This window comes from Rhizobium sp. Root708, from assembly GCF_001429725.1.
Classification (GTDB): domain Bacteria; phylum Pseudomonadota; class Alphaproteobacteria; order Rhizobiales; family Rhizobiaceae; genus Rhizobium.
The window spans coordinates 1-45,573 of record NZ_LMHV01000014.1 but is presented as its reverse complement, the minus strand read 5'-3'; the positions used below and the strand labels follow the sequence as shown (position 1 = coordinate 45,573).

Below are 45,573 nucleotides of genomic sequence, written 5' to 3'. Positions count from 1 at the left end.
CGCCGGCCTTCGGGCCTTCGAGCTGTACGGTCATGACCTCGAGCGGTTTTCCTGCCTGAACGGCAACGGCGGCGCGAACGTCCATCTTCGAATTCTCCTCAATCGCTTGTCTTGATTTTATCTTCGGGAGCAATTCGTTTCCAAAGTGCTCGTACCTCGTCTTTCAGGCGGAGTGCCTCCTGCCAGCGATCGGTGGTATCCTCTCCATCCGGTCCCGTGATCGCGTAGGGCTTTGGCCCCAGCTCGCAGACGAAGGAGACGGCGTCGTCCGGTCCGGCGCGGCGCTGCCAACTTCTCAGCCCGTACTCCCACCAGCCCATGAATAGGTCCAGCCAAGGCTTGTGGTGCGCAAAAGCGATTTCGATCTGCACCTGCTCTCGAGAGGCCACGCGGCCATGGAAGGCCCAGGCGCTATCGAGGATGCGATGCATCAACGCATGGTTCTCGCCCGAAACGGGGACCGCGAATTCCCGTCCGACGAGGAAATGCGAGAGGTCGGCCAGCAGCTTGAGTTCCGGCATCCGGTCCATCAGGTCGAGCGTAAAGAAGAGATCGGTGGTCATGCGGTCGCGGTGCGTCTCGATATAGACAGGCACCTTCGCCTCCTCGCCAAGCCGCTGCCATCCCTCAAGCAACGGAAGGCAATCCTCGACACGGCGGAACCGCACATCCGGCTGAAGGCAGAGATGGGCAACGCCGAACTCAACGGCGTTTTCGAGTGCTGGCTTCAGATCATCGACGGTTTTCGGGAAGCACTGCCCCTCGGCCTTCAACCCATGCTCGGCAAGTAGGACAGTCAACCGCCTGACATAGGCCCGGTCGTACCAATGGGCACTGACGCCGTCAAAGCCAGCCTTCGCGATGCGTTCAACATTCTCTTCGAGCCTTGGTTCGGGCCGAACCGCGCTGCGCAGCTCCATTGCCCACAGCGACTGGAAAACGTTCAAGCTTTGCATTCGAGCCTCGAGAAAATGGTTGGAGTGCAGGACGTCTTATACATTGCGGGACGCTCGTTGATCCAGAAATTGGGGAGGGAGGAGCCATGAAGCCACCTCCCTCCCGGACCGGCAACTTGAGGATGAGTCGCCGTCCATGTGCCAATGTGCAGCTGTCAGGCCGCTGCTTCCGCGCGAGCGCTCTTGAGAACAGCCTTGAGGTTTACGGTTGGATCAGCAAGCGCCTCCGGCTCCGGAACCACTCCAGCGGCGACCAGCATCTCAGCCAGCTTGATATCCTTGGCGAGACTGTTGCCGGGCCCGAGCCCCGCTGCCGCAACAAGACGCCCGCCATCCAGATAAAACTCCAGCTCGCCGTCAGGCGAGGTACGGACGATTGCCTGATGCTCGGGCCGGGGCAAGCCGACCACCTGCAGGCTGAGGTCATACTGATCGGACCAGAACCACGGGATGGCATCGAAAGGCTTTGTATGCCCGATCATGTTTCTTGCCGCCGTCTCCCCTTGTGCTCGTGCGTTCCGCCAGCTTTCGAACCGAACGTGGCCACCGCCCGGCTGCACCACGGCGGCGCAGTCGCCGGCTGCAAAAATATCGCGGTCGCTGGTGCGCAAGCACACATCAGTGTGGATGCCGTTACCCGTCACAAGCGCTGCTGCTTCCGCAAGCGCGCAATCCGCCGTCACGCCGATGGCCGCGATGACGAGATCGGCAGGCACCTCTGTTCCGTCAGCCAGCAGAACGCCGGTGCGGGTGATCTCCGCCACGCCGACGCCAAGGCGGAACTCCACGCCTTGAGCGACGTGCGTTGCATGTAGGCTTCCCGCAAAACGCACCGGCACTGCTCTTCCGAGCGGCTTTGGTGCGGCCTCGATGATGGTGACGGTTATGCCTTTCGCCCGCAGCACGGCAGCAAGCTCCATGCCGATCAAGCCGCCACCAATGATCGCGACGCTTTTCGCAGAGGCCGCGCGAAGGAAGATTTCGGTCGCATCGCCATAGGTCCTGAAGTCGAGCGCATATTCGGCGCCCGTGCATGTCAGCCGCCTGGGACGCGCGCCGGTCGCGAGCAGAAGCTTTTGATAGGGAAGCGTACGACCGTCATTCAGCGAGACGGTTCGCAGGGATGGGTCGAGCCCGGCCGCCACCGCGCCCTGCAGATAATCTATCCCGGCGCTCGCAATCGCGTCGGATCCACAAATTGCCTTCATCCGCACGGTGCCGTCCATCGGCTTGGACAAAGGCGGCCGCTCGTAAGGCAGATGAGACTCGGCCCCGACCAAGGTGATAGCGCCCGTGTAACCGGTCTCGCGCAATGCGAAAGCCGCCCGCGTACCGCACTCTCCTGCCCCGACAATAACGATATCGTCCATCTTCGTTCCACCCGAGAGTTGGGCTGGCGCATCGCCCGGCAATACGCCAGCGAGCCATCAGTTTCGGCTTGCGTACTGGTTCATGTTTTTCGGCGTGACGAGCTCGAAGGGCACCATGACCTGCTTCTCGACCTTCTGCCCGCGGGCCAGCGCCACGGCGGCATCAAGCGCGCTTGCGGACTGAGCCTTGGCGTTCTGGAACACGGTCGCGTCGAGATCACCGGCCGCCATGGCAGCCAAGGCGTCCTGCGTCGCGTCGATGCCGACGACGATGACGTCGTCCATCGATGTGCCGGCGGCCTTCATCGCTTGAATTGCGCCGAGTGCCATCTCGTCATTGTTCGCGAAGACGACATCGATCGGCCGGCCGCTCGTGATCCAGTTCGTCGTCAGGTCCATGGCGTTGGTTCGCTGCCATACCGCGGATTGCTCGTCGGCAATCGCCGCGCCCTTGCAGGCACCACTAGCCAGCGTTTCCTTGAACGACGAAGTCCGATCGCGCGATGCCTGATGAGCAAGGTCCCCCATCAGGATATAGACCTGGGCGTTCCCTTCCTTCTTCTTCGCCGTCAAGAGATCGCAGGTCGCCTCGGCCGCGAGCTTGCCGGAATCGGTTTCCTTCGATCCGACATAGGCTTGCTTCTCGGGGAGCTGCGCGACATTGCCGGGTTCGAGATTGAGGTAGACTAGCGGAATGTTCGCCTTCTGCGCCGCGGCACTGATACCCGGTGCAGCGGAAGCGTCGGCCAAGGTCACGACGATCGCATCGACGCCAGCAGCAATGAAGTTGTTCACCTGGTTGATCTGCTTGGAGATGTCGGTTTGCGCGTCCTCGACCTGTATCTTGACGCCATCCACTTCGGTGGCTCTGGACTGCAGCCCTTCGCGCAACAATGTCTGGAAGTTGTTGTCGAAGCTCTGCATCGAGACACCGATCGTCTCGGCCGATGCAGTGCCGGCCATCAGGAGCGCCGCCAAGGCGCCAACGTAAACTGATTTCATGTCATCCTCCCAATTGAGCGCCGGGCCGCCCAAGTTGCATCCGGAGGCCCCGCGGGGGGCCCGGTTCATGTCAATCGCTGTGTCTGTGGTGGGGGTTTAGGCGAGGGCCACGCGGACTTCTCCGTCGATGACTTCGACCGGATAAGTCTTCAGGTTTTCGCAGGCAGGAAGTCTGAGCGCCTCGCCCGTTCGGTAGTCGAACGCGCCGGAATGCTTGGGACATTCGACCTCGAAATCCATCACGAGGCCATCCGCAAGATGGATCGCTTCGTGGGTGCAGAGACCCGCTGTGCAATAGACGCTGTCATCGGGTGCGCGGTAGATCGCGTAGGTGCGTCCCTCATGGTCGAAGCGCATGGCGCCTTCCTGTTCGATGTCGTCGAGGCTGCAGGCTGGGATCCAGTTCATCGTGCGACCTCCTGTGCTTCCGAGCGAGCCTTCTTGGCGGCAAGCTTTTCCTTCCGCTTCTTGTAACGTTCCTGCATGTGAGTGTCGCCTTCGGGGGAGCCGTCGTGCCATGTGCCGAACCAGCGATCGAGGGGGATCAGGGCATCGCCGTAGTTCACCTCGAAATACTTGTGGTGCAGGTAATGAGCATAGGCGTGGCTATCCACCAGCTTCTCGTCGCCCACCTCGACCTTGTCGAAACCGACGTGGCCGGGGATGGCACCAAATCCCGCATAATGAAGCTGGTAGAGCATGATGATCGGATTGGACGGCAGGATCAGATGGTAGAAGACCGTGCCGAAGTACAGAAGGTGCTCGACGGGATGCATCGACAGCGACGACCACGGCGAAGGGTTGACCGAGTTGTGGTGAACCGAGTGGACCCACTTGTAGAGAAACGGCGTGTGGATGAGCCGGTGCACGCAGAAGAAATGGAACTCGTGAATGACAGGCACCACGAGCGCGACAACGGCGAGCGTCCATGGGTTTTCGGCAAAGCTCAGCCAGGGCGCATAGCCATTGGCGTAGGCCCACAGCATCCCAACCTCGAGCGCCGTCCAGATCGTCACGCCTGAGAGAAAAGTCCTCAGGATATTGTCGAGGTTCTGGCTTTCGAACCAGAACGCCTTGCTTTTCTGTTCGGCCGGAAACTTGCCGTTATATTTGAAGCGGTTTTCCTGGCGCTTCAAAACATAGAGATGGAGTTCGAACGCCCCGTAAAACAGGAAGACACATACCGCATTCACGCCATACAGCCACGCCACCCAGCCGGCGCCGATCGTTTGCATCGTCTCGACCGACGGAATGACCCATACCCAATAGGCAACGGCCGAAATCGCGAAGATCACGTTCCATGGGAAGAAGTAGTGCGGCAGCCACTTCAGGATCGCCATGAACCGGGTCGGAAACTGAAAAAGCGGCGCATATTCGACCGGCTTGTTCGGCGTCCAATCTCCGCGCTTGTTGCGCACTCCATACTTCAGATCGTCCATTGCGCTCTCCTCCGGGCGCTTCGTCAGCCTGCGCCCACACAAGGTTTTCGACGTGAAGGAGAGAGCGCATGGCGCACTCGGTTCCGGCCAGTCCCATAGGGACCTGCCGGCATCTCCTCCCTGCATTCAAAGTAGCAGGAGGATGGCCGAAACGCCGAAGCCTTAGTTGATCAAATTAGATCAAAGCCCCTCGGCGGTGATCGTGATGAACCGGATGTGGTTGGGATCGGGTTTTATCTTCGTCAGGCCGATGCGATGCAGGACCAGATCGAGGGCGCGCTGCGCCTGCGCTTCCGGCGCCTGGTCGAGCACGACATCCATGATGCCATCCCGCAAGGCGGAACGCGTGTAGTCGGTTAATTCGTGGCCGATATACAAGAGATCGCGAAATCCGGGGTGGCGGCGAAGCACATTGATCAGCGCCGAATTTGCGCCGCCGGCGTTATAGAGGCCAACGAGATTCGGATATTTGGCGAGCGCCTCCGACAGCGACTCCGCACTGTAATGCTCCTCGTCGCGCGTGAAGGCCAGCCATTCGAACCCCACGTCGCCCGAATGCTCCAGGAAATAATCGGAGAAGCCGCGAATGCGATCGCGATGGACCTGATAGATCGGATGGCAGAGAGCAACGACGGGTCCGCTTCGGCGGGCCATTCGTGCAATGAAGTGAGCGGCTGTACGGCCGGCGGCGTAATTGTCGATACCGACGAAATCGCCTGTCGTCTCCGATGCACGAGTCACCACATGAACCACCGGAAGGCCCTGCTTGGAGACGGCCTCCACGGCCGCATTGATCGCGGGGCTATTGGGGACCGCGAGTATCAGGGCAGAGCGAGACGATCTCGACTTGAGGATGCGAGCGGCGATCTCCGCCGCATTCCGCTCATCGGCAAAGCTGCGATGAACGATCACCAACGGGTCGAGCGTCGCCGAGATCGCCTCGAAGGCGTTAGCAAGCCGCCGGTAGAACGTCGTCTCCGGCCGCACCATCAGCACTTCGATCCGGATAAGACCTCGATGCGTTTCGGGCAGGACGCGAGGATAGTTCAGCACACGCGCGGCAACGGCGACTTTCTCGATCAGCTCGGCCCGAACGCCGCCACGCCCGTTCAATACGCGCTCGACCGTCGCAGTGCCAACACCCGCGAGCCGGGCGATATCCTGATAGCTTGGTTTCGTCATCGTTCGAACCATCGTGGGACTCGCGACTATCTTTGCCACGACTTCGGCGGCGATTTCTACTCGCTGTTCGTCGCCACGCTACACGACGCGATCCCCAGATCACATCAGCCCTTTGGCGTCGTCATGCTTTCACGCACGATGAGCCGGCTACGGATGACGTTTCGAAGCTGCCGGGGTTGGTCCGTCCGATCGATCGCGGCCAGCAGCAGAGCAACGGCAGTTTGCCCCATCTCTTCCATTGGTTGTTCGATCGTGGAGAGCGGCGGCGAGCAGAAGGCGCAAACCGGCGAACCGTCGAAGGACACGATCGAGAGATCGTCAGGAATTTTCAGTCCCATGGCCTGCGTGCGGCTCATGAAGGAGATGGCCATGTCGTCGCTGGTTGCGATGACGGCCGTGGGTTTATCGCCAAGCGCGGCGAAATCGTCCGCCGCCTCCAGGCCGATATTGAAACCCTGCTGATAGTCCAGCCGGCCACCGGATCGAACCACCACACTGTCAGGCAGACCGGCGCCCCGAAGCGCTTCGATAACGCCAGCGAAACGCTCGACGTCGTGATAGTTCTCCTGTGGTCCGGCGAGGTAGAGAAACCGGCGATGGCCGAGAGCGATCAAATCGTTCGTCGCCTCGCGGATCGCCTCGCGATCGTTCGTCACGACGCTCGGCAGGCCAGCCTCGCTCATGTCGAGAAGCATGGAAACGATCGGTAGACCGGCTGAGGCAAGCGACCTTCCATCGACCTCCGGCAGCTTCGACGACAGGATGATCGCGCCGCGCACCGTCCCGCCGAACGCAAGATCGAGAATGTGCCTCTCCGACGCCTCGTCGCGGTCGAGGTTGGCGATCATCAGGTTGTAGCCGCCCTGTATCAGCGACTTGTTGATGCTCTGCAGGACCTGCGGGATCACCTGCGAGGCGCCATAATAGAGCGAGCCCGGCAAAACGATCATGATGATGTTCGATTTGCCGACCCTCAACCCCCGAGCCATGGCGTTCGGTGTGTAGCCCAGTTGCTTGGCGGCCGCATCGATCTTCTGACGCGTCTTTTCATTCACACGACCGGGATTTGCCAACGCCCGGCTGACCGCCGAAATCGCAACACCAGCAAGTTTTGCCACATCGGCCATGAGGGGCCCCGACTGCTCCTCCCCGAGCACATCCTTGTTTTTGCTCACGTCTCTTCATTCCCTCCCCGGCGGTATTTGCCTGCAACTCTAGGGCAAGCCGCGATTCATAGCAAACGTTTGCCAAAAAACGCTTGCGTAAAAAAACAGCTTGGCTATTATCTAGTCATGGCAAACGTTTGCCATAACGTAATGCATTGAAAAGTATGACTTATTTATTGCGGAACATTCCTTTCGCAAGGCGATGGGTCACGCCTGGAGGATTGGATTGGCTATGACGAATGAAAGGCTCCGCTTCGGCGTCGACCTCGTGACTTTCTTTCACCCCGGTTTCTGGGGTGTCGACAGCCATGACGCCATCATAGAGCACGCCAAGACCCAGCCTCGCGCCTTTTGGGACAAGATTCTCGACAGCGTTCAGGCATCAGGTGTCACCGGCGTCGAGCTGACCTTCTCCCCCTTCAACTGGCAGGACGCGATCAAGACCTACGGTTCCGTGGAGGCCTTTGCCGGCGAATTGTCGAAGCGCGGCCTTACGCTCTGCAGCGGCTTTTTCGCTGAGCTCGAAGCTGCCGGCGATTTTACCCAGCGGGAAGCGCAGGACGCGCTGATCGCCAAGGCAGAGAAATACGCCGACTTCCTGAAGGCCTGCGGCAGCGACATCATGGTGATCGGCGCGCCGCTTCGCCAGACGCTCGGCGCTCAGCCCGTACAGTTCTTCGACTTCGACCGGGCAAAGGTAATCGCCGATTTCCTGAACCGGCTCGGCGCCGTTCTTTATGCGCGCGGCGTGCGGCTTGCGCTGCACACGGAAGCGCATTCGATCTTTGCTGCCGCGCGCGACGTCGATCTGATGATGATGCTCACGGATCCCGCATATGTGCACATGTGCCCGGATACCGCCCATATCATCGTTGCGGGGTCGGATCCGGTACAGCTGGTCGACCGCCATCATGAGCGTGTCATCATCGCGCATTGGAAGGATGCGCTCGGCCCGATGCCCGCCGACACGCCGATCGACGAGCATATCCACGACAGCCACCGGCCATACTTCTGCGGCTTCGGCCTGGGGCGGGTCGATTGGCCGGCCTGGGCCAGATTGCTTCGCGACCGTGGCTATCAAGGCTGGGCAATTCTCGAACTAGACGCCGCAGCCGATCCGGTTGGCGACATCGCCAATGGCCTGACGCTCGTGCGGCAGTCACTGCTGCCGATCTATCGCTGACAACTACTCCCAAGACGACCAGCGCCCCACCAAGAGGGCATATTCAAGAGGTGGAACCATGAAGACAATGCTGAAACTCCTTCTGGCCGGCGTGGCATTCGCCGGTTTCTCAATGCAGGCGCAAGCCGAAGACAAGCCGACGATCGAAATTCTTTCGTCCTGGACCTCGGGCGGCGAGGCGGCAGCGCTCAACGTCATCAAGACCGAGTTTGAAAAGCGTGGCGGCGTCTGGAAGGACTCCTCGATCGCAGGCTTCGGCGCCGCCGATGCAGCGTTCCAGAACCGTGTGGTGGCCGGGGATCCTCCGGGCGCCAAGCAGGGCGTCATCGGTCTTGCGGCGGCCGATTTCGTCAGCCAGGGATTGTTCAACCCGATTGACGACGTGGCTGCCAGCGGCAAATGGGCCGACGTCCTGCCGAAATCGATCCAGGATCTCATTTCCTACGACGGCAAGCCCTACCTCGTCCCGACCGGCGCGCATGGCGAAAGCTGGGTGTTCTACTCCAAGGATGCCTTCGCAAAGGCCGGCATCACCGAAGAGCCGAAGACCTGGGACGCCTTCTTCGCGGATCTCGACAAGTTGAAGGCGGCAGGCATCGTGCCGGTCGCCTGGGGCGGCCAGCCGTGGCAGCAATCCAAGGTCTTCAATATGGTCCTTCTTTCCCAGGTCGGGATCGACGGTTTCCAGAAGATCTACGTGGATAAGGACAAGAGCGAAGCGTCCGTCGCCGGCGTCAAGAAGACCCTCGAGATCCTTGCCAAGCTGCACACTTATATCGACGACGGTGCGGCCGGCCGCAACTGGAACGACGCGACCGCCATGCTGATCACGGCCAAGGCCGGCGTGCAGTTCATGGGTGACTGGGCCAAAGGCGAGTTTACCGTCGCCGGCAAGCAACCCGGCAAGGACTACGGCTGCATGATCGTCCCGGAATCGCCTGGCATGGTCTACATTGCTGACTCCTTTTACTTCCCCAAGACCGGCAAGGCTGAAACCGACAAGGCGCAGAAACTCCTTGCCGAAGTGGTGATGGATCCCGCTGTCCAGGTCGAGTTTTCGCTGAAGAAGGGTTCGGTCCCTGCTCGTTCGGACGTCGACAAAACGAAGCTCGATGTTTGCGCGCAGAAGGGCCTCGAACTGATGAGCGCCGGTTCTATCGTGCCGGATCAGGCCATTGTGCTGACGCCTCAGCAGGTCGGACAGCTCGACGACTTCGTCGATGAATACTGGAGCGGCGGCACCTACGACGCGGCAGCTGCTGCCGAAAGCTTCTTCGCCATCTTCGAGTAAGATCCCAGCAGACGGCGCCGGATTAAGTCCGGCGCCATTGCCGTGGTTGCGCCTTGCCGGCGACGCGACGCTCGTTTTCTTTCCATCAAGAACGCACGATGCCTATGAAACGTAAGTCCAATCTCTCTGCGACCCTTGCGCTGCTGCCGACATGGCTGGTCGCGGTGGTGGTCTTTATTGGCACCATGGCTTGGTCGATACGCCTGTCGTTCACCAACTCGACGATCTTTCCGTCATCGACCTACGTCGGTTTTGCGCAATATACGAAGCTCTTTGCCTCCGCCAAATGGCTCGCTTCGCTGCACAATGTTTTGATCTTCGGTGTTCTCTACGTCGGCGGCTGTCTTTTGCTGGGTTTCCTCCTCGCGGCAGCACTCGACCGAAAGATCCGCTTCGAGAGCGCTCTCCGCACCATCTTCCTTTATCCCTACGCCATGTCCTTTGTCGTAACCGGCCTGATCTGGCAGTGGATGCTCAATCCGACACTCGGCATTCAGGCAAGCGTGCGTGCGCTCGGATGGGAGAGCTTCGTGCTCGACTGGGTAGTGAACCGGGACATGGCGATCTACGCGCTGGTGCTCGCCGGCGTCTGGCAGGGGGCGGGTCTCGTCATGGTCATCGCTCTTGCCGGCATGCGCGGCATCGAGGCCGAGCAATGGAAGGCTGCGCGGATCGACGGCATTCCCGTCTGGCGCATCTACGTTTCGATCATCCTGCCGCAGCTCGGGCCTGCGCTCGCCGCCGCCGGCATGCTTCTCGCGATGGGCGTAATCAAGACCTACGACATCGTCGTCGCCATGACGAATGGCGGGCCGGGCAGCGCAACGGAAGTTCCGGCCAAGTTCATCATGGACAATCTTTTCGGTCGTCAGAACCTCGGTCTCGCCACGGCGGGTGCGACGGTTCTGGTCCTCGGCGTGATCATGGCGGTCGCTCCGTTCCGCTACGCAATGTATGTGCGTAGCAAGGCAAAGGGAGCATCCTGATGGCGAGCGCTCATCCAAACGGCCCGAAGCCCAACCAGATCACCGCCGGTCGTATCGGGCTCTACTTCTTCCTTTTCGTGGCGGCGCTATTCTTCACGCTGCCACTCTACACCATGATCGTCACCTCGCTGAAGACCATGGACGAAATCCGGCTCGGGCAGATATTCGCCTTGCCCGCCAAGCTCGATTTCTCCGCCTGGGTGACCGCCTGGTCCGGCGCCTGCATGGGAACGGTCTGCGTCGGCATCCGTAGCGGCTTCTGGAACTCGGTCGCGATAACAGTTCCTTCAGTCGCTCTTTCGGTCCTGATCGGCGCCATTAACGGCTATGCGCTGTCGCTCTGGCGCCCGCGCGGATCAAACGTCCTGTTTGCCCTGCTCATGGCCGGCGGGCTCATTCCCTATCAGATTTTTCTCTATCCGATGGTTCGCACGATGGCGACCGTGGGGCTCTACAACTCGCTGGCCGGCATCATCATCGTTCACGTCATCTTCGGCCTGCCCCTGGTGACCCTGCTGTTCCGCAATTACTTCGTCAGCGTTCCCGAAGAGCTCTGCAAGGCGGCGCGGGTCGATGGAGCCGGCTTCTGGCGGATCTTCTTTGAGATCATGTTGCCGATCGCAGTGCCGATGGTGGTGGTCGTTTCCATGCTCCAATTCACCGGCATCTGGAACGACTTCCTTCTCGGTTTGGTCTTTGCCGGGCGCGACAACCTGCCGATGACTGTTCAGCTCAACAACATCGTCAACACGACGATGGGCGAGCGCAATTACAACGTAAACATGGCAGCGACCATTCTCACCGCAGTGGTTCCGCTCGCGATCTATTTCCTGTCCGGCCGCTGGTTTGTCCGCGGCATCGCCGCCGGCGCAGTCAAGGGATGACCTCTCCTATGCAATCAACCGTTTCCATCAAGGACCTGCAGATCGCTTACGGCGACCATACCGTGATCGAGAAGATGTCGATCGACATCGCACCGCAGGAATTTCTGGTCCTGCTCGGCCCTTCGGGCTGCGGCAAGTCCACTCTCCTCAACGCGATCGCCGGCCTCCAGGACATCACATCGGGCGAGATTTGGATTTCCGGCAAGAACGTGACTTGGGACGAACCGAAGGACCGCGGCATCGGAATGGTGTTCCAGTCCTACGCCCTTTATCCGCGCATGTCTGTGCGCAAGAACCTTTCCTTCGGCCTGCGCGTCGCCGGTTTGCCCAAGCCTGAAGTCGAGGCTCGTGTTGCCCGCACGGCGGCGCTCCTCCATCTCGACAAACTGCTGGACCGTCGTCCGGCCGAGCTTTCCGGTGGTCAGCGTCAGCGCGTCGCGATCGGTCGCGCACTCGTGCGTGAAGTCGATGTCTTCCTCTTCGACGAGCCGCTTTCGAACCTCGACGCCAAGCTCCGAAACGAACTGCGCGTCGAGATCAAGAAGCTGCATCAAAGCCTGGGTAACACGATGATCTACGTGACCCACGATCAGGTCGAGGCGCTGACCCTTGCCGACCGGATTGCCATCATGCGCGACGGCGTGATCCAGCAGCTGGCTTCGCCCGCAGAGATCTACCATCGACCCGCGAATCTATTCGTCGCTGGCTTCATCGGCGCTCCCGCAATGAACTTCATGGAAGGGCGGATCGAGACGATCAACGGTACGGCCCAGTTCGTCTGCAACGGACTGTCCATCGGCCTCGCCGGCTATGCCTTCCAGTCGGCCGCTCCGACGGAAGGCCCGGCGACGCTCGGCTTCCGGCCCGAACATCTGGTGCTGGACGGTGCGGCAAGCGGGCTGCCGACCGTTCCCGGCAAGGTCTCGGTCGTCGAACCCATGGGTTCCGACGCCGTCATCTGGTTCGACTGGAACAATCAGAGCCTTTCACTTCGGTTGATGGGCGACGTTTCGCTGCAACCCGGTGACGCGATGGCCCCCGGCCTCGATATCACCAAGGCGTCGCTCTTCGGCGCCGACGGCTCGCGTCTCTAGCCAGCCGTTGTGTTCACGATCCTCAGGCGCCTCCCGGTGCCGGGGAATTGCTTCAAGCAGGATTTGAAAGACATGTCTCAGACAGTTTATGATGCGCTGGTGATTGGCTCCGGCGCGGCAGGCTCCTTCGCGGTCAAGGAACTGACCGCCCAAGGTCTCTCCGTGCTGCTCCTCGAGGCCGGACCGGCGGTTGGACCCAAGGATTTCGATCCTTCGCGCAAGAAGCCGCCGGCGAGCGCGATCAACATCTGGGAGCGCGCACGCGCCACCATCAAGGGCCAACCTATCCAGGCACGCGCCGCATTCTTCACCGAGCGCTTCAGCCGCTTCTTCGTCAATGACCGCAAGAACCCCTACACGACGCCGAGAAACGAACCTTTCCTCTGGATCCGTGGCCGCCAGGGCGGCGGCCGCCTCCACAGCTTCGGGCGCGTGCTGCTGCGCTGGACGGACGAGGACTTCAAGATCCGCTCGCGCACCGGCAAGGGCGTCGACTGGCCGATCTCGTATGAGGAAATGACCCCCTTTTACGATGAAGTCGAAACCTATCTCGGCCTCTACGGCAACAAGGACAATGCCCCGACGCTTCCGGACGGCGTCTATGCCAAGCCCGCGAGCCTGACACCTGCCGAAGAGACCTTCAAGGGTGCGGTAGAGAGCCGCTGGCCGGAACGGCGCGTCGTCTCGTGGCGCTACATCGCGCCGGATGCCGATCGCGTACCGCGGCCACTGAGAGAAGCCCTTGCGAGCGGGCACCTGACCGTTCAATACGACGCCATCGTCCGTCGTATCGTTACTGACGAGAAAACCGGTCATGCCACCGGCGCCGAGTACATCGACCGCAACACCGGCGCGGTATCGACAGCGCGGGCTGCAACCGTCGTGGTCGCTGCCTCTCCCATCGAAAGCGTGCGGCTTCTGCTCAACTCGGCCTCTGCCAAGCACCCGAACGGACTTGGAAACAGCGCTGATATGCTCGGGCGGTATTTCATGGACCAGCTTCCATGCCTTGCCTTCGGTTCCTTCGCAGGTGCGAAGGGTTGGGCGCTGGATGAATCCGCACCGACCGACCCATTCTACAATCCATCAGGCGGGATCTTCATTCCGCGCTTCGGTGAAGGTGATCGCGGCCGCGGTGATTTCGACTATCAGGGCAGTGTCGGACGTTCCCCCACCCCGAATAACGCGGACGCCCGCCTCGCCTTCTTCGGCTTCGGTCGGATGCTGCCTTACGCCGACAACAGGATCACCCTCGACCAGCGCCGAAAGGACGCCTGGAACATTCCGGCTCCGCATATCCGCTGCGTGATGCAGGCGGACGAACATGCACTCTTGCAGCAGCAAGAGGAAACCCTGATCACGATGATCAAGGATGTCGGTGGCGAGCTCGAGTTTATCGGCTCCCCCACCGGCTTGAAGGAGATGGGCAGCGGCGCATTTCCGGACGCGTCGCCATTCAGCCGCTTCATGTTCCGCAAGTGGTTCCGCAAGACGATGTGCATGGGCGCCGCAATCCACGAAACGGGCGGGGCTCGTATGGGCACAACGCGCGGCGACTCGGTTCTCAATCCCTACAACCAGGTATGGGACGCACCGAACGTCATCGTGACCGATGCCAGCTCCTTCCCGGGAAGCGGTGTCGCCGGCACGACACTGACGGTCATGGGCCTGACGTTGCGCGCATGCAGGAATCTGGTCGCGCAGTACAAGGCCGGCCAGTTCGAGGCGTAAGCTTCTCAGATCACTGTCAGCCCTCGCGCTGACAAGAGCCATCGCAGGCAAGGTCCAGCCTTGCGATGGCACCCTTCAAGGCGAGCCGAACAATCCGGCTCGCCGACACAGCTCAGCTTATTCGGCGGCGACGGCAGCGCACTTGCCGTTCAGTGCGATGAGATGCCTTGCACGCTCAAGCGACGCGCTCTGCTCATTGCGATAGCGGGCGCCGATTTCCATCATCAGCACGGTTCCCGGGAGGAATTCGAGTTCGCTGAAGATGTCCTCCCAATCCATATCGCCCCAGCCGAGTGGCATGTGCAGATCGCCGATGCCGAGCGCCGTCGATTCCTGCAGGTGGTACGGCTTGTAGAAAGCCTGCGGACGGCCGAAGGAGTCGTGCACATGCAGGTGTCCGGCGACCGGAGCCATGGCGCGGATCTGCTCACGGAAGTTCAGACCGCGATAGGTCGACTCGATGTAGGCGTGGCTGAAGTCGATAAGCGCCACAAGGTTCGGGTGACCGACCGTCTTGACGGTCTGCGCAACCTCTGCCGGTGTCTGGCGATACTGCCCGGGCTCCGTCGTGAAGATGTTCTCGAACGCGATGCGCACGTCATAGCGCTTGGCGAACTCGGCCAGCTCGAAGAGTGCTTCCCGCTCACGCTGGTCGGCGCCGGCACGTTCGAAGAGCTGGTCCGCACGCAGGTTTCCCCCGTGCTGAACGATCACACGGGCACCGATCTTGTCACAGACCTCCACCAGCGCCTTTGCGGCGTCGATCTGATAGCGCGCGGTCGCCGGATCCATGAAGTTCGACGAGACGAGCCCGTGGACCGTGTAGCGGAACGGAAATTGAGCCGTGATCGCCGCCAGGCGCTCGGCACGCTCCTTGACCACACGACCGCCCGCGATCAGGTCTACGCTGGTCAGGCCAAGCTCCACGGTTTCAACGCCAAGCCCGGCCAGACGGCGCAGATCGGCCTCGAGGCTGTCGAGTTCACCATCGGTGGAACCGGAGTTGAAGCCGGTCGATATGATATTGCTCATGGTATGTTCCTTTTATGAGAAGGGGCCGGACGAGCGCCCGGATTTGGGAAAGCGAAGTTCTTCAGCCGACGGTGGGGTCCAGCTTGTCCCTCAGCCAGTCGCCGACGAGCGAGATGGAGAGCGTGGTCAGCATGATCACCGTCGCCGGTGCCAGCATGATCCACGGAGCCCGGGTAAGGTATTCACGCCCGAAGCCGACCATGTTGCCGAGGCTCGTCTCGGGCGGCTGAACGCCGAGACCGAGAAACGACAGGCCACTTTCCATCAGGATGATCTCCGGAAACGTCAGCGTCATCGACACAATCAGCGTTGATGCGACGTTTGGAAGGATGTGGCGAAGATAGACGCGCATTGGTGTGGCGCCGAGCTGCACGACAGCAGCCGCATAGCCCTGCGCGCCTGCGGCAATCGCCAGTCCACGGGCGATGCGCGCATAGCGCTCCCAGCCGTAAAAGCCCATGAGACAGACCAGCAGAACCATCGATGAGCCGAAGAAGGCGAGCACCGCCAGCGACATGATCAGGAATGGCAGAGCCGCCTGAAAGTCCGCCAGCACCAGCACGAGATGTTCGACGGAACCGCGAAAGCGGGCGGCGGCAAAGCCGAGCACAGTGCCGAACACCGCTGATAGGATGGTGGCACCAAACGCGATGACCAGTGAGATGCGGATCGACTGGATGAGGCGCGAAAGAACGTCGCGACCAAGCTCGTCGGTGCCAAGCCAATGCTTTGCGGAGCCTGGGACGGACAGGCGGCTGGTCAAATCCATCGCGGTGATGTTGTAGGGGCGCAGGTGATCGGCAAAGGCGGCAGTGACAACCATTGCCGCCAGCCACAGGATCCCCAGGCCGACCAGCAACGGCACCGTTCGCCGCAGCCGCGAGATCCATCCGCTTCGCTTGCGCGCAGTCAGCGTTTCGCCAAGTTCGACAGTAGCCATCGTTCTTTCCTCAATGCCCGGCAGGCGCGCGCAGGCGCGGATCGAGCCAGCCGTAGAGCAGGTCGACGATAAGATTGGAGATGACCATCGTGGCAGCGATGATCAGAAGGATGCACTGGACGACCGCCAGATCGCGGTTGCTGACCGACACGATGAGCAATCGCCCGATCCCCGGCCAGGAGAAGATCGACTCGACCACGACCGCCCCTGCGATCAGCGAGCCCACCATGAACCCAACGATCGTGACAATCGGAACCGCGGCGTTCGGTAGGGCGTGGCTCCAGACCACGTCGCGCCATTTGAGGCCTTTGGCGGATGCCGTACGGATATACGGCTGCCCCATGACCTCGATCATGGCACTGCGAGAAAAGCGGGCGAGAATGCCGATCCCTCCGATGCTCATGGTGATCGTCGGCAGTATGCCGTGCATCCAGGTATCCTGGCCGCCGGACGGAAGAAGGCCGAGCGTGACGGAGAATATCAACACCAGAACCAGTCCCATGACAAAGGAGGGAATGGTGAAGCCGAAGATCGCAAGCAGGATGACCCCGCGATCCGCGAAGCTCTGACGATGCAGAGCGGCATAGACGCCCGCCGGAATGCCGATCACAAGTTTCAGGATCAGCGCCGGCACGGTCAGCTGCAGCGTGGCAGGAACGCGCTCCATCACGAGATGAAGAGCCGAGGCCTTGTCGCGCATCGACACGCCGAAATCGCCAGTGAAGATCGACTTCAGATAGGCGACGTATTGGACCCAAAGCGGCTGATCGAGACCCCAGGCCTTTCGAAAGGCATCGACGGAATCCTGTGGGACGTCAGGTCCAAGCATGACTTGAGCGGGATCCCCCGACATGCGCAACACGACGAAGGCAAAGGTTACGACGGCGAGGATCGTGATCAGCGCCCGAAACAGCCGCACGAGAACGAAACGGATCATTGAAGCCTTCCCTATGCTGCAATCCGGGCGTCTTCGCCCGCTGTCACGTGGCAGGCGGCGGTCCGCCCGTCGCCGATGCTCTTCAACTCAGGCGCTTCGACGCGGCAGCGATCGCGCGCCAGAGGGCAGCGCGGATGGAACGCGCAGCCCGAGGGTCGATTGGCCGGGTTGGGCGGTTCTCCCTGAAGGATTGTGCGGCCCTGAAGCGGAGTTCCCGGACGCGGCACGCTGGATACCAGCGCACGCGTATAGGGATGAACGGGAGAGCGGAAAATGACGTCCGAAGAGGCCTCTTCGACAATCCGGCCGAGATACATGACGGCAACCCGATCAGCTATGTTGCGCACGACCTTGAGGTCATGGCTGATGAATACCATCGCAATGCTGTGCTGCTGCTGGAGATCGCGCAGCATGTTGACGATCTGCGCCTGGATCGACACATCGAGCGCCGAAACAGGTTCATCGCAGACGAGCAGCTTTGGCCGCGAGGCGATGGCACGCGCGATAACCGCGCGCTGGCGCTGACCGCCGGACAATTCATGCGGAAAGCGCGACGCCTGGTCCGGGCGAAGACCGACCGCGGTCATCAGTTCGGCGACACGCGCGGCGCGATGCTCTTTCGGGATGAGACGATGGATCTCCAACGGCTCGGCAAGCTGCGTTGCAATCGTCAGGCGCCTGTCGAGCGCTGCAAGGGGATCCTGATAGACGAGCTGCATTTTCGCGCGCAGTTTGCGCCATTCCGGCGTTCCGCTTGGCGGCATTGCCTTGCCATCGAAGGTGACGGCGCCTTCCTGGGCGGCGTCGATCCCCAGGAGCATACGGCCGAGCGTCGACTTTCCGGAGCCTGATTCACCGACAATCCCGAGTGTTTCGCCCGGCATCACTGCAAGCGAAATGCCGTCGACCGCGCGCACCGGCGTCGGGTGACCGAACAATCCGCGGCGGACATGGTAGATGCGAACGAGATCGCGAGCTTCGATCAAAGGCGTCAATGCATCATCCCCTCTGCGATCCGAGCCTTCGTCTCAACACCGACTGCCGCGGGCGGAACCGGCCGAGTACAGGCGAGCTGGCGTCCTCGGCCGATCGATACGAGCGGCGGTAATTCTTGCCCGCATGCCTCGACAGCGCGCGAACAGCGCGGCGAAAAGGAGCATCCTTTCGGCAGCCGCCGTGGATCGGGAACGGTGCCGGCGATGGGAACAAGGCGTTGGCGTGGACCATCGATGCTCGGAATGGCTTCGAAGAGACCCCGGGTATAAGGATGTCGCGGATCAGCGAAGAGCTCTCCGACCATGCCCTCCTCGACGATACGCCCGGCATACATCACGCAGACGCGCTCGCAGACCTGCGAGACAGCACCGAGATCGTGACTGATGAAAACAGTCGCCATGCCCGTTTCGGCTCTGAGCGAGATCAGGAGGTCCAGGATCTGCGCCTGGATTGTCGCGTCGAGAGCCGTCGTCGGCTCGTCAGCGATCAGAAGGTCCGGCTCGCCGGCAAGCGCCATTGCGATCATCAAGCGCTGACATTGGCCTCCGGAAAATTCATGCGGATAGAGGTCGAAACGGCGTCGCACATCGGGAATGCCGACCATATCCATAAGCCGCCATGCTTCTGCCTTCGCGGCCTCGCCGCGAAGCCCCCGATGGATCGAAAGCGCCTCGGTGATCTGGCGCCCGATCTTCAGAACGGGATTGAGCGAGCTCGACGGGTCCTGGAAAATCATCGCGACGCGACCGCCTCGGATCTGCTCCAGCGCGGATCGAGGAGCCGCGAGCAATTCCCGTCCCTCTATCTTCACCGATCCCGTGACGCTCGCCTTGCCAGGCAGGAGCCCGAGCGCTGCAAGCCAGGTGACCGACTTGCCACAACCGGATTCGCCGACAAGGCCAACGGCCTCGCCCTTTGCGATGTCGAGATCGATCTCATGCAGGACCTGCACGCCGTCGAATGCGACTTTCAACCCACGCATTTCGACAAGCTTGGTGGCGGTGATGCTCATCCGTTCACCCTTCCGTTCGGCAATCTAAGTTCATTTCGAGCGAGTGGACCCGGCGGCTTGCGGCCGCCAGGTCCCTTTGGAACCGGATCAGCTCGGCCAGTTGTTGGAACGGAAGTCCATCGCGAAGGCCGGAGCGGCCTTCCACTTCAGCGACGACTTCATGCCGGTAAAGACGGCGTTCTGGTGCAGGACCTGATAGACGGGGTCTTCGCGCTCGCAGATCTCCATCATGCGGGCAAAGGCCTTCTTGCGCTGCGCGCGGTCGGTGCTGGTTTCCAGAATCTGGGACATCTGGTTGACCTCGGCGTTCGCCCAGTCCTTTTTCTGCTGGACTTCGCCGTTCGGGCCGAACTGGGCAACGATCGAGGAGACCGGGTCGTTGAAGTTGGCCGACGCCGACCAGTCGCGAACGCCCTTGACGCCTGCCGGATCGTGGATCTGGCCCCAGTTTTCCTTCATTTCGATCTCGACGTTTAGACCGACCTGCTTCCACATCTCCACCATGATCTGACCGTTGGCGGTCTGATTGGTGTAATAGTTGTTAAGCAGGCGGAACGGGATCGCATCGCCCTTGTAGTTGGCCTGCTTCAGGAGATCCTGCGCCAGTGCCGGGTTGTATTCCGGAACGCTCCAGCCTTCGACGAACATGTCGCCGTAGAATGGGAACTGCAGGCCTGCGGGGATTTTCGTCTGACCAGCCCACAGAGCATCGACGATCGCCTGGCGATCGATCGAATGGGTCATGGCGCGGCGAACCAGCGGGTTCTGCAGGATGGGGTTCTGCGTGTTGAAGACGGAGATGCGGTGATTGTTGATCGTCGCGCCCTGTACTTCGAAACCAGCTGCGTTCTGCACGGTTGCGATCTGGTCCGGCGGCAGGTCGCAGGCGAAATCATACTCGCCTGACAGCAGACCGTTGACACGCGAGGCAACCTCGGGAACTTCGACAAAACGGATCTGCTCCAGCGGCGGGCGGCCGCCCCAATACTCGTCGAATGCCACCAGCGTCAGCGACACGTCGGGCTTGAACTCGGAGACCATGTAAGGACCCGTCGTAACCGGCTTGCGCGCCCAGTCGACATAGGTTGCCGCCTCGTCCCAGGCGCGACGGTTGGCGATCTGGCTGCCAAAGGCGTAAAGGCGACCTTCGAGCGTCACGTCAGGTGTCACGTTGTGGAAACGCACCGTGTACTTGTCGACGGCTTCGACACCAGCGAGCGCCGGCCACAGGCGGCGACCGACGCCAGGAATCGTTGCCGGCAGTTCCTTGACCGATGTCGGCTTGTTTTCGTCTTCGAAGATGGTCTTGCCGCCAGTTGGCTGCGTGCCGCCGAAGACACGCTGAGCGGAGAAGCTGAAGACGACGTCTTCGGCGGTCAGCTCATCGCCATTGTGGAACTTGACGCCCTGGCGCAGCTTGAGTTCCAGCGTCTTGTCGTCGATGCGCTTCCAGTCAGTGGCGAGACCGGCGACAGGACCCTGATTGCCCATCCAGTCACGCAGGATCAGGCCTTCCCAGAGGTTCGGGAAGAATACGCGCTCACCGACGTTCGACTGCTCGTTCCAGATGTCGAGCGTGTTGTTGTTGGTGATCTTCTGAACCGCGATCGTCACGGACGGGCGTTTGCCCTGGCTGAAGGCAAAGCGCGGCAAGATCGCGACGCCTGCCGTTGCACCAAGCAGCCCCAGAGCGCTGCGTCGATTGATTGAAAGCATGAAAGTCTCTCCTTTGGCGAGGTTTTCTCGGATACGGCCCGGTACAAATGTCGCGGTGTTTTAGGGCCGGGTGCATGTCGTTTTCCTAATGGTGCGATGGAGTTTTAATGACATTTAAGCTATTGTATTTGTTGATTAATATTGAATATTTAGGACGCAGGGACGCATCCCGAATCCTTCCGGATTCCGAGTCTTGGGGCTCTTCGTCGAGCCGGATCAGCACTGCAAATTTAAAGACCGCGCCCCGTTTCCCGGGGCTCGGTCGTCACGTTCCCAAAAGGCTCTGCGCTGTGAGCTCGTCTGTCATCAGACCGTTGATGAGACGCCCCGTTAGCGCTCCTCGGATGGCCGGTTCTTTCCGCTCGCCCTTTGCCACCCCGATCACCAAGGTTCTGCTGCAGGACGGAATGGGCGCGCTCGCGACCCGGTCGTTGGTGATCCCCTCGACCAGCTTGCGTGCTTGTCGAAGGTCCAACCGACGATCTCACCCACTACCCCGGCTTGCTGAAGGCGCTTCAGTTCGTCTTTCAGGATGAAGCCATCGAGAAACAGCGGCGCTTCAGGCCCCACATCCCCGATGCCGACAAAGGCAACGTCCGCGCGGGCCGCAAGCGACAGTGTCTGATGGATCACGGGCTGGCTATGCAGGATCGTCCGTTCCTGCTGCGACGACGCGATGACGGGAACCGGCATCGGATAGCATTTCGCGGTGATCATATCGGCAAGCTTGAAGACCACATTGTAGAACCACACCGATCCTTCGCGGGTGATGTTGCCGGTCAGCGAAACGATCTTGTGTTGCCGCGCCTCCATCGGCACCATTTCCTCGACCGCCGCCTTGAGGGTGTGCCCCGTCCCGATGGCGATGACAGCAGGCTTGTCGCAGGCCAGCCGTCGCTCGAGTTCAGCTGCCACCGCCTGGGCAAGGCCACCACTCAAACCGAGCGCCTGATCTCCCGAGGGAATGACCTCCACGAACTGGAGCGCAAACTTGCTCTTGAGTCTGGCGGCAAGACTCATGCAATCGCCAACCGGGTGATCGAGCCGGATCTTGATCAACCCCTGCTGGACGGCACGCGACACGAGCCGCTGTGCGGTCTGCCGGGACACGCCCAGCTTCTGCGCGATCTCATCCTGGCTGTGCCCACCGATGTAGTAGAGCCAACCGGCCTTGGCGGTGAAATCCAGCCGGCTGCTATAATCATCACGCTTCAAGGTCATATGGCAGCTCTCCCCCGCCGCAACATTCGAGAGGCCCGTCGGTCGGCCGACGTCCAGGAAGAGAGGCCTACCGTTCTCAAGCCTCGACCTCCATTGGTCGCTCTGCCCGCGCCCGGTAAGCCCCGAGGCGTTGAAGCACCAGTCTCAGTTCGCCGGCGCCGAACGCGACGTCTTCAGCGCCCGCCGCTAGCAGGACTTCCCGACGCCCCGAACGCGGATCGTTCGGATCCACGAAACCGATTGCCCTCACACCGGCTGCAACGGCCGCCTGTATCCCCGCCGGGCTGTCATCGATCATGACGCTACGCTCGCGGCTCGCATTCATTTTCGAGAGGCAGAACTCGACAAGATCCGGCGACGGCTTAGGAGCTGTCACCATCTCGGCACTGAATACGTTCGGCGCGAAATCCGCCCAGAGCGGGAGAAGGCCGAGGCTGTTGCCGAGGCGCTCGACGGTGCTGTTGGAAGCCACGCATTTTGCAACCTCGAGCTCGGCAACGATGTCCCCGATTCCTTCCATCGGTAGAAGCTCGCGACGGAAGGCGGCATATATGTCCGCATGCCATGCAGCTAGGACCGCATCGACATCGGCCAGACCGCGCTCGACGAGCGCTTGTTGCAATTCACTTTCCGACTTCCCGGTAAATTCGATCAGTATCTGGCGTGGCGTCATGTCGACGCCTGCCTGTGTTACGGCATGCGCGAGTGTGCGGGCGGAAATCGACTCGCTATCGATCAGCACGCCATCGCAATCAAAAATCAGCAGATCTAAGTCAGTCATCAATTCACTATTCAGCTGGGCATCCTCAATATTGGAATGCGTCGAAGATCGAGGCGCTATCAGGCGGCCGTATCGCGGGATCCGGCGTGGATCGAAAGAGCCAGAACCGGATCGTCGCTGGTGATCCAGCCGACACCCTGGCCGAGCCAATACTCCAGCGCCTCCTCATCATTCAGGACCCAGCAGCAGAGCCGATCGCGAGAAGTAATTGCGGTCGCCTCCTGCCAGTTCGTTGCGAGCAACGATTTTTCGATGGCAACGATGTCTGCAATGGCTGCCGCTTTGCTGATGGTCGTGGTCACGCCAAGCTTTTCCGAGGATTTGGCATTGATCGAGCAGAGACGACCGATCTCGGGCGCAACGCGCCGGCACTCTTCGAGGACGTCGAGATTGAAACTTGTCAGCAAGCTGCGCTCGGCAAGCCCGTGGTGCCGCAGGGCGGCGGCGGCCAGAGCTTCGAGCCCTTCGTAGGGTACTCCGCCGACATTCGCTTTAAGCTCGACATGGAGATCGACCGGCCTTGCGCCGGCAAACAGCGCGAGCACCTCATCAAGGGTCGGGATTGGTTCCTCGGATCCCTTGAGACGCGTCGCCAGACGTTCGGACGACGAGAGCGTCCTGACCTCGCCTGCGCTGTCGACTGTCCGCTCAAGCGTGGCATCATGGATGACGACAAGCTCTCCCGCATCCGTCAGATGCACGTCGAATTCGATGGCATCGACCGCAAGCCCGAGCGTCCTTCTGAAACCCTCGATCGAGTTCTCCGGCCACAGGTTCCGCGCACCGCGATGCCCGACAATTTTCGTCATAGGAAATACCTTCATCAAAAAAAACCGATCAGATCGATCGCCGCGCCATCTCGGCGAAGTATCGATCGTCGGCTTCATCACACCGGCCCGGGGATGACGCTGGCAGGGTGGTATAAGGACCGCAGATAACCGTTGCGTGACATCTGCCTCCACGAGTGGGCAAATGCTCATAGGCTGTTGAACAGCATGTGCTGGGAAGCGCGGCCTCCCGCGACGAAGGGAAAGACTTGGGCGCCAGCAGCTTTTTGGCGCCCAACAGGCAGGAAGGAATCGAATGGGCTCGCACCGAGCCCATTTCACCGTCAGTTTTTATCGAGCGGCTGATATTTCTTCTCGTCTACGCAACGACAGCGTCATCGCGCGCAGAAAATGATCGTTCTCGTCAGCGCTGCCGATACTGACGCGAATGAACGTTTCGTAGCCCGGCTGTTTCCAAGGCTTGACGATGACGCCCTCTTTCAAGAGCTCTTCAGCAAGCAGCGCGGCGTTGCCGCCGCAGTCGAAGAAGACGAAATTGCCCTTGGAGGGAGCAGGCCTCATGCCAAGCTGCTTCAGACCATCGGCGACTCGCGCGCGTTCCGCTAGGGCCAGTTCGACCGTCCGGCGCAGGTGCGCTTCATCCCCAAGAGCGGCCATCGCCGCGTGCTGCGCAAAGGCGTTTGTGTTGAATGGGGTGCGTACGCGATTGAGGAAGTCGCAAAGCTGCGGGCTGGAGGCGATACCGAAGCCAATCCGCAATCCCGCGAGGCCGTAGGCTTTCGAGAAGGTCCGCAGCACGACCCAGCTGCGGTCGCAGTCCTTCAACAGATCGATCGTCGAAGGATAGTCGTCACCGGCAGCATACTCAGTATAGGCTTCATCGATGACAAGCAGCGTATCCTCGTCGACGGCTCGGAGAAACTCGGCAAAGTCATCGCTTCCGATCCAGGAGCCCACCGGGTTCATCGGGTTGGCGAAGAGTATCATTCGCGGTCGGCGCTTCGCCGCATCGATCAGCGCCGGCACATCGATCGTGAGATCCGGCTTGACCTCAATGCGCTCGACACGGCCACCCATGAGGACGGCGTAATCTTCATGAAGCGGAAAGGACGGATAGAGCGTGGTGACGATATCCGCCTGCCTGACGACCGCCCGGCAGATGATCGCGATCAGATCTTCGGAGCCGTTGCCCAGGATGACCTGATCGGTGCTGACATCGAGTTTCTCGGCAATGGCTGCACAGAGTTCGTGGCCTTTCGGGTCAGGATACAAGCGAACAAGTTCACGCGCTCCGTCCTGGAAATCGAAGGCGCTGGCGGACGCCCCAAAAGGGCTCTCGTTCGAACCGAGTTTCGAAATGACCGGCAGTTTATAGCGCTCGCGAACCTCCGCCAAAGTCAGCCCGGAATTGTAGCGAGGAATACCGATCACTTCATCGCGGATATGTCTCGTCGTATCTGACATCTGTGCCTCACTGTCTGTAAATCGAAGGGAGCATAGGAAGGCATCTCGAAGTTGTCGATATATGTATAGACATTATTTGCGATCAGTGCTTGGATCAGGAAACAAGAGGGATGGACGATGGCAGACACACTTTTCAGCCTGGAAGGAAAGGTGGCCGTGGTCACCGGTGCCAGCCGCGGCATAGGGCAATGGATCGCAATCGCGCTTGCCCAGGCAGGAGCCGATCTCTGCGTGACGGCACGCAATGAAACGTCGCTGACCGAAACCCGTGCGGAAATCGAGAAACTCGGCAGACGGTGTGTCACCAGCGCTCAAGACGTGACCGACATCAAGTCGATCGACGACACGCTGGAGCGGTTCAGAGCTTCGTTCGGCTCGATCGACGTTCTCGTCAACAATGCCGGTTACGAACAGGTTTCGCCTTCCCTGGATGTCGATGAGCAGATCTGGGATGCGATCATCGGCACCAATCTGAAGGGAGCATTCTTCTGGTCGCAAGCGGCGGCGCGGCAGATGGCCAGGCAGGAGGAAGGCGGCAGCATCGTCAATCTCTGCTCCCTCACGTCCTACGTCGGCATTCCAACAGCGGTGCCCTACGGGTCGTCGAAGTCGGGATTGCTCGGCATGACGCGGGCACTGTCCGCCGAATGGGCTCCTCTTGGAATCCGCGTCAACGCCGTCGCGCCCGGCTACTTCAGAACGGCTATGACCGAGGGCTTCTATCAGGACGAAGGCTGGTCCTCGCGGATGCTGGACAAAATCCCGCAGAAGCGCTTCGGAGACGCGGCTGATATCGGCGGAGTTGTCGTTTTTCTGGCCGGCAAAGCCTCGGCCTATGTTACCGGCCAGTGCATCCCGGTGGACGGCGGCTTCCTCGCCTCCATTTGATTGCCGAGATCAAACCGGCTGCTTGACAGGTTTTCGAGGTTGATGTCTAAGGATGTATAGACATATAAAGACAATTATAAAAGTGGAACACCGGGGTCTCAAACCTCAACGACGCTGCCCGTCCGTGAAGGCCGGTGCCTTGCTAATTTGATATTGGCGGTTGCTGCCATGCAATCCGGCGGATATGCCGTGCTTGCAACAGGCGAACTGCGCGAATTTTGATGTCCGGCACAGCTGTGCTGGCTGGATTTCGGCTGCCCGTCGTTCGCGGCGTTAACAAGGATCCTACGCATGGTTGAAGTCTCATTCCACGACTACTCGAAGCTCAGCGCCAACGAGAAGACCCAGCTTTTGCGACGATCCGAGACGGACATTTCGAGCTTCATCGAAAAAGTGCAGCCGATCCTCGAGGCGGTCCGGACCGAGGGCGACCGCGCCGTTGCACGCTTTGGCCGCGAGCTCGACAAGGCCGATGTTTCAGAGGCGACGATCAAGGTGACGGAAGCCGAGTTCGACGCCGCCTTCAAGGGCGTCGCCGAAGACGTTATCGAAGCGATCAAGTTCGGCATCGAGAACATCCGGCATTTCCACGAGGAACAGAAGCCAGAGGCGATGTGGCTGAAAGAAATTCGGCCAGGCGCCTTTGCCGGCGATCGCTTTACGCCGATTCAGTCGGTTGCTCTTTACGTGCCGCGCGGCAAGGGCTCGTTCCCGTCGGTCACGATGATGACCTCGGTTCCAGCGACCGTCGCCGGCGTTCCCAATCTCGCGATCGTCACGCCCCCGGCGCCCGATGGCAGCGTCGACGCCGCAACGCTCGTTGCTGCGCGCCTCGCCGGTGTCAACACGGTCTACAAGGTTGGCGGCGCGCAGGCCGTTGCCGCGGTTGCCTATGGCACGGAAACGATCAAGCCGGCCCTGAAAATTGTTGGACCCGGCAGTCCGTGGGTCGTCGCCGCAAAACGGTCCCTGGCCGGCGTTATTGATACGGGACTGCCGGCCGGTCCTTCCGAGGCGATGATTTTCGCCGACGATACCGTTCATGGCGGCCTCGCTGCGCTCGATCTGTTGATCGAGGCCGAACACGGACCGGATTCCTCGGCCTATCTTGTCACTCACAGCCGCCGCGTGGCGGAAGAAGCTCTGGCGGCGCTGCCCGAACACTGGGCGCGCATGACCGAGCAGAGAGTACAGTTCTCCAGCACGGTTCTTTCCGGAAAATGCGGCGGCATCGTTCTGACCTCGTCGGTCGAGGAGAGCTATGACTTCGTCAACGCCTATGCTCCGGAGCATCTGGAAATTCTGTCGCAGGATCCGTTTGCGCATCTCAGCCACATCACCGAGGCCGCCGAGGTTCTATTGGGTCCTTACACACCTGTCAGCATCGCAAACTTCTGCCTTGGCCCGAATGCGGTTCTGCCGACCAGCCGCTGGGCCCGCACCTACGGCCCGCTGTCCGTGACGGATTTCGTCAAGCGCAGCTCGATCGGCTACGTCACCGCGCCGGCCTATCCCGAGTTCGCAAAACGCGCCCACAAACTTGCGGAGTACGAGGGATTTTCCTCTCACGCTCACGCAGTGTCCTCGGTTCGCGATGCCTATCTCAACAAGGCAAAGGGCTGATCGATGAAAGCCGTGCGCCTCTATGACGCCGGGGACCTCAGGGTGGAGGAAGTCGAGGCACTTCCGCACCCGCCGGCGGGCTATGTCACCATCGACGTGCGCGCGGCTGGAATTTGCGGATCCGACCTTCACAATTTCCGGACCGGCCAATGGATCAGTCGGCGGCCTTCCGTCGCCGGCCATGAGTTCTGCGGACGCATCTCGGCAGTGGGAGATGAGGTTGCCGACCTGGCGGTCGGCGATCTTGTTGCGGTCGATTCTCGTTTCTATTGCGGCCAATGCGAAGCCTGCAGATCGGGCCATACCAATATCTGCGAAAATCTCGGCTTCGTCGGCGAGGTATGCGACGGAGGCTTTGCCGAGCAGGCGCAATTGCCCGCACGGCTGATTCTGAAGCACGATCCATCGCTCAATCCGGCCGTCGCCGCGATGGCCGAGCCGCTCGCCGTCGCACTCCATGCCGTCAGGCGCCTGAACGTACCGAAGGGCGAACCTGTGATCCTGATTGGATGCGGCACGATCGGCGGTCTTTGCGGATTGCTGTTGTCGCATCTCCACGACGGCAAGTTGCTGTTTGTCGACCGAAACGCGAACCGCGCCGAATTGGTCGCCCGTATCTGTGGCGGCTCGACGGTCGCGTTGGACAAGACTGCGGTGCGGGATGCACTGAGCGGGACACGGCTTTGCTACGCGGTGGACGCGACAGGCAGCACTGCCGCGATCGAGCAGGGACTGGATATGCTTGACGGCGGTGGCGCACTGGCGCTGGTCGGGATCAGCCACGGCCGGCTGAACCTGGACCCGAACATCCTGGTCGAGCGCGAGATTGCTCTGCTGGGATGCCACGCATACGAAACCGAGCTTCCTGACGCCATCGACCTGCTGCCCCGGCTACAGCCGGCCCTTCTGGAATTCGGTGAGGTTCTGTCCTCGCTGGACGAAATTCCCGATGCCTACAAGCGGCTCATCGATGGGCGGAGCGACAGGTTGAAGACCGTCATCCGCATCGCCGATTGAACAACACGCATGCTGCAACAGAGATGGAGACACGTTTGACTGGCCTCTCAAACACGGCATCACCGCTATACGAGAAGGTGAAGGACTTCGTGCTCGGTAACATCGGGAACGGCAATTGGCCGCAGGATGCCAAGCTGCCATCCGAGCACGATCTGGTGTCCTCGCTCGGCGTTTCGCGAATGACGGTTCATCGCGCGCTTCGCGAGTTGACCGCACAGGGGCTGCTTCGGCGCGTGCAAGGTGTCGGGACGTTCGTTGCGCCTCCCAAGGCGCAATCGACCTTGATCGAGATCAGCAACATCATCAACGAAATCAAAGCGCGCGGCAGCCGACACAGAGCGGAAGTTGTCGTGCTCGAGCGTATCGAGCATCCGGATCCGACGCTGTTGCGCGCCTTTGAGTTCAGGACGCGTCAGCCCGTCGATCATTCGCTTGTCGTCCACTTCGAGAACAATGTGCCGGTGCAATTGGAGGAGCGCTACGTAAACCCCGAGTTGGTGAAAAACTATCTCGACCAGGATTTCACGTCGATCGCCACCTATGACTATCTCCAACACAGCACGCCGCTCACCGAAGTCGAGCATCTGATCAGCGCGGTCCCGGCTAGCGAGACGCACGCAAAGCTTCTTCATATCCGCGAGAACGACAGCTGCCTCGTCCTGTTTCGAAAGACCTGGACCGGCCAGACCGTCGCCACCGTGAATACATTCACCTATGTCGGAAGCCGCTACGCGCTTGGCAGCAGATACCTGCCGCCCGCGCGATAGCCGTTTTTGACACCTAGAAGACCGAAAATACGAGAGCATCATGAGCCAGAGTTCGAGCCGAACCGCCGTCATTCGAGATCATGCAAGGCAGCGCGACGGCATCGCGGAAACGCTTCTCGTCGAATTGCTTCATGACCTGTTCCAGATTGACGTCGGCAATCTTGTGATCAATCACGACCAGTACAGCCTGAATTCGCTGAACGGTTTCTTCGACGTCGGCGATGCGCCCTACTTCTTCAAGTTCCATCAGGAAGAGAACGAGGAAGAGATGAGCGGCGAATACTATCGCGCCGATATCCTCGCTCGGGCCGGTCTCCCCGTGGATCAGCCGGCGATGATGTCGACCCTCCCGGGCGAACAGATCCTTGTCTACAAGCGCCGGACGAACCCTCGCTTCTCCGACGTGTTGCGAGCGATCGATGAGCGGCACGACGATGACGAGGCAAAGCGGGCCGTGGATGCCGAACGCAAGCTTAATGAAGAGGTCCTTGCCGTCTATCTCAAGACACTGCATCCGGTAACGGCGGACCAGGTCGTCAAGGAGCCGATCAACCGGCTTTTCTATGATCGGTTGGTAACAGCTCCGGCCGAGAACTATCCCGGCGGGCGCCTTGCGAGTTTTTATGTCGACAAGGAGTTTGCCTTCCCTGGCGTCACGCTCTTGTGGCAAGAGTTCTCAAAGGCGCGCTTCGTCGTCAACGGAATGGAATACAAGAACACGATCGCCGAGCTTTTCGACCTTGCCCACGAAAGGCTCAATCCTGCCCGTCTGGCGGATGCCGGTGGTGTGACGGCGCACGGCGACGCCCACAACGCGAATGTCTGGTACGAGCGCGACGGAGCGGACGCCACGCTCTCCTTTTTCGATCCGGCGTTTGCTGGTGAACATATTCCCACTCTCCTGGCCGAGGTGAAGGCAACGTTTCACAATATTCTCGCCCATCCCTACTGGCTCTATGAGCCAGCTGTCCTGCAGGAAAAGGCAAGCGCCAGCGCACGCTATGAAAACGGAACGCTGTACGCCGACTTCGACTGGCGGCTGAGCCCGGTGCGTCAATCGCTTCTTCAAGCGAAGGCAGAGACAATGTGGAAGCCGTTGCTGGCGACGCTGAAACAGCGTGGTCTGCTTCCCGCCGACTGGAGGCAGGTGATCCGGCTCGGACTATTCCTGTGCCCGACGCTTGTGATGAACTTGCGCGCAGGCGCGGCTACCCATAACCCGACCTCGTCCCTGATCGGCTTTTCGGTTGCGGTAATGACAGGCTCGGATCCAATTGAGGGCGAGGACGCGATAACGCATTTCCTCGCGAGCATTGATCCCGAAAGGTAAGAGATCATCTTCTCCACGCGGCATCCGCAGCCATGAATGTACGAAAGGCGATGAAAGGAACGGTCGAGCAAAATTTTCCTGACCGAGGAACGCATGACATGCACAAACGTCCCCGTTATCGACCTTGATGTTTGTGCAAGGAAAAAGAATAGATGCCAACGAACACGGCGCAAGCCGTACAACCAAATGACGTTGTCAAAAGAGGGGTTCCAATGAAGTACACATCTATCAGCAAGCAGCTTTCCCGCGCAGCGATCGCGTTCGCGGTCGTCGGCGTTCTCGCAGGAACCGCAGCGCAAGCCGCAGAGATTCCGGCCAAGCCGGAGCCGGGCACGTTCAAGATCGGCATCGAGCCTTGGCTCGGTTACGGCCAGTGGCATGTTGCCGCCAGCAAGGGCCTGTTCAAGAAGGCCAATCTCGATGATGTCGAACTGGTGAACTTTGCCGAAGACAAGGATATCAACGCGGCCCTGGCGAGCGGCCAGCTCGATGGCGCCAATATCGCGACCCACACCGCGATGGCCATGGTTGCCGCCGGCCTACCGGTCAAGATTGTCTCCCTGCTGGACTTCAGCCTGAAGGCCGACGCGATCCTCGCAGGTAGCGACATCAAGAGCATTGCCGATTTGAAGGGCAAGAATGTCGCCTTCGAAGAAGGCACGACGAGCGATATCCTCCTCAACTACGCGCTCTCGAGCAACGGCATGACGATCGACGACATCGTTCGCGTTCCGATGCCGGCAGCTGACGCGGGAACGGCACTGATCGCGGGACGCGTTCCTGTTGCCGTCACCTACGAGCCCTACATTTCGACCGCGCGGGCGCAGGACAAGAACATCCAGCTTCTCTTCGAAGCAGGAAAGGATCCGGGTCTCGTTTCGGACGTGTTCGTCGTTCGCGAAGAAGTCCTGAAGTCGAAGCCGGGCCAAGTTGTCGCGATGATCAAGGCATGGGACGCGGCATTGGCTGACTACAAGGCCAACACCAAGGAAGACCGCGCGATCATTTCCAAGGCGGTCGGCGCCTCGCCGGAGGATCTGGAAACCGCCTTCGACGGCGTCCAGTACTATACCTCGGCAGAGGCTGCGAAGGCATTCGCCGGTGACTTCAAGACCAAGACCTTCGCCGACGTGCTGAAGGCCGCCAAGCAGGCAGGTCTGGTCACCGTCGACGTTTCCGCAGACAGCATGATCGACGCGTCGTTCGTCGATGCGGCAAACAAGTAATCCCTGCGAGAACAACGGAAGCGCAATGTCCAGCTCTTCACCATTGTCGTCAACGACTGAACGACCCCGCGCGCAGGAGCGCGCGGGAGTCGGCAGGCCTCCGAGCGCCTTTCGCATCGGCGATCCCATCGGTGCCCGTTCGTTTCTGCTGATCTCAATAGCGGTCTTCGCCGTTCTGTTCGCCATCTGGTGGGCTTCGACTGTGACCGGCTGGGTGAAGCCCATCTTTTTGCCCAGTCCCGGAGCGGTCTGGAGCAAGATGGTGGAGCTTGCTCTCGATGGAACTCTCTGGAACGACGCCGGCATAAGCATCTACCGCATGCTCGTCGGATTTCTGCTTGCATCTGCCATGGCGATCCCGATCGGCATCATGATCGGCTGCTTCAAGACCTGGGAAGCGGCCGTCGAGCCCCTCGTCGACTTCGTTCGCTACATGCCGGTCGTGGCCTTCGTGCCTCTCAGCATCCTCTGGGCCGGAACAAGCGACCTGCAAAAGTTCGTCATCATCTGGATCGGAACTTTCTTCCAGCAGGTGCTGATGGTCATGGACAGCGTCAAGCGCGTCCCGACGGACTTCGTCGGCCTTGGGCGAACACTCGGCATGTCCGAAACCAAGATCCTCCGTCGCATCGTTCTGCCGTCCGCCTTGCCCGGAATATGGGATACGCTGCGGATCAGTCTTGGCTGGGCTTGGACTTGGCTGGTTCTCGCCGAACTCGTCGCCGCCACGTCAGGCCTCGGATACCGTATCGTCGTCTCCCAGCGATACTTCCAGACGCAGACGATCATCGGTTACATCCTGCTCCTCGGATTACTTGGTCTGGTCACCGACCAAACCATGAAGGCCCTCGAGCGTGTTTTCTTCCGTTATGCTTCGAGACATTGAGATGAGCCAACCCAAGCTGAAGATCGAGTCGCTCAACAAGTGGTACGGCTCCAGGAAAGGCCCGGTCCATGCGCTGAATGACATCAGCCTCGAACTTGCCGACAACGAGTTCGTTTCTCTCGTCGGCGCCTCCGGTTGCGGAAAAAGTACCCTTCTATCGATCGTCGCCGGTCTGCAGGGGTTCGACAACGGTGTCCTGTTGACCGACGGCGCACCGATCGTTGGCCCCGGGCTAGACCGCGGTGTGGTCTTCCAATCCTACACCCTTCTTCCGTGGCTGACGGCGCAGCAAAACGTCGAGTTCGCCTTGCAGGCAGCCGGGCTGTCGTCGGCGGAATGCAGGGAAGTCGCGCGGCACCACATCAATCTTGTCAAGCTCGATCGCTTCGCCGATAGTTTCCCATCGCAACTTTCGGGCGGCATGAAACAGCGCGTCGCGATCGCACGCGCCTTGTCGTATCGACCGAAGATGCTGCTCATGGATGAACCGTTCGGCGCGCTCGACGCTTTGACTCGGCACCAGATGCAGGAACTGCTGACGCAAATTTGGGAAGAGCATCGGCTGACGGTTCTTTTCGTAACGCACGACGTGGAAGAGGCCGTTTATCTCTCGGATCGCATCATCGCGATGAGCATCAATCCGGGCCGCATCAATTCGACATTCCATGTCGGGCTCGCGCGGCCGCGCAATCAGGACATGATCTCGACGCCGGAATTCCTGGCGTTGCAGAAGGAGGTGCTGAACGCCATCAGGGCGGGCTCGCAGGGCGAGAACGAGCATTGAGTTTGCCATCGGCGCCACCGGCGCCGATGCTATTCAGTTTCCTTGCAGTCACAACCGGCTCTGAAACCGTCCTATCAGGTTGCGCATGATGCGTCCGACATCATTGTCATGTCCGGCGCCGGGCAGCGCACCGATCCAGGCGACCGAGCTCATCGAGACGACGATACCACCGCCTTCGTGGCGATAGGCTGTCATGTCAGCCCTGCGCAGCGCCGCTCTCTCGCTATCGCCTTCGACGATCCACAAGTCGGGCCTCACTTGGAAGGCATCGTCAAAACCGTCAGCCACCGCGAGCCTGACCAGGTTCTTCGGCGTAACCTGCGACGTGATGACGGCGTCGATCTCGTATCCCGCCGCGCCACCGAGCACGGTTCCCTCGCCGCCGAACTGATCGGATGTCACGCCTTCGAACAGCCAGGCATACTCTCCGCTATAGCTGCCGCTCAGCCGCCGATAAGATCGAGACTGGCCGAAACCCATGATGACATAGGTCACGCCGACCAGGGCTTGCGGGTGATTTAGTCCGCGGTCTTCCCAGTTCCCACCGGGCTCGCCGGTCATCGCCAGATGAGTTTCGCCCGGCCGACCTGTCCAGATGTCGTTTTTGCCGCGGCGCAACTCCATCCTGTGCCCATGGATCGCCACGACCCAGTAGAAGCCGTTGCCGCCGAGGTAGGCGAAGTTTCCACCGCCGCGAAGATAGTCCTTCAAGCCGGCCATCATCGGTGCTGACCAATATTCGGGATGGCTGCCCGTCAGGACCAAGTCGTAGGATGCGAGACTGGCCGCGCCCTCCTCATGCAGATCATGGTCCGTCAGCACGTCGACAGCGATTTCGTGACGGTGACAGAACTTCAGAAACTGGAGATCCACCGAGAGAAGGTGCGGCGAGTTCGACAGCGGGTAGTGATAGTCGTCCCGAAGCGTGGTTCGCGGGCGACGACTGCTTGTCAGGCTGACACCGCTCAGGTCGGCATGGACGTCGTAGAGGCTCAGGAAGTTGTTGTCGGTGGCGAAACGGTGCGCCCGGTCAGTGCCGTGCCAGGGATACTTCTCGGGAGGCAACTGCTCGTCTGCGTAAGCGAGATAGGTGGCGGTCGGCAGCAGGAAGGCAACCGAGGAGGCAGGCCGGCTCGCGCGCACGAAGAAGGGAAGTTTCTCGATGCCGTCGATTGTCTCGATCACAAGCGCACACACCCCGGACCGGGCATCCTCGGGCACCGAGATCGCCAAATCCGCTTCCCAATCGAACCCGCCAAAGTCATCGTCATGCAGATGAATTGCATCGAAGTGATACGGCGCCAGCCTTGGATCATGAATCTCGCCGGTGAATCTTGGCGATGCCACCGCAAATGTCGGAGCGTTGCGAATGGAAAGCCGACCTTCGCCGCCGTCGATTGGCATCAATGTTTCAGACGCGGCATTAGCCTGAAACCGCCACTCGGATTTCCGGCTATCCGTATCGAGCACGATTCTACCGATGCGGGCATTAAGGGTCTGATCCCTGTGGCTTGGCTCGGCACCAAGACAGATCGCCCCGGACGGCTCGCCAGCTAGGATTTCGACTTCACCAGCGGGAGTTCCGTTGCAACGCGTAAGGCCGCACAAGACACGGCCGGAACGAGCGGAAAGGTGAAGCCGGTACCAAAACTCGTTATCGACGCGGGCCAGCAATTCGCCGTTGGCCCACAGATCTCCGCTCGCGTCGAGCGTAAGCGCGAAACCGTCCCAGCAAACAACCGGCTTGGTCGCGCTATTCAGCGTGAAGAGAATTTCCACGTCCAGGTGGATTTCAGCAGCCGTTTTGGAAACAGGAATCTCGACCCATGATCCGATGTCGAAATCTCTCACGCGGAAGCGATCGTTCGCTCGCGAAACGGACCATTCGGCGATTTCGGCGTCATCGAGGTCAAGCGTCTGAATGGAGATACGCGCCTCGGGATCGGAGCACGAAACGAAAGCGCGGGTAGTCTCGCCGGCGCGGACGCTCCACGGCTCGATAAAGCCCGCCGCCGGCATCGCCGTATGGTTCAATGTCCGACGCACTCTGTCTCTCCCGCGCTCGACCGCCTCGCTTGTTCCGGGTTAGCGTGCTCGCCGCGGAATGACAACGGAAGCGCAATTCGATCGGCGGAAAGACCCACGTGCTCTCCGGAAAAGCGCCGTCATGCCTGGCTAGCGCCACGCTCCCAATACCACGCCACGTACATGTTCTTCCTGTCATGGCCGCGCCCCTTCAGGAAGGCTCGGGTCGCACGGACGTCATCCTTCTCGGCGGCGAACCAGACAAAGGTGCCATCTTCCATCGAAGCTATCGCTTCCGCGGTCGTCTCGAAGAGAGAGGACCGGACGTTGTCGGAGTAGTCGCAGCGGTGCAGCCAACGGACGTCGAGTGAAGCAGCGGAGACAAGCGGTTGCTCTTCCGCCGCGTCGGAAACTTCGATAATCGCCTGCAGCTTTGTGCCCGCTGGCGCTTCCTCCACAATCCTTGCTATGGCCGGGAGCGCGCTTTCGTCTCCGGCGAGCAGGATGGACCGTGCCACGGGAAATCCACCGCCGCCCGGTCCAAGCAGCGCAACCTTTTGCCCTATCCGCGCGTCGCGCGCGAAGTCCGCTCCGGGTGTCTTCACGCCCGCTAGGGGGTGCTGCAGGAAATCGATCCAGAGTTCCCGCTTCTCCGCATCAACAGCGCGGATTGTGTAGACGCGCACCAGAAGCTCGTCGTCGCCTTGTGGCCACGCCACGCGACCGTCGGAGCGAAGTCCCGGCCAGATCGGTTGCCTGCCGCTCGGCGGCACGAGCACGCGGACATGCATGTCGCCGCCGAGAAACGGGCTGATGTCGCTGCATGCGAATTTCACACGACGCATGTGCGGCGTCACGTCTTCGGCGCCGACGACTACTGCCGTGTGAAGGTTAGGCAACACTTTCAAGGCTGCGGACTTCGCCCAGCTGAGTTCGAGAGGCTCTTCGCCGGCAAAGTAGAAGAGATGCTCCGCGAGCATCGTCTGGCTCATCTGCAGCGCCTGCTCCGTCGGGCAACTGAGATCGATCAGCAGTTTGCCATCATCCACGCGGATCGTGGCGTTCCCGATCTTACTCTTCAGGAAGGCCAGGTGTTCGCTTCGCTCCACCTCGGCATGCTCCACGAAGTGCTCGCAAATCTCGTCGAGCAGACTGTGCGGGTTCACTGGGATTGCTACGCCAGACAGATTGTAGTCATGAGCGGTCGTCATGGGTTTTCCTCTTGGTAGCGAGCTGCGAGCCATTATTGTGTTCCACCATTCGGTGTCGGCCGATCGGAAGCATGATCGGTCTGCCCGAGGTCGGATCGACGATGATGCGGCTCTCAAGGCCGAAAACGTCGCGCACATTCTCGACTGTCAGGACCTGTTCCGGGGTGCCGGATACATGCACTCTTCCTCCCGCCATCGCCACAAGGTGATCGCAGTAGCGCGCCGCAAGATTGAGGTCGTGCAACACCATGACAATGGTTGTGCCGCGTGAATGATTGAGATCGGTTAGCAGATCCAGCACCTCGACCTGATGGCTGATATCGAGAAAGGTCGTCGGCTCGTCGAGCAGCAAAAGCTCCGTCTGCTGGGCAAGGGCCATGGCGATCCAGACGCGCTGGCGCTGCCCGCCGGAGAGCTCGTCGACAGGCCTCTCTGACAGCTCGGATGTCTTGGTCGCGGTCAACGCTGCATTGACGGCCTCGTCGTCCTTTCGCGTCCAGCGTGAAAACAGCCCCTGATGCGGGTGCCTTCCCCGGCCGACGAGATCGGCGACGGTGATCCCCTCGGGCGCGATGGGCGACTGCGGCAGAAGGCCCAGTATCCGCGCAAGCTCCCGCGACGGCGTGCGATGGATCGACTTGCCATCGAGCAGGACTTGCCCCTGACGCGGCGCAAGCAGCCTCGACATGGTCCGCAGCAATGTGGATTTCCCGCAGGCATTGGCGCCGACGATCGCCGTCACCTTGCCGGGCGGAACGGCGAAATCCAGCATCTGCAGGATCTCGGTCTCTCCGTAGCCTGCCGACAGGCCGCTGGCGACGAGGGAATGAACTGTCATAGCGAGCCTCCGCTCCTGTTGACACGGACGATCAGGAAAATCAGGTAAGGAGCGCCGAGCGCGCCGGTCACGACGCCGACGGGATAGCGGCTCGGCAAAAGGAACTGCCCGACATAGTCGCCACCGAGCGCGAGGGCCGCGCCGACGAGCGCGGCGGGAACAAGCAGCGAGCCGCTATTCTTGACAAGGCGTGCCGCTATCGGGCCGGAGAGAAAGGCGACAAAGGCAATCGGACCTGTGACCGCCGTTGCGGACGCGATCATCCCGACCGCGGAGACGATGATGAGTATCCGCGTACGCGAAACGCCAACGCCAAGAGCCGCCGCCGTATCGTCTCCGAGACGCAACGCTTCCAGATCGCGGGCGCGGCTCAAGAGAAGGCCGCCAAAAACGATCAGCGACAGGAGCAGCGGGGCCGCCTGGGAGAGCTGGGCGCCGTTTACGCTACCGGTCAACCAACGCATCGCCTCCTGCAACGTCCAGGACGGCGCTTGCGAAAGGATGTAGGCGATGACGCTTTCCAGCATCGCCGAAACCCCGATGCCAACGAGAATAAGACGCGTGCCGGCAACGCCGTTTCGAGACGACAGACCATAGACGAGCAGCGCAATCCCAAGCCCGGCGGCCACGGCGACGACGGAGACCGCGGCCCCCTTCAGCGACAGGACGACGATGGCAAACACTGCCGCGGCACTCGCGCCGGAACTGATGCCGATGATATCGGGGCTGGCGAGCGGGTTGCGCAGCATGATCTGGAACGCCACGCCGCCGAGCCCGAAGCTCGCGCCTGCTAGCACCGAAAGGACCGCGCGCGGCAATCGAAGCTGGCCGACGGTAAAGGATGCACTCGCCACTTTTTCGCCAAGCAGCACCCGGATGACATCCTGCAGCGGCGTAAACGATTGCCCGAGCGACAAGGTCAGCGCGAAAACCGCAACGACAAGCGATACCAGCACGACGACAACGGCGGAATGGTTGCGCCTGCGGATGCGGCGATTCTCAACGATCCGCTCAAGAGACCGGGCCATCATAACTCGCGCACCCTCTGTCGCCTGACGATGGCAATGAAGACAGGTGCGCCGAGAAGGGCCGTCACGATGCCGACGTCCAATTCGGCGGGTCTCGCAACGATCCGCCCCACGATATCGGCGGCAAGCAACAAACCGGCGCCCCCGATCGTCGAGAACGGCAAGAGCCAGCGGTGGTCGACGCCGACAAGCAGGCGGCACAGATGCGGCACCACAAGACCGAGAAAGGCGATCGGGCCACAGACGGCTGTAGTCGCGCCGCAGAGAAGAATGGCGCCCAGCGATGCGACCGCCCGTGCCAACGCCACGTTTTCACCGAGTCCCGCGGCCAATTCGTCGCCGAGGGCCAGCGAGTTCAGCTTTCGGGCCGACAGGAGACTGATGGCAAAGCCCACGGCGAGAAACGGAAGGACCGGCATGATCCGCTCGAAGGTCGCTCCCCCTACACCTCCGATCTGCCAGGAGCGGATGCCGCCGGCAATATCGTTGCGCGGCAACACGACAGCGACAACCATCGAGGCAAAGGCCACGGATGTCGCTGTTCCGGAAAGCGCAAGTTTCAACGGTGTCGCGCCGCCGCGCCCCAACGATCCGATCGTGTAAACGAAGACGGCAGCACCGCCGGCCCCTACAATCGCAGACCAGATATAGGCTTCGGCGGATGTGATGCCGAACCAGGCGACGCCGACGACCACCGCGAGCGATGCCCCCATGTTGACGCCGAGAATTCCCGGATCGGCGAGAGGATTGCGGGTCACGCCCTGCATGATTGCTCCTGCGAGCCCAAGCGCAGCGCCGGCAAGAATGGCAAGCAACGTCCGTGGTATTCGCACCGCAACCGCGGCCTGGCCGATGTTATCGACGTGACCGTTCAGTGCCGCGCCGATATCAGACCAGCTGACGTCGCGTGTACCGACCGTCACTGAAAGCGCGCACAGGCAAGCAAGCAACGCGATCAAGCCAAGCAGCCAAAAACCGCGAGCCGGGTTGCTCCGGCCGGCAAGTCCCGCCTTGCGGGACGTCTTTCTGTCACGAACGGTCATTGAGATTTGCTTGGAGACTTTCTTGCCGCGTCTGCAAGCAAGGCCACATAATCCTTCAAGACCCAGGAGATCGACAGCGGCGTCGGATTGGCGGCCGTGCCGACAGGATTGGGACCGAGCGTGACAAGCGCACCCTTGCCGACAGCCGGCATCCTTGCCATCAGCGGATTTTTCTCGAGCGCTTCGAGAAGCTGTTCATTTCCATAGGTGACGACGATATCGGCATCATCGAAGGAATCGATGCGTTCCGCGCTGATGGAACCCGCGAACTTCCCGGGCGCCGACGCAGCGACGATGCTCTTCGGAGCGGTAAGTCCGAGATCGGCGAAGAATTTCACGCGTGTGTCATTCATCGTGTAGAAATTGACCGTGCTCAAGTCGCTCGCGTTGAGGTGCGTCAAGAACATCGCGGACTTGCCGTGCAATTCCGGATAGCTGGCCACTGTCTGGGCAATCTCGCTCTCGATCTTCTTGATGAGAGCTTCTCCCTCGGCGGCCATGCCCATTCCGGCGCTGTCGAGGCGGATCATCTCGCGCCAATCGGTGGACCATGGTGCTTCCGGATAGGCAACAACAGGGGCGATCTGGCTCAACGTGTCGTAGTCCGACTGGCTGAGCCCCGAATAGGCGGCCAGAATGACGTCGGGGTGCGTGGCTGCCACCGCCTCGAAATCGATCCCGTCCCCTTCATCGAACAGGACAGGCTTGTCGGCATGGAGTTCTTTCAGGCGATCCGCGACCCACGGCAGGAGACCATCGCTGTCGTCGTCGCCGAAATTGGCTGCGGCGAAGCCGACAGGGACGATGCCCAACGCCAGCGGCACTTCATGATTGGCCCAGGCGACCGTTGCGACACGCTCGGGTTTCTTGGCGATAACGGTCGTTCCGAACGCATGCTTGATGACGACAGGATAGGACGTGTCCGCCCAGGCGTAAGCAGGGACGAGCAGCCACGTGCATATCGCGATCAATCGCGCGAGAAGGTTCAACCGATGCATTGCGTCAACTCCGCCTGCCATTTAAGTGGACTTCCAGTCTCAGGTTCAGACGATCGCGTCAACAGCCTGCCCTGCGCTTGTTGAAAAGCGAGGTCAGTTTCCCGTCGGTTCCTACAAAAATGGAGAAAGTTACAATACTGGACAAACATTCTCCAGTTAATGGCCATTCGGGTTCGCAAGGGGAAGAACCGCGACGAATACGGGCCGAGAAAATCAGGCTCGTGGTTTCGGCGCAGTGCCTCCTCGTTGTCCGACCCCAGCCTACACTGACGTGCGGTCGCGAAGGCCAGTTGTGACCTTAGGATTTTTGGAACTTGAATATGCACATTGAAAGAATAGCCGGTCGCCTGACGGGAAGCCGTCACCGCTCTCGCAAGATGTCCCTTCTTGGGTGCACGGCACTCATCGCTTTCATGCCGACTTTCTCCTACGGCGAGGATGCCGGCACCTCGGGTTCCGAAACGACGCTCTCGCCTATCGTCCTCCAAGGTGTGGGCATCGGTCTCGACCTGGAAAATGATTCCAAATCGATCGTTGCCAGGAAGACTACCGCTGGCGGCGCGATGGCGACCGACATTCTCGATATCCCGGCTTCCGTCTCGGTCATCACCTCCAAGGAGATCGAGGAGCGCGGCGCGCAGAACGTCGAGCAGGTCTTGCAGTACACTTCCGGTGTCACGACCGATTTTTATGGCTCGGACGACCGCTTCGATTATTTCAAGATCCGGGGCTTCGACGCCAACATGTACCGTGATGGTCTGCTTATCGGCAGCCCGTTCGGCGGCCTGCGCGAGGAGCCATACGCCTATGAGCGCGTCGAGGTCCTCAAGGGGGCGAACTCGTCAGGCTTTGGCGCTTCAGATCCGGGCGGATCGGTGAATTACGTGACCAAGCGTCCGAAGAGCGAGCGCTTCGGCGAGGTCTATGCGACAGGCGGTTCCTACAGCCACGGTGAAACCGGCTTTGACTTCGGCGACAACATCACGGCCGACGATACGCTGTCCTACCGCATCACCGGCAAGTTCCAGAGATCCGACGACGAATACGACTACTCCCAGAACGACGAGAATTTCATCACGGGAGGCGTGACCTGGCGTCCGAGCGGCGACACCAATCTGTCGGTGATTTTCGACCATCTTGATCGTGACGGCGTACCCGGCAGTGGCGGCCATCCCGTCGGATCGAATTTTTCAAGAAGCAGGTTCTTCGGCGAGCCGGATTTCAACTACCGCGACATAAACCGCAATGCCGTCAATATCCTGTTCGACCATGATTTCGGCGACGGTCTGACCTTCAACGCGAACGCGCGCTACAGCAAGTCACGGTCGAACTTCGGTTACGCCTATATCTCGGCCACGCCGACGAGCGGTTCGACGATCGCGGATCGCGCCTACTTCGCCAACGACAGTTCGGACGAGCAGTTCATCGTCGACACGCACCTGCAGTATGATGCGAGTTTCGAGGACATCGACAACCGCACACTGCTCGGCCTGGAGTACAACGACTACAGCAAGGACAGCGCCAGCTATTGGGGCGGCGCACCGGGGATCGACTGGACAAATCCGGTTTATACGGGCGCCCCGACGTCCGTACCGATCTATGCCAATACGCGAAATGATCAGAAGACGAAGGCGATCTACCTGCAGGAAGAGCTGACCTTCTTCGACAAGCTGATCGCGACTGTCGGCCTGCGAAACGATTGGCTGGATCTCGACGAGGCAAACAAGCTCGACAACACCGCGAAGTCCGGCGACTTCAGCGAGTTCACCAAGCGCTTCGGCCTGACCTACAAGCTCACCGACGAGTTTTCCGCCTATGCGAGCTACGCGGAGTCCGCAGCACCACCACAGATCGGCACGGCGCCGGAGACAGGCAAGCAATACGAAATCGGCGTCAAATATGCGCCCACCGACTTCCCGGCGATCTTCAGCGCCGCGGTCTATGACCTGACAAAGGAAAACATTACGGTCACGGATTCCACAACGCTGCTGCAGTCAACCGTCGGAAAGGTCCGCAATCGCGGTGTCGACCTTGAAGCCAAGGCAGAGGTTACGAACAACGTCAACGTCATTGCTGCTTATTCCTATATCGACTCGAAGATCGTCGAGAACGGGACAGGCGGCAACGAAGGCAAGCGACTGGCTTTGGTGCCGACGCACTTTGCGTCCGCCTGGGTTACCTACACGCTGGAAGGCAACGGACCGCGGGGAGACATGACCTTCGGGCTCGGCAGCCGTTATACCGGCTCGTACTACATGAGCGACGCCAACACCTCGAAGTCGAAAGGTAATGTCGTGTTCGACGCGTCCTTCAACTACAAGATTCAGGAAAACACCACCTTCCAGCTGAATGTCAGCAATCTGTTCGACGAGAAGCATGTGGCATACGGTGGCTTCGGGGCGGATTTCTACAATCCCGGCCGGGCGATTTACGCAACGCTTCGCCAGACCTGGTAAACGAACGACCCGCCCACTCTCGCTTCCGGGTGGGCGGACATCCAGCGGCTAGCGCGTCTGCTGCAACCGCCGCCAGGCGGCTGGCGTGTCGCCGGCGATTTGGCGGAAGACCTTGGTAAGATGCGCCTGGTCTGAGAAACCAAGCTGTGCGGCGACGTCGGCCACGGACAATTCGCTTTCGAGCAGCAGCGTTTTGGCGTGTTCGATACGTTTCCCCAATTGCCATTGCAGCGGCGTCTTGCCGGTCGTCTGCCTGAAGACGTTGGAGAACCAGCTTTCGGAGAGGCCAACCGTCTCGGCCATCTCGGCGACGGTAAAGCGGCGATCGGTCAGCCCATCGAAACGAGCCATCAGCTTGTTCATCTGCGCCTGAGTGAGCCTTGCGTTCGCTTGCTCTGAGCCCGTCGCGGAAATATCCAGCAGGCTGGCAACGATGCTGCCAACAAGGCTCTCGCCATAGATCTCATGTTTCGAAGGCTTCGAAACCTCATCGACGACGAGGCGGGCCAAGGTCTCGATCGCACCGGTAGCCTGAATCTCGACGGATCGGCGGAGCGCCGTCACGGCCGCGGACGCGCCAACAGCCGGGGCGAGATACTTGAGCAGCTTGTCCTTATGCAGATGCAGATTGAGATGCGAAAAGCGGTGTGTGGCGCTGCTTGTTGTCCACATGGGCACACCGGGCGGAACATAGACTGCCCGCATCATTGGCCGATGGTGCTGGAGGAAATCGCCGTTCCGGTTGGATATCCGAACCTGCGACGAGACATCACTGAAGAACACCATGATGCGCGGATCATCCGCAAGGTAGTAGCCGGTGGCACCGGCCTGGCTCTCCGCCTCCCAATAGGCGCTGACGAGACCATCGAACTGGCGCCATTTGACCGGCGCCACCACCCGGATGCCTTCGGTGCGCCACTTCATGGAATGCCAAAACTTCACTCTACCGATCCATCCTTGCCAGCTCGCGCACGCGAGCAAAACGGCAGTGGAGAGCGACGATCCCGGTCGTTACGGAAAGCGCCGAACATAACATGACTTCAAATATCATGTTTTTTGACATTGGCAAGCCGGCCCCAGGTGTGTTCGCCCGGAGCCGGTCAAAGTATGGCACGTCTGAGCGTGGTCTCAGTTCGCGAGCGCGGCCGTGATGGTATCCATGCTTGCGCGCAGACCGGCCTCGATATTCGGGTCGACGTGGACCAAGGGAGAGAACAGTTCAAAGGAGTATGCGCCCCGATAGCCGACGGCATTCAGGTGCTTGATCTGCTCGATATTTCCCAGGCGGTCAGCCTCGTTCACCAGAATACGGTGCTTGTCCTGCATCTCTTCCGGCCGCAAGCCGGCGTCAACGACGCCGGAGATGTGAACGATGCCCGTCCACTCCGGGAAAAACTCCGTCTCACCGGCAAGATGATGATGGAACGTATCGTGGACGAGACGGAAGTGATCTTTGCCTCCAACTGCCTCGAACGCATCGACCGCCTCTCCCTTCAGCCTGAGCGAGGAGGTGGTGAACCCCAAAGGCTCCACGAGACCCACAAGGTCTTGCTTTTCCAGCATTGGCAGGATCGCAGCAAGGGCATTGCGAAGGCCGGCAAGACGCTCTTTTTTTGGTTCCTCCACGCCGTCATTGCTCGGAATGAGACTGATAGTCTCCGCCCCACTCTCCTTTGCCTGCGAGATCAATAGTTTGACTTTCTCCCGCATGGCATCCGACCAACGGTTGAAGCCATAGACTTCAGATAGCCCCAGCAGCCGAATGCCCTTCGCGCGCGCGTACTCGCCGACTTCAGCCGGCCGGGCCCCGTCGAAAAACGGGCGGCTGGTCAGTTCCTTGTCAGCAAGGTCGTTTCGAAGTTCGACGCCCATGCATCCGAGCCGCGCCGCAAGGTCCACAAACTGGCGGCTGTCCAGCGCCGGAGCGGTTATGTGGTTGAGCGCGAATTTGATCTGTTCACTCACGTCTGGTTCTCCAATCAGATAGAAGGCTGTTATCGCAATTGTCTGTTCCGGAGGCGGCGGACTGAGCCACCGGTCACCCCATCCGCTCGGATGCATAGCTTCCCGGGCTTGCCGGGAAGACGACGGTGCGGTTGCCGTTCAGGAAGGCGCGGCGGTGGATATGGGCATGGATGGCGCGCGCCAGCACCTGGCTTTCGACATCGCGGCCGATCGAGACATAGTCGTCGGCGCTCTGCGCATGCGTGATGCGGGCCGTGTCCTGCTCGATGATCGGACCTTCGTCGAGGTCGGCGGTGACATAGTGTGCCGTCGCGCCG

At 60.6% G+C, this 45,573-nt stretch carries 40 protein-coding genes and 2 pseudogenes; 15 read left to right on the top strand and 27 right to left on the bottom strand.

Annotated elements, in window-relative coordinates:
* The 8 genes and pseudogenes from ASE04_RS30970 to ASE04_RS13170 all read right to left on the bottom strand — a co-directional run.
* Positions 1 to 85 (bottom strand): annotated as a pseudogene (locus ASE04_RS30970) (GNAT family N-acetyltransferase); the annotation flags it as partial.
* Positions 86 to 98: 13 nt separating this feature from the next.
* Positions 99 to 956 (bottom strand): sugar phosphate isomerase/epimerase family protein, encoded by an 858-nt coding sequence (locus ASE04_RS13200; protein WP_056817907.1) that lies wholly within the window; start codon positions 954 to 956, stop codon positions 99 to 101.
* Positions 957 to 1,111: 155 nt separating this feature from the next.
* Entirely contained in the window at positions 1,112 to 2,326 is a 1,215-nt protein-coding gene (locus ASE04_RS13195; protein ID WP_056817906.1) for an NAD(P)/FAD-dependent oxidoreductase, read from the bottom strand.
* Positions 2,327 to 2,383: 57 nt separating this feature from the next.
* On the bottom strand, positions 2,384 to 3,328 hold the full coding sequence (locus tag ASE04_RS13190; protein WP_056817904.1) for a substrate-binding domain-containing protein: 945 nt from the start codon (positions 3,326 to 3,328) through the stop codon (positions 2,384 to 2,386).
* A gap of 96 nt (positions 3,329 to 3,424) precedes the next feature.
* Entirely contained in the window at positions 3,425 to 3,736 is a 312-nt protein-coding gene (locus ASE04_RS13185) for a MocE family 2Fe-2S type ferredoxin (protein WP_056817901.1), read from the bottom strand.
* On the bottom strand, positions 3,733 to 4,767 hold the full coding sequence (locus ASE04_RS13180; protein WP_056817899.1) for a sterol desaturase family protein: 1,035 nt from the start codon (positions 4,765 to 4,767) through the stop codon (positions 3,733 to 3,735). The genes ASE04_RS13185 and ASE04_RS13180 overlap by 4 nt, the downstream gene beginning before the upstream one ends.
* Positions 4,768 to 4,947: 180 nt before the next feature.
* Positions 4,948 to 5,949 carry a LacI family DNA-binding transcriptional regulator gene (locus ASE04_RS13175; protein WP_056817918.1) on the bottom strand — a complete coding sequence of 334 codons (1,002 nt, stop codon included), beginning with the start codon at positions 5,947 to 5,949 and terminating at the stop codon, positions 4,948 to 4,950.
* 104 nt (positions 5,950 to 6,053) lie between these two features.
* On the bottom strand, positions 6,054 to 7,124 hold the full coding sequence (locus ASE04_RS13170; protein ID WP_056817897.1) for a LacI family DNA-binding transcriptional regulator: 1,071 nt from the start codon (positions 7,122 to 7,124) through the stop codon (positions 6,054 to 6,056).
* Between the two features lie 223 nt (positions 7,125 to 7,347).
* Between ASE04_RS13170 and ASE04_RS13165 the strand changes: the two genes are divergently transcribed.
* The 6 genes from ASE04_RS13165 (at position 7,348) to ASE04_RS13140 (ending at position 14,284) form a co-directional block, all read left to right on the top strand.
* The gene (locus ASE04_RS13165) at positions 7,348 to 8,298 is read left to right on the top strand and encodes a sugar phosphate isomerase/epimerase family protein (RefSeq protein ID WP_056817895.1); all 951 of its coding nucleotides are present in this window, start codon (positions 7,348 to 7,350) and stop codon (positions 8,296 to 8,298) included.
* A 58-nt stretch (positions 8,299 to 8,356) separates the two neighbouring features.
* Positions 8,357 to 9,589 (top strand): ABC transporter substrate-binding protein, encoded by a 1,233-nt coding sequence (locus ASE04_RS13160; protein ID WP_056817893.1) that lies wholly within the window; start codon positions 8,357 to 8,359, stop codon positions 9,587 to 9,589.
* Between the two features lie 98 nt (positions 9,590 to 9,687).
* A complete protein-coding gene (locus ASE04_RS13155; RefSeq protein ID WP_056817891.1) occupies positions 9,688 to 10,575 on the top strand; it encodes a carbohydrate ABC transporter permease in 888 nt (295 codons plus the stop codon).
* Positions 10,575 to 11,459, top strand: coding sequence for a carbohydrate ABC transporter permease (locus ASE04_RS13150; RefSeq protein WP_056817889.1), 885 nt, complete (start codon positions 10,575 to 10,577; stop codon positions 11,457 to 11,459). Before ASE04_RS13155 ends, ASE04_RS13150 begins: the two co-directional genes overlap by 1 nt.
* Before the next feature lie 8 nt (positions 11,460 to 11,467).
* Complete coding sequence (locus ASE04_RS13145; RefSeq protein ID WP_056817887.1) at positions 11,468 to 12,553, top strand: ABC transporter ATP-binding protein; 1,086 nt, start codon at positions 11,468 to 11,470, stop codon at positions 12,551 to 12,553.
* 72 nt (positions 12,554 to 12,625) lie between these two features.
* On the top strand, positions 12,626 to 14,284 hold the full coding sequence (locus tag ASE04_RS13140) for a GMC oxidoreductase (protein ID WP_056817884.1): 1,659 nt from the start codon (positions 12,626 to 12,628) through the stop codon (positions 14,282 to 14,284).
* A gap of 117 nt (positions 14,285 to 14,401) precedes the next feature.
* Here ASE04_RS13140 and ASE04_RS13135 read toward each other — a convergent pair whose 3' ends face one another.
* The 10 genes and pseudogenes from ASE04_RS13135 to ASE04_RS13090 form a co-directional block, all read right to left on the bottom strand.
* On the bottom strand, positions 14,402 to 15,316 hold the full coding sequence (locus tag ASE04_RS13135) for a TIM barrel protein (protein WP_056817882.1): 915 nt from the start codon (positions 15,314 to 15,316) through the stop codon (positions 14,402 to 14,404).
* A gap of 61 nt (positions 15,317 to 15,377) precedes the next feature.
* Positions 15,378 to 16,256, bottom strand: a complete 879-nt coding sequence (locus ASE04_RS13130) for an ABC transporter permease (RefSeq protein ID WP_056817881.1) — start codon at positions 16,254 to 16,256, stop codon at positions 15,378 to 15,380.
* Positions 16,257 to 16,266: 10 nt separating this feature from the next.
* Positions 16,267 to 17,193 carry an ABC transporter permease gene (locus tag ASE04_RS13125; protein WP_056817878.1) on the bottom strand — a complete coding sequence of 309 codons (927 nt, stop codon included), beginning with the start codon at positions 17,191 to 17,193 and terminating at the stop codon, positions 16,267 to 16,269.
* An 11-nt stretch (positions 17,194 to 17,204) separates the two neighbouring features.
* Positions 17,205 to 18,188 carry an ABC transporter ATP-binding protein gene (locus ASE04_RS13120; protein ID WP_056817876.1) on the bottom strand — a complete coding sequence of 328 codons (984 nt, stop codon included), beginning with the start codon at positions 18,186 to 18,188 and terminating at the stop codon, positions 17,205 to 17,207.
* Positions 18,185 to 19,201: an ABC transporter ATP-binding protein gene (locus tag ASE04_RS13115; protein ID WP_056817874.1), complete on the bottom strand. Its 1,017-nt coding sequence runs from the start codon at positions 19,199 to 19,201 to the stop codon at positions 18,185 to 18,187. The genes ASE04_RS13120 and ASE04_RS13115 overlap by 4 nt, the downstream gene beginning before the upstream one ends.
* An 87-nt stretch (positions 19,202 to 19,288) precedes the next feature.
* Positions 19,289 to 20,917 (bottom strand): ABC transporter substrate-binding protein, encoded by a 1,629-nt coding sequence (locus tag ASE04_RS13110; protein WP_056817871.1) that lies wholly within the window; start codon positions 20,915 to 20,917, stop codon positions 19,289 to 19,291.
* A 265-nt stretch (positions 20,918 to 21,182) separates the two neighbouring features.
* Positions 21,183 to 22,138: pseudogene (locus ASE04_RS13105) on the bottom strand (sugar-binding transcriptional regulator).
* 76 nt (positions 22,139 to 22,214) lie between these two features.
* Positions 22,215 to 22,919, bottom strand: coding sequence for an HAD-IA family hydrolase (locus ASE04_RS13100; RefSeq protein ID WP_056817869.1), 705 nt, complete (start codon positions 22,917 to 22,919; stop codon positions 22,215 to 22,217).
* A 59-nt stretch (positions 22,920 to 22,978) separates the two neighbouring features.
* The gene (locus ASE04_RS13095; RefSeq protein ID WP_056817916.1) at positions 22,979 to 23,728 is read right to left on the bottom strand and encodes a glycerophosphodiester phosphodiesterase family protein; all 750 of its coding nucleotides are present in this window, start codon (positions 23,726 to 23,728) and stop codon (positions 22,979 to 22,981) included.
* Between the two features lie 309 nt (positions 23,729 to 24,037).
* Positions 24,038 to 25,171 carry a histidinol-phosphate transaminase gene (locus tag ASE04_RS13090; protein WP_056817866.1) on the bottom strand — a complete coding sequence of 378 codons (1,134 nt, stop codon included), beginning with the start codon at positions 25,169 to 25,171 and terminating at the stop codon, positions 24,038 to 24,040.
* Positions 25,172 to 25,288: 117 nt separating this feature from the next.
* Here ASE04_RS13090 and ASE04_RS13085 point away from each other — a divergent pair, with 117 nt between their 5' ends.
* From ASE04_RS13085 to ASE04_RS13050, 8 genes are all read left to right on the top strand, one after another.
* Complete coding sequence (locus ASE04_RS13085; protein ID WP_056817864.1) at positions 25,289 to 26,059, top strand: SDR family NAD(P)-dependent oxidoreductase; 771 nt, start codon at positions 25,289 to 25,291, stop codon at positions 26,057 to 26,059.
* A gap of 291 nt (positions 26,060 to 26,350) precedes the next feature.
* Positions 26,351 to 27,682, top strand: a complete 1,332-nt coding sequence (hisD, locus tag ASE04_RS13080) for a histidinol dehydrogenase (RefSeq protein WP_056817862.1) — start codon at positions 26,351 to 26,353, stop codon at positions 27,680 to 27,682.
* Positions 27,683 to 27,685: 3 nt separating this feature from the next.
* On the top strand, positions 27,686 to 28,699 hold the full coding sequence (locus ASE04_RS13075; RefSeq protein ID WP_056817861.1) for a zinc-dependent alcohol dehydrogenase: 1,014 nt from the start codon (positions 27,686 to 27,688) through the stop codon (positions 28,697 to 28,699).
* A gap of 35 nt (positions 28,700 to 28,734) precedes the next feature.
* The gene (gene hutC, locus ASE04_RS13070) at positions 28,735 to 29,466 is read left to right on the top strand and encodes a histidine utilization repressor (protein WP_056817914.1); all 732 of its coding nucleotides are present in this window, start codon (positions 28,735 to 28,737) and stop codon (positions 29,464 to 29,466) included.
* A 40-nt stretch (positions 29,467 to 29,506) separates the two neighbouring features.
* Positions 29,507 to 30,796, top strand: a complete 1,290-nt coding sequence (locus tag ASE04_RS13065; protein WP_056817859.1) for a hypothetical protein — start codon at positions 29,507 to 29,509, stop codon at positions 30,794 to 30,796.
* A gap of 212 nt (positions 30,797 to 31,008) precedes the next feature.
* The gene (locus tag ASE04_RS13060) at positions 31,009 to 32,022 is read left to right on the top strand and encodes an ABC transporter substrate-binding protein (protein WP_056817857.1); all 1,014 of its coding nucleotides are present in this window, start codon (positions 31,009 to 31,011) and stop codon (positions 32,020 to 32,022) included.
* A 25-nt stretch (positions 32,023 to 32,047) separates the two neighbouring features.
* The gene (locus ASE04_RS13055) at positions 32,048 to 32,908 is read left to right on the top strand and encodes an ABC transporter permease (protein WP_056817855.1); all 861 of its coding nucleotides are present in this window, start codon (positions 32,048 to 32,050) and stop codon (positions 32,906 to 32,908) included.
* 1 nt (position 32,909) lies between these two features.
* Positions 32,910 to 33,692, top strand: a complete 783-nt coding sequence (locus ASE04_RS13050; protein WP_056817853.1) for an ABC transporter ATP-binding protein — start codon at positions 32,910 to 32,912, stop codon at positions 33,690 to 33,692.
* Positions 33,693 to 33,740: 48 nt separating this feature from the next.
* On the opposite strand, the gene ASE04_RS13045 is transcribed toward ASE04_RS13050, so the two are convergent.
* The 6 genes from ASE04_RS13045 to ASE04_RS13020 form a co-directional block, all read right to left on the bottom strand.
* On the bottom strand, positions 33,741 to 35,738 hold the full coding sequence (locus ASE04_RS13045) for a N,N-dimethylformamidase beta subunit family domain-containing protein (RefSeq protein ID WP_244490394.1): 1,998 nt from the start codon (positions 35,736 to 35,738) through the stop codon (positions 33,741 to 33,743).
* Positions 35,739 to 35,857: 119 nt separating this feature from the next.
* On the bottom strand, positions 35,858 to 36,928 hold the full coding sequence (locus ASE04_RS13040) for a DUF2218 domain-containing protein (protein ID WP_056817849.1): 1,071 nt from the start codon (positions 36,926 to 36,928) through the stop codon (positions 35,858 to 35,860).
* Positions 36,912 to 37,766: an ABC transporter ATP-binding protein gene (locus tag ASE04_RS13035; protein WP_056817847.1), complete on the bottom strand. Its 855-nt coding sequence runs from the start codon at positions 37,764 to 37,766 to the stop codon at positions 36,912 to 36,914. The genes ASE04_RS13040 and ASE04_RS13035 overlap by 17 nt, the downstream gene beginning before the upstream one ends.
* Positions 37,763 to 38,797, bottom strand: a complete 1,035-nt coding sequence (locus tag ASE04_RS13030; RefSeq protein ID WP_056817845.1) for a FecCD family ABC transporter permease — start codon at positions 38,795 to 38,797, stop codon at positions 37,763 to 37,765. Before ASE04_RS13030 ends, ASE04_RS13035 begins: the two co-directional genes overlap by 4 nt.
* The gene (locus tag ASE04_RS13025) at positions 38,794 to 39,837 is read right to left on the bottom strand and encodes a FecCD family ABC transporter permease (protein ID WP_056817842.1); all 1,044 of its coding nucleotides are present in this window, start codon (positions 39,835 to 39,837) and stop codon (positions 38,794 to 38,796) included. Before ASE04_RS13025 ends, ASE04_RS13030 begins: the two co-directional genes overlap by 4 nt.
* The gene (locus ASE04_RS13020; RefSeq protein ID WP_056817912.1) at positions 39,834 to 40,835 is read right to left on the bottom strand and encodes an iron-siderophore ABC transporter substrate-binding protein; all 1,002 of its coding nucleotides are present in this window, start codon (positions 40,833 to 40,835) and stop codon (positions 39,834 to 39,836) included. The genes ASE04_RS13025 and ASE04_RS13020 overlap by 4 nt, the downstream gene beginning before the upstream one ends.
* Positions 40,836 to 41,155: 320 nt before the next feature.
* On the opposite strand from ASE04_RS13020, the gene ASE04_RS13015 reads away from it, so the two are divergent.
* Positions 41,156 to 43,291 (top strand): TonB-dependent siderophore receptor, encoded by a 2,136-nt coding sequence (locus ASE04_RS13015; protein WP_056817840.1) that lies wholly within the window; start codon positions 41,156 to 41,158, stop codon positions 43,289 to 43,291.
* A 48-nt stretch (positions 43,292 to 43,339) separates the two neighbouring features.
* Here the strand turns inward: ASE04_RS13015 and ASE04_RS13010 are convergent, their stop codons facing one another.
* The 3 genes from ASE04_RS13010 to ASE04_RS13000 form a co-directional block, all read right to left on the bottom strand.
* Positions 43,340 to 44,233, bottom strand: a complete 894-nt coding sequence (locus tag ASE04_RS13010; RefSeq protein ID WP_156408774.1) for a helix-turn-helix domain-containing protein — start codon at positions 44,231 to 44,233, stop codon at positions 43,340 to 43,342.
* 186 nt (positions 44,234 to 44,419) lie between these two features.
* Positions 44,420 to 45,256: a TIM barrel protein gene (locus tag ASE04_RS13005; protein WP_162260525.1), complete on the bottom strand. Its 837-nt coding sequence runs from the start codon at positions 45,254 to 45,256 to the stop codon at positions 44,420 to 44,422.
* 73 nt (positions 45,257 to 45,329) lie between these two features.
* Positions 45,330 to 45,573, bottom strand: a 244-nt coding sequence (locus tag ASE04_RS13000; protein ID WP_274533874.1) for a formyltransferase family protein, incomplete at its 5' end; no start/stop codon positions are given.

What these genes read in the sequence shown, in the direction of transcription:
- ASE04_RS13200 (WP_056817907.1), bottom strand. Translation starts at nt 956, where the DNA reads ATGCAAAGCTTGAACGTTTTCCAGTCGCTGTGGGCAATGGAGCTGCGC.
- ASE04_RS13195 (WP_056817906.1), bottom strand. Translation starts at nt 2,326, where the DNA reads ATGGACGATATCGTTATTGTCGGGGCAGGAGAGTGCGGTACGCGGGCG.
- ASE04_RS13190 (WP_056817904.1), bottom strand. Translation starts at nt 3,328, where the DNA reads ATGAAATCAGTTTACGTTGGCGCCTTGGCGGCGCTCCTGATGGCCGGC.
- ASE04_RS13185 (WP_056817901.1), bottom strand. Translation starts at nt 3,736, where the DNA reads ATGAACTGGATCCCAGCCTGCAGCCTCGACGACATCGAACAGGAAGGC.
- ASE04_RS13180 (WP_056817899.1), bottom strand. Translation starts at nt 4,767, where the DNA reads ATGGACGATCTGAAGTATGGAGTGCGCAACAAGCGCGGAGATTGGACG.
- ASE04_RS13175 (WP_056817918.1), bottom strand. Translation starts at nt 5,949, where the DNA reads ATGACGAAACCAAGCTATCAGGATATCGCCCGGCTCGCGGGTGTTGGC.
- ASE04_RS13165 (WP_056817895.1), top strand. Translation starts at nt 7,348, where the DNA reads ATGACGAATGAAAGGCTCCGCTTCGGCGTCGACCTCGTGACTTTCTTT.
- ASE04_RS13160 (WP_056817893.1), top strand. Translation starts at nt 8,357, where the DNA reads ATGAAGACAATGCTGAAACTCCTTCTGGCCGGCGTGGCATTCGCCGGT.
- ASE04_RS13155 (WP_056817891.1), top strand. Translation starts at nt 9,688, where the DNA reads ATGCCTATGAAACGTAAGTCCAATCTCTCTGCGACCCTTGCGCTGCTG.
- ASE04_RS13150 (WP_056817889.1), top strand. Translation starts at nt 10,575, where the DNA reads ATGGCGAGCGCTCATCCAAACGGCCCGAAGCCCAACCAGATCACCGCC.
- ASE04_RS13145 (WP_056817887.1), top strand. Translation starts at nt 11,468, where the DNA reads ATGCAATCAACCGTTTCCATCAAGGACCTGCAGATCGCTTACGGCGAC.
- ASE04_RS13140 (WP_056817884.1), top strand. Translation starts at nt 12,626, where the DNA reads ATGTCTCAGACAGTTTATGATGCGCTGGTGATTGGCTCCGGCGCGGCA.
- ASE04_RS13135 (WP_056817882.1), bottom strand. Translation starts at nt 15,316, where the DNA reads ATGAGCAATATCATATCGACCGGCTTCAACTCCGGTTCCACCGATGGT.
- ASE04_RS13130 (WP_056817881.1), bottom strand. Translation starts at nt 16,256, where the DNA reads ATGGCTACTGTCGAACTTGGCGAAACGCTGACTGCGCGCAAGCGAAGC.
- ASE04_RS13125 (WP_056817878.1), bottom strand. Translation starts at nt 17,193, where the DNA reads ATGATCCGTTTCGTTCTCGTGCGGCTGTTTCGGGCGCTGATCACGATC.
- ASE04_RS13115 (WP_056817874.1), bottom strand. Translation starts at nt 19,201, where the DNA reads ATGAGCATCACCGCCACCAAGCTTGTCGAAATGCGTGGGTTGAAAGTC.
- ASE04_RS13110 (WP_056817871.1), bottom strand. Translation starts at nt 20,917, where the DNA reads ATGCTTTCAATCAATCGACGCAGCGCTCTGGGGCTGCTTGGTGCAACG.
- ASE04_RS13100 (WP_056817869.1), bottom strand. Translation starts at nt 22,919, where the DNA reads ATGACTGACTTAGATCTGCTGATTTTTGATTGCGATGGCGTGCTGATC.
- ASE04_RS13095 (WP_056817916.1), bottom strand. Translation starts at nt 23,728, where the DNA reads ATGACGAAAATTGTCGGGCATCGCGGTGCGCGGAACCTGTGGCCGGAG.
- ASE04_RS13090 (WP_056817866.1), bottom strand. Translation starts at nt 25,171, where the DNA reads ATGTCAGATACGACGAGACATATCCGCGATGAAGTGATCGGTATTCCT.
- ASE04_RS13085 (WP_056817864.1), top strand. Translation starts at nt 25,289, where the DNA reads ATGGCAGACACACTTTTCAGCCTGGAAGGAAAGGTGGCCGTGGTCACC.
- hisD (WP_056817862.1), top strand. Translation starts at nt 26,351, where the DNA reads ATGGTTGAAGTCTCATTCCACGACTACTCGAAGCTCAGCGCCAACGAG.
- ASE04_RS13075 (WP_056817861.1), top strand. Translation starts at nt 27,686, where the DNA reads ATGAAAGCCGTGCGCCTCTATGACGCCGGGGACCTCAGGGTGGAGGAA.
- ASE04_RS13065 (WP_056817859.1), top strand. Translation starts at nt 29,507, where the DNA reads ATGAGCCAGAGTTCGAGCCGAACCGCCGTCATTCGAGATCATGCAAGG.
- ASE04_RS13060 (WP_056817857.1), top strand. Translation starts at nt 31,009, where the DNA reads ATGAAGTACACATCTATCAGCAAGCAGCTTTCCCGCGCAGCGATCGCG.
- ASE04_RS13055 (WP_056817855.1), top strand. Translation starts at nt 32,048, where the DNA reads ATGTCCAGCTCTTCACCATTGTCGTCAACGACTGAACGACCCCGCGCG.
- ASE04_RS13050 (WP_056817853.1), top strand. Translation starts at nt 32,910, where the DNA reads ATGAGCCAACCCAAGCTGAAGATCGAGTCGCTCAACAAGTGGTACGGC.
- ASE04_RS13040 (WP_056817849.1), bottom strand. Translation starts at nt 36,928, where the DNA reads ATGACGACCGCTCATGACTACAATCTGTCTGGCGTAGCAATCCCAGTG.
- ASE04_RS13035 (WP_056817847.1), bottom strand. Translation starts at nt 37,766, where the DNA reads ATGACAGTTCATTCCCTCGTCGCCAGCGGCCTGTCGGCAGGCTACGGA.
- ASE04_RS13030 (WP_056817845.1), bottom strand. Translation starts at nt 38,797, where the DNA reads ATGATGGCCCGGTCTCTTGAGCGGATCGTTGAGAATCGCCGCATCCGC.
- ASE04_RS13025 (WP_056817842.1), bottom strand. Translation starts at nt 39,837, where the DNA reads ATGACCGTTCGTGACAGAAAGACGTCCCGCAAGGCGGGACTTGCCGGC.
- ASE04_RS13020 (WP_056817912.1), bottom strand. Translation starts at nt 40,835, where the DNA reads ATGCATCGGTTGAACCTTCTCGCGCGATTGATCGCGATATGCACGTGG.
- ASE04_RS13015 (WP_056817840.1), top strand. Translation starts at nt 41,156, where the DNA reads ATGCACATTGAAAGAATAGCCGGTCGCCTGACGGGAAGCCGTCACCGC.